Here is a 56,981-nt window from a genome sequence, read left to right as displayed (position 1 = left end):
GCGCCACCAGCACCGCGTACTCGTCGCGGGCGAGGCGGCCGTCGACGAGCGCGCTCATGTAGGCGGACGTCTCGTTGTCCCCGTGGTCGCTCCAGGTGGCGGCCCTCAGCCGCGCGGAGAACGCCCTGTCCGTGCCGGCGCCGTCCGTGCCGGCGCTGCTCGTGCCAGTGCCGTCCGTGCCCGTGCTGTCCATCCCGGCCCTCCTCGATCCCGCGAATTAGGCTAGCCTTACCTAAATCGGTTTGGGAAGGTGCGGCGGCGAAGTTTCCGACGTGATGTCGGCTACTTTACCGACGTGACGTCGGGAACGTCCAGCGGTCCGGCCGGGCCCCTCGTGTCAGCCGCTCAGCGCGGCGCGGGCTTCCTCGGTCATGCGGACGACCTCGCGGCGCACCTGCGGACGCTCCGTGAGCCGCGCGCTGAACGGGATCCGGACGGGGTGCTCGGCGCCGCCGTCCACGACCGCGAAGTCGATGCCGTCGGCGTCCATGCCGGTCATCCGGGCCGCGGTCGCGCCGGGCCGCCCGGCGAGCGCCCGGCAGATCGTGAGGCAGTCGGCCGCGTGGTCGTCGTTCATGTGGCGCATGATCTGCCGCACGACGTCGTCCGTGAAGGGGCCCGCGTCGGTCATGGAGTCGTCCTCTCCCAAGGCTCCGGGTGGATCGGACGGGCACCCGCAGACCCGCGGGGCGGGCGTCCGCCGAGCATGGAGCGGAGCCTACCCGCCGCCGCCCGGGCGACCCGGGCGGGCCGGCGCGCACGCCGGCCGCGCCCACATGGCGAAATGCTCTTCGCTCCGCCCTGGCCAGGCACACGGCTTTGTGGGATTGTGCGCGCACCGGTTCACTTTCGCCGCGCCGCGTCGCTGGGAGGCCGCCATGCGAAGGACCATCGGCTTCACCCTCATCGGCCTCGGCGCGTTCATGCTGGCCGGGGCCCTCCTCGCGCGCCTCTACGTCGCCCCGGCGCTGATCGGCGCGCCGACGGACCTCTACCAGGTCACGCGGCTGCAGGCCGGCAACGCCGCCTACTTCGACGCCGGGAGGCTCACCCCGCGCACCGGCGCCACGGTGGTGGCGACCAACACCATCCGCGGCGACGTGAAGGCCCGCGAGGACGGGGTCGCCGTCTGGGACTCCACCACCGTCGTCCAGGACACGGCGAACGGCGCCACGATCGAGATCCAGAAGCAGCGGCTCGCCTTCGACCGCCGCACCGGACGGCTCGGGGCCTGCTGCGGCGCGGCGGTCGAGGGCGACAAGAGCGTCCGGCAGTCGGGGATCGGGCTGTTCTGGCCGGTCGAGCCGGAGAAGAAGGGCCTGAAGCTCTTCGACCTGAGCACCCGGCGCGCCTGGCCGATCACCTTCGCCGGGGAGGAGCGGCGCAACGGCGTCCGCACCTTCCGGTTCGTCCAGCGCGTCCCGGACACCAGGCTCCCCGGCCAGTTGCCCGCGCTGCCTCCCGAACTGCTCGGGCTCCCCAAGGGCGGCCAGCCCGTGCAGGTCGACCGCTGGCAGCGGTCCGACAGCACGTACTGGATCGACCCGCGGACCGGCGCCCCCGTCGACCAGCAGCGGCACGTGGTGTCGACGCTGCGGCCCCAGCAGGGCGGCCCGGGGGGCCTCGTCGTCGCCGACCTGGACCTCAAGCTGACGCCCGAGTCGCAGCGGGACCTGCTCTCCAGGTCCGACGACGGCGCCGCCAAGATCCGGCTGCTGGAGATGATCGTGCCGCTGGCCCTCCTCGGGGCCGGGCTGCTCGCCCTGGCGGCCGGGCTGGCCCTGACGACCGGGGCCGCCCGCCTTCCCGGGCACCGGCGGACGCCCGAGGGCTCCGCCGCCCCCGCGAGCGGCTAGCCTGTGACCTCCGGAGGGGCGCCGAGGGTCCTCGCTTCGCCGGGGTCCGGGGTCAGCGGGGTTCCTCGAACACGGCCGCGACCTCCGGGATGCGGTCGACGTAGCCGTCCAGCAGGCGCCGTCCGACCGACACGGAGTCGACCAGGGGGTGCAGCGCGAACGCCTTGACGGCGTCGGTCCGCGAGCCGGTCAGCGCGGCCCTGATCGTCAGCCGCTCGACGGCCTTGACCTGCTGCATCAGGCCCGTCTGGTGCAGGTCGGGCGGGGCGAGGGGCAGCGGGTGGACGCCGCCCGCGTCGGCGCGCACCGGCACCTCGATCACCGCGTCGGGCGGCAGCGCGGGCAGCGTCGGCCCGTTCCGCACGTTGAGGATCAGGGTGGCGGGCTCGTCGCGGGCGATCGCGGCCATCACCCGGACCGCGACGCCGGCGTAGCCCTCGTCGACCGGGTCGACGCCGGCGTGGCCGGGCGACGCGGCGCCGGTCGCGGCGCCCTTCACCTCGGCCATGTAGCTGGCGCTGCGGGCGGCGACGGTCTCGCGCCACAGCCCCATGGGGGCGTCCCCGGAGGCCGAGGCGGCCCGCTCGTAGAACGCGGCCTGCTGCGCGGCGAGGAACTCGCCGCGGGTCCGCGGCGCGTCGAGCGTGGCGCGCACCGCCTCCCGGTTGAAGTAGTAGTAGTACAGATACTCGTTGGGGATCATGCCGAGGTCGCGGAGCCAGCCGCGGCCGAACACCACGCCCTCCTCCAGCGAGCCGAGCAGGCCGTCGTCGGCGAGGACGGCGGGCAGCACGTCCGTCCCGTCGTGCAGGACGCGGCGCGTCCAGCCGAGGTGGTTCAGCCCGACGTAGTCGAGCCGGAGCCGGGACGGGTCGAGGCCGAGCGCGGCGGCGACGCGGACGCCGAGCCCGGACGGGGTGTCGCACACGCCCAGCACCCGGTCGCCGAGCACCGCCTGCATCGCCTCGGTGATCATGCCGGCGGGGTTGGTGAAGTTGATGACGTACGCGTCCGGCGCGAGCGCCCGCACCCGCCGCGCGATGCGCGTCATGACGGGGACGGTCCGCAGCCCGTAGGCCAGCCCGCCGGGGCCGGTGGTCTCCTGCCCGAGGACGTCCAGGTCGAGCGCGACCCGCTCGTCGCAGACCCGTCCGGCGGTGCCGCCGACGCGGATCGCGGCGAAGACGAAGTCGGCGCCCTCCAGCGCGCGGTCCAGGCCGGTGGCGGTGAACACCTTCGGCGGCGCGCCCGCGTCCCCGGTCCCAGCGGCGTCGGCGAGCGCGGCGGCGTCGGCGAGCGCGGCGAGGACCGACGCCATGACGTCCAGGCGGCCGGGGTCGGTGTCGTACAGCCAGACCTCGTCGATCCGGGGGACGCCGCGGTCGCGCAGCAGCGCCTCGTACACGTACGGCACCCGGAACCCGCCGCCGCCGAGAACGGCCAGCTTCATGCGACGCGCACCTCCCCGCCCGCGCGCGGGCGGTGCTCCGGCACCGCCCGCTCGACCGGCGTCCCGGCCTCCTTCATGCGCGGCGATGGCGCGATCGGCGCGTGCCGCCTGTTCGAGGTCACGCAGCGGAACGTAGCACCCGCGCGGCCCCGGTGGACGATCAAGGAACCGCCGGGCGGACGGTCAGCGCGGCCGTCGTGCACCATGGAGGGGTGACGCAGGTTGCTGAGGGGCGGTTCGCGGGAAGCGGAACGGACGCGCAGGCGCGGCTGCGCAAGCTGGCCGATCTCGTCTCGGACGGCGACGTGGTGGTGCTGAGCGGCGCGGGCCTGTCGACCGAGTCGGGCATCCCGGACTACCGCGGGGAGACGGGCCGCCGCCGGCGGGCCGAGCCGATGACCTACCAGACGTTCACCGGGTCGGCCGCGGCGCGCCGCCGGTACTGGGCGCGCAGCCATCTGGGGTGGCGGCACATCGCGGCAGCGCGTCCGAACGACGGGCACCGCGCGGTCGCGGAGCTGGCGCGCCGCGGGCTGGTCGCGGGGATCATCACCCAGAACGTCGACGGCCTGCAGCAGGCCGCCGGGGCGGACGGCGTGATCGAGCTGCACGGCGCGCTCGACCGGGTGGTCTGCCTGGCCTGCGGCGACCGGACGCCCCGCACCCGCCTGGACGAGCGGCTCCGCGCCGCGAACCCCGGCTGGGAGGCCCGCGCCGCCGCCCCCGGCGCGGTCAACCCGGACGGCGACGCCGTCCTCGGCGACGCGGACGTGGCGGCGTTCCGGGTCGTGGACTGCGAGCGGTGCGGCGGCGTCCTCAAACCCGACGTGATCTTCTTCGGCGAGAACGTGGCGCCGGACCGGGTGCGGGCCTGCTTCGCGCTCACGGAGGGCGCGGGCGCGCTGGTGGTGCTCGGGTCGTCGCTGACGGTGCTGTCGGGGTACCGGTTCGTCCGGCACGCGGCCGAGCACGGCGTCCCGGTCGCGATCGTGAACCGCGGCGCGACCAGGGGCGACGAGCACGCCCTGATCACGCTGGACGCGCCGCTCGGCGCGACGCTCACCGCGCTCCTCGCCGAGCTGGACGCCCGACTCTGAGACCGCGCGGCCCGAGACCGCCCGGGGACTGAAACCGCCCGGGACCGGGACCGCCCGGGGACTGAGACCGCCTGGGGGATGCGACCGCGCGGGCCCCGGCGATCAGCCGCCGATCACGGAGGTGGCGGCGGGCGCGGGCGTCCGTCCCTGGCCCGGGCCGCCGGGCTCGGGCGCGTCGGTCACGGACGGCGGGTCGGGAAGGGTGTCGACGGTGACGAAGCCGGTGCCCTCCAGCAGCGTCATGTGGGCGTGGACGAAGGTCTCGCACTGCTTGGCGAACCGGCGGACGAGCGTGTTGCGGGTGCTGGCGCGGACGGCGGCGACCTGCGGATAGATCTGGCCGTGCGCCATCCGCAGCCGCGCCACGGCCGTCTTGTCGTACTCGGTGCCGGACTTGCCGCCGATCTCCGACATCCAGCTCTGCTGCTCGGCGGTCGGCTGGTTCGGCAGCGGGACGTCGAGCTGCGCGGCGAGCGTGCGGTCGAGCTCGTCCAGCCGCTCGTGCTGGCGGGCGATCTCGGCGAGGTTGCGGCGCGTCTCGGGCCGGGCGGCGCGGCGCGCGGCCTCCCGGCCGACGGGGATCTCCCACAGCCCGGCCTGCCGGACCTTGACGAGCAGGACACGGTCGGCCGGACCGAGCGGCCCCCACTCGGTGGGGACGGTGGCCTGGCGGGCGTTCTCCGCCGCGACCTGCGGGGGCTGCGCTCCCCCGTCGCCGGACTGGCGGGCCATCGCGGTGCAGCCGCCGAGCAGCAGCGACGCGGCCAGCCCGCACGCCGCGACCGGGGCCGCCGCCGGGGCGGGTCGGGGTGTTCGCATCCGCCGCCGTCCTTTCCGTTCGAGAGGTCGAGACGAGGTGCGTCTGCCGGGCTGTACGCACGTCCGGGCGGCGGGGTTCGGCGGCGGACGGATTTTCCGGCAGAACCGGAGCGGGCTCAGGTCCAGCCAGGCGGGGCTCAGGTCCAGCCGGGCGGGGCTCAGGTCCAGCGGGGCGGGGCTCAGGTCCAGCCGAGGGGGACGAGGTTGGTGGCGGGGGGTTCGCCGCCGGCCTCGGTGAAGGCGCGCAGGGCGGCGACGAGGGTGCGCCGCTGGCCGGGCGGCATCCGGGCGACGATCGCGGCGATGTCGGCGCGGCGGCGGGCGGTGACGTCGTCGACGATGCCGCGCCCGGCGGCGGTGAGCTGGATGCGGACCTCGCGTCCGCTGTCGGGGCTGGTCTGCCGGTCCAGCAGCCCGGCGGCGGCGAGCCGGTCGACCATCCGCATCGCGGTGGACGGGTTGACCGCCAGCAGCCCGGCGAGCGTGACGAGCTTCAGCGGCCCCTGCGAGGACAGCACGACGAGGAGACGGAACTGCGGGAGCGTGACGGCGTCCTCGACGGCGGCGAGGGACCGCACGGAGATCGCCACCAGCAGCCGCGACGCGGTCAGCACCGCCGAGGTGACCTCGTCGACGCCCTCGGCGTCGCCCGCGGGGGCGGCCTGCTCGCTCATGACGACTTTCTACAACGCCCGGAGCGTCCGGCGCCAATGTGTGCCAGCCCGCCGCCGCACCGCTGCACCGACAAAGGATTCTGTCTTGACAAATCTGATTGTCGGTTGCCATGATGAGGGCATGCTGGACGTGACGGTGATCGAGAACCCCGAGGCGGCGGCGGCCTCCCTGGACCCGATGCGGGCGCGGCTCCTGGCCGCGCTGGCCGAGCCGATGTCGGCGACCGCGCTCGCCGCCCAGGTCGGCCTGCCCAGGCAGAAGGTCAACTACCACCTGCGGGCGCTGGAGCGGCACGGCCTGGTCGAGCTGGTTGGCGAGCGCCGCAAGGGCAACATGACCGAGCGGCTGATGCAGGCGACGGCGGCGTCCTACGTCATCTCGCCGCTCGCGCTCGCTTCGGTGCAGCCGGACCCCGACCGGCACCGGGACGCGATGTCGGCGCGGTGGCTGCTCGCGCTCGCGGGCCGGCTGGTCCGCGACGTCGGCGCGCTGATCACCGGCGCGGCGCGGGCCGACAAGCGCCTCGCGACGTTCGCGCTGGACGGGGAGGTCAGGTTCGCGTCCGCCGCCGACCGGGCCGCGTTCGTCGAGGAGCTGACCGCAGGGGTCGGCGCGCTGGTCCGCAAGTACCACGACGCGGACGCGGAGGGCGGGCGGGGCCACCGCGTCGTCATCGCCGTCCACCCGTCGCTGAAGACCGGGCCGGCGGCGTCCGCGGAACCGGAGCCGGACGCCCCCGGGGAGATCGAGCCCTGACCCGCGGCCGTCACCGCGCGACACAGCACGCAGAGCACGCAACGCATTCACGCAACGCAAGGAGAGCCATCATGGGCAAGGCATTCGAGATCGTCCGCGAGTTCGAGGTGGACGCGTCGCCCGAGCAGGTCTGGGACGCGATCACCACGGGCGCCGCGGGGTGGCTGTGGCCGGCGGAGTACGAGCCGCGGGTCGGCGGCGCCGCCGGGCTCGGCGGGGTCGTCACCGCGTGGGATCCGCCGCACCGGCTGACCAGCCGCCAGGAGAACCCGGACGGCATCGAGGGCCTCCCCCAGTCGCTCAACCAGCTCGACAACCTGATCGAGCCGCGCGAGGGCGGGCGTGCCTGGGTCCGGTACGTGCACAGCGGGATCTTCACCGACGACTGGGACAACCAGTACGACGGCGCGAACCGGCACACCGACTTCTACCTGCACACGCTGCGGCAGTACCTGGTGCACTTCACGGGGCTGCCGGCGACGCAGTCCGACATCCACGGCCCGAAGGCGTCCATGGCGAAGGGCTCGTTCGGCGCGGCCGTCCGTGCGCTCGGCCTGGACGGCGCCGCCGAGGGCGACACGGTCCGGGTGGACCTGCCGGGCGCGGGCGCGGCGGACGCGGTGGTCGACTACCGCAACGAGCATTTCCTCGGCCTGCGCACGGGCGACGCCATGTACCGGTTCTTCGGCCGCGACGCGTGGGGCGGCCCGGTCGGGATCGCGGTGCACGACTTCGCGCCCGGGTCCGCCGCCGACCAGGAGCGGACGAAGAAGGCGTGGCGCACCTGGCTCCACGACCTGTACGCCTGAAACGCCGGAACGCCTAAGAGGCGCGCACGCTCGGGCGCCCGCACGCAGACCGTGCGGGCGCCCGTCCACGTCCCCGGCTACCCGGCCCTCTCCCGGACGACGGCGGCGCGGTCCGCGCCCGGGTCGAACCGGACGAGGACGATGCGGGGCCGCGCGGCCGGGTCCCAGGCGGCGACCTGGCTGAGGGCGGCGTAGGCGAAGGTGCCGAGCGGCTCGTTGACGAACCCGGCGATCGTGGTGGTGGCGGTCCGTCCGCCGGGCAGGCGCAGGGTGACGCGGTCGCCTGCGTCCACGCGGAGTTCGTCGCGCAGCGCGGAGCCGACGAGCGCGCCACTGGGGGGCAGGGCCCGTTCGCCGCCGCCTGGCCTGAGGAACCGGTGCATCCGCGTCCCGGCGGGCAGCCCGAACGCCCGGCCGGACGGCCGGGCGTTCGGTGGTCGTGCGACGCGGGTCCGCGCCTCGTGTCAGGCGTCGCGGCGTTTGAGGAGGACCGCGGCGGCGGCGAGGAGCGCCGCCGTCCAGAGGGCGAACACGCCGTAGCCCTGCCAGGGCGTGAGCAGGTCGTCCTCGCCCTGGTGCGCCTTGGCGATCAGGTAGCCCGCCTCGGACGGCAGGTAGGCGTGGACGTGCTCGCCGATGCTCCCGGGCAGCAGCATCGCGAGCGGCGCCAGCACCAGCACGAACCCGATCACGCCGGTGATGCCGCCCGCGGGGTGCCGCACGATCGCGCCGATCGCCATCGCGAACAGGCCGAGCATCGCCAGGTAGAGCCCGCCGCCGACGACCGCGCGCAGGACGCCGGGGTCGCCGAGGGAGACCTCCGCCTTGTCCCCGATCATCGCGGCGCCGATGAAGAACGACGCGAACGACACCAGGACGCCGAGGGCGAGGACGACCAGCGCGAACACCGCGGCCTTCGCGGCCAGCATCGGCAGCCGCCGCGGCACCGCGAGCAGGCTGGCGCGGATCATGCCGGTGGAGTACTCGGACGCGATCACCAGGACGCCGAGCACGCAGATGGTCAGCTGGCTGAGGAAGAACCCGCTGCCGAGGATGAAGCTGACCGGGTCGGCGGTGACCGAGGCGCGGTCGTCGGCGTTCATGTCGTCCCACTGCGCGGCGGTCAGCCCGACGAACAGCGCGGTGAACCCGAGGTCGAGGATGATCAGCAGGATCAGCGACCACAGGGTGGAGCGGACCGTGCGGATCTTCGTCCACTCGGCGAGCATGAGGCGTCCGAAGCCGGGCCGGTCGAACGCGGGCGGCCCGGCCGCGGGCTGCGCGGCGGACTCGGTCGTGGCGGCGGTCATCGCTGCTCCTCCGTCCCTGCGGCACCCGCGGCGGGCCCGGCGGCGGGCGGCCCTCCCGCGAATCCGGGGCCTGGGACCGGCCCGCCGGGGACGGGCCCGCCGGGCATCGGTCCGCCGGGGACGGGCCCGCCGGCCGCGCCGTACTCCACGCTCTCGCGGGTCAGTTCCATGAACGCGGCCTCCAGCGAGCCGCGCATCGGGGTGAGCTCGTGCAGGACGACTCCTTCGGCGGCGGCGAGCTCCCCGACGCGGGGCGCCTCCATGTGGGTGACGGTCAGCAGGCCGTCCTCGGCGGCCCTGACCTTGGCGCCCTCGCCGGTGAGGACGTCGGCGAGCCGCGCGCCCTCGGGGCTGCGGACGGCGACCATCTTCTCGGTGCTGCGCTCGATGAACTCCTCGGTCGAGCAGTCGGCGATGAGCCTGCCGCGCCCGATGACGATGAGGTGCTCGGCGGTGACGGCCATCTCGTTCATGAGGTGGCTGGACACGAACACGGTCCGCCCCTCGGCCGCGAGCCGCTGCATGAGGGTGCGGATCCAGACGATGCCCTCCGGGTCGAGGCCGTTGACGGGCTCGTCCAGGATCAGCACGGACGGGTCGCCGAGCAGCGCGGCGGCGATGCCGAGCCGCTGACCCATGCCGAGCGAGAAGCCGCCGGCGCGCTTGCGGGCCACGCCGGTGAGGCCGACGAGGTCGACGACCTCGTCGACGCGCTTCTTGCCGATCCCCTGGGTCTGCGCGAGGCACAGCAGGTGGTTGTAGGCGCTGCGGCCGGTGTGGACGGCCCGCGCCTCCAGCAGCGCGCCGACCACGCGGAGCGGCGCGGGCAGCTCGGTGTAGTGGACGCCGTCGATCCGGGCGTCGCCGCGGTCCGGCCGGTCGAGTCCGAGCAGCAGCCGCATGGTGGTCGACTTCCCGGCGCCGTTCGGGCCGAGGAACCCGGTCACCCGCCCGGGCGCGACGGCGAATGACAGATCGTCGACGGCGGTCTTGTCGCCGTAGCGTTTGGTGAGGTTCTCCGCCTCGATCATGCACACATCCTGGCGTGTTCGTTTCCGAAATATGGTGACCGGGATCACCGTAGCGTCCCGTTCGCGCGGCCGGATCCTCCGTGAAGCGGATCCGTCTCCGACCTGCGTAGGGTGCCCGCCCGCCGGACGCCCGCGCTCCGGGAAAGGCGAGGGGGCCCTCCCGCGCGGCGGGAAGGCCCCTGTCTCGGGGTGCGGCCTCAGGCGGTGACGCCGTCGGCGGCGTTGACGTCCTTGTGGAACCGCTTGTGGACGTAGAGCTTCTCGCCGAGCGTCTCGCAGCGCCACCACAGCCCGCTCGGCGGCCCGACGCGGGTGCCGCGGGGCAGCTCGCGCAGGACCTCGTTGACCGGCGTCATGCGGAACCGCCCGGACCGGCACACCAGGATCCGCCGGTCGGTGACCACGACGACGCGGTAGGCGTTGGCGAAGATGATGATCCAGTAGGACAGCAGCGCGAAGTACTGGCTGGTGGTCTGGGCGCCGAAGACCGCCTGGACGTTCTCGCCCGGCTGCAGGGCAGGGGCCGCGTTGGCGCGCATCTTGTCGCGGATGGCCACGGGTCGGGACCTTTCTCGTGTCACTCGCGGGGCGGACCGGGACCGCTCCCCCGTCCGGCGGCGCCGCGGCGGGCCGTCCTCGGCCGGCGCCTGCGCACCATGTTCCCCACGGCCCTCAATGGTGATCGGGCGTCCCGATTGTGGCACTGAATCGCAGGTTACGGGCCGATTTCCCCAACATCTGGAAATCTCCGCCGGTAGCGGAGCGTTATTGATCCTCTGTCAATAGCTGCGCGAGGATGGCCGGGCAGGCTCCGACCGCCGGGAGGCCCCGTGCCCGCGACACCGCAGCCCCGTTCGTCCGGCCGGCCCGGCACACGTCCAGCCGGTCGACCCGCCGCCCGGCTCGGCGATCAACCCGGCGATCAACCCGGCGACCGGCGCGCCGAACGGTCAGGCGATCAATTCGGCGAGCATTCCGGCGTCCGGCTCGGGGAGCGGGACGTGCTGCGCGCGCTGGCCGCCGAACCGCTCGTCGGCCTCGGCGCCGGGCGGGCGCTGCTGATGCAGCTCGCGCATCCGGACGTGGCCCGCGGCGTCGCCGAGCACAGCGACTTCACCGAGCGTCCGCTGGCCCGCCTGTTCGGCACCCTCGACTTCCTGCTGATCGTGACGTTCGGGACGCCGGAGCAGGTCGGACGGATCGCGGCGAAGGTCCGCGGCATCCACGGGACGGTCCGCGGCGACGGCTACTCCGGCGACGACCCGGAGCTCCAGCTCTGGGTCAACGCGACGCTCATCGACTCCGCGCTGCACGTCTACGAGCACATCATGCGGCCGGACGGCGACGGCGGCAGCGGCGACGGCGAGCCGGGCCTGGCCGAGGAGTGCTACCGGCAGGCCCGCGTCATCGCCGAGGTCCTCGGCTGCCCGCTGGAGGCGCAGCCCCCCGACCTGGCCGCGTTCCGCGCCTACATGGCGGACACGCTCGCCGCGCTGGAGGTGACGGACACGGCCCGCGAGGTCGCCGCGGCCGTCCTGTGGCCGGAGCGGGAGGCGGCGCGGCTGCGCGTCCTGTACCCGGGCCTCGCCGTGTTCCGGCTGCTCACCGCCGCGCTGCTGCCCGAGACGCTCCGCGACCAGTACGGCCTGCCCTGGACGGGCAACCGCCGCCGCACGGCGACCCTGATGCTGCGGACCGCGGGCGCCGTCCACCGCGCGACGCCGGGATTCCTGCGGCGGCCGCCGCAGGCGTTCCTCGTCCGGCTGGCGGCGTACCGCGTCGACCGCACCCTGTCGGCGCGCCGCGCCCGCCGCCGCACCGACCAAGGCGGCGGCCAAAGCGGCGGCCGAAGCGACGGCCGCGCGGCCGGGCCCGCCGAGCCCTAGGCGACGGACGAGTACGCGACGACGCCGCGGCGCATGGAGTCCATCGCCCGGCGGGCCGTCTTGCGGATGTGGCTGTTCGGCGGGGCGGCGTCGGCGACCTGCCCGAGCAGGTCGAGGAGCTGCTTCACGGCGCGGACGAAGTCCCCGGCGGTGAGGTCGCTTTCGAGGAGGACCTCGTCGAGGTCGTCGCCCTTGGCCCATCGGTACGCCGTCCACGCGAATCCGAGGTCGGGCTCGCGGAGGAACGACACGCGGTTGTCGCGCTCGACGGCGTCCAGCTCGCCCCAGAGCCGCACCATCGCGGCGAGCGCGTCCTGCGTGGGCCCGGTCGGGGTGCGGGGCGGGGCGGCGTCGTCGGGCTGCCGCGACTCGTAGACCAGCGCGGACACGCACGCGGCCAGCTCGGCCTGGTCGAGCTTGTCCCACAGCCCCTCGCGGAGGCTCTCGGCGGTGAGCAGGTCGAGCTCGTTGTAGATCTGGCCGAGGCGGCGGCCCTCCGCGGTGACGGAGTCGCCCTCCAGGTACCCGAGCTGCTCCAGGACGGCGCAGACCCGGTCGAACGTCCGGGCGATGACCTGGGAGCGGCCCTCGACGCGGCGGCGGAGCTGCTCGGTCTCGCGGTCGAGGCGGTGGTACCGCTCGGCCCAGCGGGCGTGCTCCTCCCGCTTGTCGCAGCCGTGCACGGGGTGGCGGCGCAGCTCGGCGCGCAGCTCGGTGATCTCGGCGTCCTCGGCGGCGGCGGAGTCGCCGCGGGCGCGCTTGCGGCCGCGGGCGTCGTCGGGGACCTTGGCGCGCAGCGTGGACGCCAGGTCGCGGCGGTCCTGCGGGTTGCGGGGGCTGAACGACTTCGGGATCCGGATCCGCTCGACGGGCTCCACGGCGCGCGGGAAGTCCTGGATCGACAGGCGCTGCACGGACCGGTTCACCGTCAGCACGAGCGGCGCGGGCCCGTCCGAGCGGCGCCCGACGCCCGGGTCGAGGACGACCGCGAGCCCCGACCTGCGCCCCGACGGGACCAGGATGACGTCCCCCGGCCGCAGGTGCTCCAGCGATCTCGCGGCCTCGGCGCGGCGGGTCCCGGCGCGTTCGCGCGACAGCTCCGCCTCCCGGTCCGACAGGCGGCGCCGCATCGCCGCGTACTCCATGAAGTCGCCGAGATGGCATTCGGCGGCCTTGGCGTACCCGTCGAGGGCCTCCTCGTTCTTGTGCACCTGCCGGGCCAGGCCGACGACGGCGCGGTCGGCCTGGAACTGCGCGAACGACTCCTCCAGCAGCGTCCGGGCGCGCTCGTTCCCGACGGCGCCGACGAGGTTGACGGCCATGTTGTACGACGGCCGGAAACTGGAGTTCAGCGGGTAGGTGCGGGTCCCGGCGAGCCCGGCGACGGACGCGGGCTCCACGTTCGGCCCCCACACCACGACGGCGTGGCCCTCCACGTCGATGCCGCGGCGCCCGGCCCGCCCGGTGAGCTGCGTGTACTCGCCGGGCGTCAGGTCGACGTGCGCCTCGCCGTTCCACTTGTCGAGCTTCTCGATCACGACGGTGCGGGCGGGCATGTTGATGCCGAGCGCGAGCGTCTCCGTCGCGAACACCGCCTTGATCATCCCGCGGGTGAACAGCTCCTCGACGATCTCCTTGAAGGTGGGGAGCATCCCGGCGTGGTGGGCGGCGACGCCGCGCTCCAGCGCCGCGAGGAAGTCGCCGTAGCCGAGGACGCGCAGGTCCTCGGCGGAGATGTCGGCGGTGCGCAGCTCGGCGTGCGCGCGGATCTCCTCCGCCTCCTCCTTGGACGTCAGCCGCAGCCCGGCGTGCAGGCACTGCAGGACGGCCGCGTCGCACCCGGCGCGGCTGAAGATGAACGTGATCGCCGGGAGCAGCCCGGCGCGCTCCAGCCGCTCGATCACGTCGGGCCGGGCCGGGGGCCGGTACCGCTGCGGGCGCGGCGCGCGGCGCCGTCCGGTGCGGCGGCCCTGGTTGACCTTGGCGCGGCGGACCTCGTCCACCGCCATCCGGGTGAGCTGCGGGTTCAGCCGGGCCTGCCGGTCCCTGCCCTTGCCGGTGTCGACAAACAGGTCGTACAGGCGGCCGCCGGCCATCATGTGCTGGAACAGCGGGACGGGACGGTGCTCGTCCACGATCACGGCCGTGTCTCCGCGCACCTCGTGGAGCCATTCGCCGAACTCCTCGGCGTTGCTGACCGTCGCCGACAGCGCCACGATCCGCACCGAGTCCGGGACGTGGATGATCACTTCTTCCCAGACGGCGCCGCGGAACCGGTCGGCGAGGTAGTGGACTTCGTCCATCACGACGAACGCCAGGCCCGCGAGGGTCTGCGACCCCGCGTACAGCATGTTCCGCAGCACCTCGGTCGTCATCACCACGACCGGGGCCTCGCCGTTGACGCTGTTGTCGCCGGTGAGCAGCCCGACCTTCTCCGCCCCGTACCGGCGGACGAGGTCAGCGTACTTCTGGTTCGACAGCGCCTTGATCGGCGTGGTGTAGAAGCACTTGCCGCCGCCGGTGAGGGCGAGGTGCGCGGCGAACTCCCCCACCACCGTCTTCCCGGACCCGGTGGGCGCGGCGACGAGGACGCCGCTGCCGCCCTCCAGCGCCTGGCACGCCTCGATCTGGAACGGGTCCAGCTCGAAGTCGTACAGGGTGCGGAAGTCCAGCAGGGCCGGGCCGTTCCCTTCGGTGCGCCTGCGGTAGGCGGCGTACCGCTGGGCCGGGGTCTCGCCGGCCGGCCCTGTGCCCGCGTCGGTTCCGGTGTCCGCGTCGGTTCCGGTTCCGGTGCCGGTGCCGGTGTCGGGGGAGGTCATACCTTGGAGCCTACGGTTTCGACCGGCCCGATTCCCAATCCGGAGACGATCCCCGCGCGCCCCGGCCGCACCCGCGGCGCGCCCGCCGGGGCGCCCGCGCGGGTCAGACGGTCCGGTCGCCCTTCTCCAGTTCGGCGTCGATGGCGTCCAGGTCGAGCGGGGACGCCTCGTCGTCGGCCAGTTCCTCGTACGGGTCGGGGTCGCGGAGCCTGCGCCGGTCGTGGAAGAACGCGATCACCTCGGCGACCTCGAACAGCACGATCGTGGGCAGCGCCAGCGCGAGCATGGTGAACGGGTCCTGGCTGGGGGTGGCGACGGCGGCGAACACGAACACGCCGAAGATCAGCATCCGCCGCGACTTGCGGATCCGCTCGTGGGTGAGGACTCCGATCCGGTTCAGCATGACGACGAACAGCGGCAGCTCGAACGTCAGCCCGAAGATGAACAGCATCGCCTGCGCGTAGCCCAGGTAGTCCTGGACGCCGACGAGCACGGTCGTGTCTCCGGGCGCGAGCCCGATGAAGATCTTCAAGCCCTTGTCCATCGTCAGGTACGCCAGCGCCGCGCCGAGCCCGAACAGCGGCACCGCCGCCGTCATGAACGTGTACGTCCAGCGGCGCTCCCGCCGGTACAGGCCCGGCGCGACGAACGCCCAGATCTGGTACAGCCAGATCGGCGACGACAGGATCGCGCCGACGATCAGCGCGACCTTCAGGTGGATGAAGAACCCGTCGAAGATCCCGTGCACGACCAGGTCGCACTTGCCTTCCAGGCAGTGCTCGGACGGGATCCGCGTGTACGGCTGCTTCAGGAAGTCCCAGATCGGGGGGAAGAAGATCCACCCGACGGCGGCGCCGAGCACGAGGCCCAGGATCGCCTTGATCAACCTGTTGCGCAGCTCACGGAGATGCTCCATGAGCGGCATGCGGCCGTCGGGGGCGGCGTCGCGCCTGGTCATCATCATCGTGGGCAATCAGGCTCGGGGGCGGACGGGTCGGGTCGCGGGGCGGGGGCCCGGTCAGCCGCTCTTGCGGACCTGGCCGGGGTCCGACACCGGGACGCCCTGGATCGGCTCGCCGGAGCCGAGCGCGCCGCGGGGGCGCCGCTCGCCGCCGTCCGCGCCCTCGCGCTCCAGCCTGGCCGCCTCCTCGCGGAGCTTGGCGGCCTTGTCCCGCGACTCGGCGCTCTGGTCGGGCTGCGCCTCGGCCTTGGCCGTCTTGTCGCCGTCGTCGTCGTCATGCAGGCCCTTGGTCTCGGCCTTCAAGATCCGCGCCGACTTGCCCAGCGACCGCGCGAGCGTCGGCAGCTTCGTCGACCCGAACAGCAGCAACACCACCGCCAGGATGATCAGAATCTCGGTCGTGCCAAGTCCAGCCATGACAATCCTCTTCAGCAGGGTCCTCACGGACGCGGGTCCTCAGCACGATCGTACGCCCCCCTCGGACGGTTGCGCCGCACGCGCTTCTTCCAGGCGGGACAGTTCACCGCGCAGCGCCGACTGTTTCGGGGCCAGCCGCCGCCTGGTGCGCTCCAGTTCACGACCGAAACGCCGCACTCCGAGCCACACCCGGAACGCGCAATAGGCGAGCACGGCCAGGCCGACGAAGCCCAGCGACACCGACACCGCAACCCACGCCACGCCCGCAACGGTAGCCGATAAGCCCCCGCCGCAATAGCGCCCCCAGCCCCAGACCAGCCCGGAGCGGGCTCAGGCCAGGCCGTAGCGGGCGAGGGCGCGGGTCGCGTCGTCGCGGATCCCGGACGCGAGCCGCTCGGGCGCCACGACCCGGCCCTGGTCGCCGAGCCGCAGCGCCAGGCCCCGCACCCACCGCGTGTCCGGCGTCCGCAGCACCACCCGCAGGCGCCCCTCCCCGAGGTCCTCCACCGACTCGCACGGGTAGTAGTCGGCGACCCAGCGGCCCCGCGGCGTCAGCTCCAGCGTCACGGCCTCGTCCTGCGGGGACGGGCGGAACAGGCCCGCGTCCACGTCGATCGGCTCCGCGTCGTCCGGGACCTGCGCGGGGACGTCCAGCACGTCCAGGTCGGCGATCCGGTCCAGTTTGAACAGCCGCACCGCCTCCGCCCGGCGGCACCACCCCTCCAGGTACGTGCTGCCCTCCACCACCAGCAGCCGCATCGGGTCGACGTCCCGCTCGGTGTTCTCGTCCCGCGCCGGGACGTAGTACGTCAGGTGCACGCGGCGGCCCCGCGCGAGCGCGTCGCGCAGCATCCCGAGGCCCGTCCGCTCCGGGTCGGCGGACCCGCCGCCCCAGGCGTTCACCTCCACCGAGACCTGGCTCGACACCGACGCCGCGGCGCCCGCGGCGGTCTCCAGCTTCGCGATCACGCGGCTGAGCGCGTCCCGGTCGTCCAGGCCGGGGATCCCGGCCAGCATCCGCAGCGCCACCAGCAGCGCCGACGCCTCGTCCACCTTCAGCCGCAGCGGCCGCGCGATCGACTCCGCCTCCGCCACCGTGATCTCCCCGCCCTCGTACGACAGGTCGATCGGGCAGTACGGGTCGGGCGCGCGCAGCTCCACGCACCACAGCAGGTTCAGGTCGTCGATCAGCTGCTTCTCGGTCACCCCGAACGCGGCCGCGGCCTCGCCCAGCGCGACCGAGTCGCGGTTCACCACGTACGGGACGAGCGCCAGCAGCCGCCCCAGCCTGTCGGTCGACGTCGTCGCCGCGGCCTTCGGGGTCATCGGCCGTTCACCCGCCCGTCCATCGCGTCCGGCGGCCCTGGCGGAACCTCCGGCGGGGGCCCGCCGCACGCCAGCACCGACTTCAGGTGCTGGATCACCGCCTCCCGCAGGTCGGGCGGGTCGAGCACCACGACGTCGTCGGCGAACCGCGCCAGGTACGGCGCGAACCGGTCCACGTCGCGGAACGTCAGGACGGCCTCGTCCCACGCCCCGTCGCCCGTCTCGTCGCCCGTCTCGTCGTCCACCGGGCGGACGTCGCGCGCCCAGCGGCGCGGGCCCTGCGCCGCGCCGCGCCGCAGCCGCACCGTCGCCGGTCGCGGGTCGCTCACCGGGTCGCCCCAGTCGAACGCGATGCGCCGCACGTCCACGCCGTCCGGGACGGTCACCGACCCGGCCGCGCCGTCCGCCGCGACGTCCCCGACGATCCGGCTCAGCCGGAACACCCGCTGCTCGTCGCGGTCCCGGTCGAACCCGACGACGTACCAGCGGCCCCGCCGCGACACCACGCCCCACGGCTCCAGGTGCCGCCGCGACGCCGACGTCCGCCCGATGCCCTGGTAGTCGAACGCGACCGGGCGGCCGTCCCGCACCGCCTCCCACAGCGCCGGGAACGCCGGGTCGTGGGTGTTGACGCGCGGCTCGATCCCCACCGCCGTCGTCACGTCGGTCTCCACCCCGGCCGCGCGCAGCTTCAGCAGCGCGCCCGACGCCGCCTCCGCCATGCTCGCCCGCTGCCACACCCGCGCGGCGAGGCCGAGCACCGCCGCCTCGTCGGGCGTGAGGTGGATGTCGGGCAGCTCGTAGGCCTGCGGCGGGATCCGGTACCCGATCTCCTCACCGCCGCCGCCCTGCTGGTCGCTGCCGACCTCCAGCGGGACGCCGAGCTCGCGCAGCTCCTCCTTGTCCCGCTCGAACATCCGCTTGAACGCCTCGTCGGAGTCCGGATAGCCGGGCACCGCCCGGCGGATCTGCTCGGCCGTCAGATAACGCCGCGTGGCGAGCAGGCAGACCACCAGGTTGAGCAGGCGCTCGGTCTTACGCCGAGACACTTCGCCATCACCTCTTCGCTCCGTCTTCGCTCCGTCTTCGCTCCGTCGGCCTCGGACCGCCCCCGGCGGGCCTGAACGTCCCCGCACCCGCCGCTCAGGACGCTACCGTTTCCCGGTGTGATCCGATGGCGCAAAGGCACAGTTGAGGGCATCCGGCGCGAATGGCCCGGGGCGGTCGAGCTGACCGTCTCGATCGGGGACGACGGCACCTGCCGCGCCCTGGCCTACCCCGCCCTGGTGGGACGGCCCGAAACGGGAGATACCGTCCTGCTCAACACTACGGCCTTGGCGATGGGCCTCGGGACGGGCGGCTACGCCATGGTCGTCGCGATCCCCGACCGGCTCCCGCCCGACCCGTCCGGACCCGGCCACCTCGTCAAGGCGCGCTACACGCCGCTGCAGGCCACCGTCCTCGGCGCCGACGAGCAGGACTCCCCCCACCACGCCGCCCTCCGCGACGCCGACTCCCTCGGCGGCATGCCCGTGATCGTCGCCGATCTGCACTCCGCGCTGCCGCCGATCCTGGCCGCGCTGCTGGCGGAGCGGCCGTCCGCGCGGGTGGTGTACGTCATGCCGGACGGCGGGGCGCTGCCGTCGTGGTTCTCCATGTCCATCGCCCAGCTGAAGGAGGCGGGCGCGCTCGCCGCCACCGTGACCGTCGGGCAGGCGTTCGGAGGCGACCTCGAAGCGGTGACGGTCCACACGGGGCTGCTCGCGGCGCGGCTCGTCCTGGACGCGGACGTCGCCGTCCTCGCCCAGGGGCCCGGGAACCTCGGGACGGGAACCAAGTGGGGTTTCTCCGGGGTCACGGCGGGTGAGGCCGTCAACGCCGCGTCCGTCCTCGGCGGACGGCCCGTCGGGTCGCTGCGCGTCTCCGAGGGCGACAAGCGGGAGCGCCACATCGGCGTCTCCCACCACTCGCTCACCGCCTACGGGCGCGTCGCCCTCGCTCCCGCCGACATCCCCGTCCCCGAACTCGGCGGCGAGTTCGGCGCCCGTGTCGCCGCCGGCGCCGCCCCGCTCGGCGACCGGCACCGGCTCGTCCCCGTCGCCGTCGACGGCCTGGCGGACGCGCTGCGGGCCGCCGAGAAGGACTGGGGCGTCCGGCTGTCCACCATGGGCCGCCGGCTGGACGAGGACCTCGCCTACTTCCTCACCGCGGCGGCCGCGGGACGCCACACCGCCGCCCTCCTCGCCTGACCCCGCGCCCTTCCAGGAAGCCGTCCGCTCGGGCCGTCCTCAGGAGGCCGTCAGCTCAGCGGCCTCCGCGTCCGCGGTCTCCGCGTCCGGGGTCGTCGCCTCGGCGGCCTCTTCGGCGGTGAAGGACGAGTTGAAGGTGAACGCCCGGGGTGTCGGGCCGTGCTCGCGGATCAGGGCGAGGCGCTCCAGGGCCTCCTCGACCGTCGGGACGTGGCCCGCGGGGATCCACCACATGACGAGATGCGCCTCCACGTGCCGCTGGAACCACTCCCGGCGCCGCCGCATCGTCTCCAGGTGAGCGCTGCGGTAGACGAAGTCCCACAGCGAATCGGCGGACTCCCACACCGAGAAGTTGATGATCACGTCCTCGCCGGCGGGACGCATGCCGGTGGCGTCGGCCTCCCCCTCCCCGACCAGCCGCCACACGAATCCGGGCGCGGCGTCGGCGAGCGCGTTGACGGGGTCGAGCCGCGCGACGAACTCCGCCAGCAGCGGGTCGTCGAGCGGGGCGAGGAGCGTGCCGACGTTGAACTGGGCCAGGTGGTACTGGGACGGCGCGTGATCGGTCATGGGGCACAGTCCAGCACGGCCGTAGCTTCTATGTCAATCTTCATTATTTTTAGACTTTTCGGCCGCGACGCAGCACCAGCCCCGCCGCGGATCCATCCGCACCCGCACGTCCGAACCCTCCACCAGCCCCTCCAGCAACGCGAGATTCAGCCCGCACACGAGCGGCGGGAACTGCTCGGCCACCGCGTGGAACGGGCAGTTGCGCATCCGGACCACCGCGCCGCCGTCCCCGCCCTCCTCCCGGACGGGACCGTAACCGCGGGCCGCCAGCACCTCCGCGACCTCGTCCAGACCGCCGCACACCCCGGACGCGCCGCGCAGCGCCCTGCCCTTGCGCCGCGCCGCGTCCTGCACCTCCATGTCGAGACCCGCCATCTCCGCAGCCTCCGCCAGCAGGCCCGCGGCCGTCCGGTAGTCGCGCGCCGGGACCGACACCGCCCGCTCCGCCGCCGACGCCCGGTACACCTTCGCCGGACGCCCCGCACCCGGCCCCGAACGGCCCGTCAGCCGCCTGCTGCCCGCCTCCAGCAGCCCCGCGTCCACCAGCTTGTCCAGATGGAACGCGGCGAGCGTCCGCGCCACCCCGGCCGCCTCCGCCGCCTCGTTGCGCCCCACCTCACGGCCCTGCGCCGCCACGAACTCGTACAGCCGCCGCCGCACCGGATCCTGCAGCAGCGCGATCGCCTCGATGTCCTCCACGCCACCATTCTAAGAACAACGAGAATCCCGAATAGAGCGCGGCGCCCGTCAGTGGGCGCCGAGGAGGTCCACGACGAACACCAGCGTGTCGCTGCCCCTGATCCCGAACTGCGCCAGGCCCTTCGACCCGTACCCCAGCGAAGGCGGCACCACCAGCAGCACCCGGCTCCCCACCCGCTGACCGACCAGCCCCTGATCCCACCCCTTGACCACCTGACCGGTACCGATCAGCAGCCCGTACGGATGCCCCGCCGACCACGACGAGTTGAACTCCTTGCCGTCCCGCCAGAAAAACCCCGCGTACTGCAACGCCAGCAACTGCCCCGCACGCACCGCCGGACCGTCCCCCCGCACCAGCGTCCGCACCTGCAACCGCTTCGGCGGCGCCGCACGCGGCACCGCCACCGCCGGAGCCCGTCCAGGCGCCGCCTCCCCCACCCTCGGCAGCCCCGGATCCGTCAATGGCGCCTGCTTCGCCCCATGCGGGCCCGCCGTCCTCGAATACACCGCGCGGACGTCCAGCACGTACACCAGCGTGTCGTCCGCGCCCACCCGATGCTTCGGATCGCCCTTCGCGCCGAAACCGTCCCCCGGCGGAATCCGCGCCACCACCCGCGCCCCCGGACGAGCCCCCACCAGCGCCTTCGTCAGCCCCGGCACCAGCTGCCCCGTCGGGAACGCCCCCGGCTGACCCTTCGCGTAACTGTCCGCCAGCAGCTTCCGCCCGCCGTCGTTCCAGCGGTAGCCCACATAGTCGGCCACCACCAGATCACCCTTGCGCGCCGCCGACCCCTTCCCCTTCGTCAGCGTCTTCACCGCGAGAGAATCCGCCGGCGCGCCCTTCGGGAACTCCACCTCCGGCAGCTTCCCGAAATCACCGCGCACCGACACGTCCACGTCATCGCCGCCCGAACACGACGCCGACAACGCCAACGGCACGGCAAGCACCACGACCACCGAAACAAGCCGAACACGACGACGTACACGGCGCATACAGGAATCCTTCGAGGGGCCGGCCACGCTACTGCGCGCTCACCCTACCGCCCTGGTGACCGGCCAGTAGCGACCAGTGGGCAAGTCCCCCGCGAACCCGTCACATACCGGCGATGAGCTTGTCGACCCGCTCGTCCACCGACCGGAACGGGTCCTTGCACAACACCGTCCGCTGCGCCTGATCGTTCAACTTCAGATGCACCCAGTCCACCGTGAAATCGCGCCGCTTCTCCTGCGCCTTCCGGATGAACTCCCCGCGCAGCCGGGCCCGCGTCGTCTGCGGCGGCACCGACTTCGCCTCGAAGATGTCCAGATCCCGCGACACCCGGTCGACCGAACCCCGCTTCTCCAGCAGGTAGTACAGCCCACGGTCACGGTGCACATCGTGATAGGTGAGATCCAGCTGCGCGACGCGCGGCGACGACAACGGCAGATCGTACTTCCGCCGGTACCGCTCGATCAGCTTGTACTTCGTCACCCAGTCGATCTCACGCGACACCAGATCGAGGTCGCCCGTCTCCACCGCCCGCAGCGTCCGCTCCCACAGCTCCAGCACCCGCTTCGACGTCGCGTCCCCGCCGCGCGAGTCCACGAAATCCCGCGCCTTCCCGAAGTACTCCTTCTGGATCTCCAGCGAGCTCGCCTCGCGGCCGTTCGCCAGACGCACCTTCCGGCGGCCGGTCATGTCATGGCTGACCTCCCGGATCGCCCGGATCGGGTTCTCCAGCGTCAGGTCGCGCATCACCACCCCCGCCTCGATCATCCGCAGGACGAGGTCCGTCGCGCCCACCTTCAGCAGCATCGTCGTCTCGCTCATGTTCGAGTCACCGACGATCACGTGCAGGCGCCGGAACCGCTCCGCGTCCGCGTGCGGCTCATCCCGGGTGTTGATGATCGGCCGGGAACGGGTGGTCGCCGAGGACACGCCCTCCCAGATGTGCTCCGCCCGCTGCGACACGCAGTACACCGCACCGCGCGGCGTCTGCAGCACCTTCCCCGCACCGCAGATGATCTGCCGCGTCACCAGGTACGGGATCAGCACGTCCGCCAGCCGGCCGAACTCGCCGTGCCGCCCCACGAGATAGTTCTCATGACAGCCGTACGAGTTCCCCGCCGAGTCCGTGTTGTTCTTGAACAGGTAGATGTCGCCGGCGATGCCCTCCTCCCGCAGACGCCGCTCCGCGTCCACGAGCAGCCCCTCCAGGATCCGCTCACCGGCCTTGTCGTGCGTCACCAGGTCCACGACGCTGTCGCACTCGGGCGTGGCGTACTCGGGGTGGCTGCCCACGTCCAGGTACAGCCGCGCACCATTGCGCAAGAACACATTGCTGCTGCGGCCCCACGACACCACCCGCCGGAACAGATAGCGCGCCACCTCGTCCGGTGACAACCGCCGCTGCCCCCGGAAGGTGCAAGTGACGCCGTACTCGTTCTCAAGCCCGAAGATGCGCCTGTCCACACCCCGACCCTATGCGGCACAGACCCGACTTGGCAGTCTCTCCAGGCGTCCGTTTCCCCCCGAACACCACAACCGCCGCACACACGACAGAACCCGCCGCCGAGGGGCGGCGGACACCACCCCGCAGCGGCGGGCCACACCGCGGCCGGACCCCTCACCACCTGGCGGAACGCCACCTGGCGGGACGTCCGGCTCGCGGATCAGTCCTCGTCCTTCTCGGCGCCCTTCGAGCCCCCGGCGTCCTTCGGGCCCTCGGCGCTCTTGGGGCTCTCGGGGGGTTCGGGGAGATCGAGGAGGTCGTCGTCGTCCGTGCCCGAGTCCGTGTCCGCTCCGGCGCCGCCCCCGGCGTCCTTCGCGCCCGGCGCGCCCTCCGGCGTCCCCTCGTCCGCCGACGACAGCAGGTCGCCGATCCGCGCCGCCGCCAACCGCCTGAACAACCGATGCTCACGGTTGCGGTCCAGCACCGCGACCTCCAGCGACGTCGCCTCCAGGCGCCGCTCCGAATCCTGCGCCTCCAACGCCCGCACCGCCGTCCGCAACGCCGCCGCCAGCGACGAACCCTCCCGGTAGCCGTCCTTCAACGACTGCGCCACCGCCTCGGCCTGGCCCCCCATCGCCACATAGCCGTGCTCGTCCGCCACCGAACCGTCGAACGTCAACCGGTAGATCTGGTCCGTCTCCGTGTGGTCGCCCACCTCCGCGACCACGATCTCCACCTCGTACGGCTTGTTCGTCTCCGTGAAGATCGTCCCCAGCGACTGCGCGTACACGTTCGCCAGACCGCGCGCCGTCACGTCCCGGCGGTCGTACTGGTACCCGTTGATGTCCGCGTACCGGACACCCCCCAGCCGCAGATTCTCGAACTCGTTGTACTTCCCCACCGCCGCGAACGCGATCCGGTCATAGATCTCACTGATCTTGTGCAGCGCCCGCGACGGATTGTCCGCCACGAACAGGATGCCGTCGTCGTACTGCAGGACGACGACGCTGCGGCCACGCGCGATCCCCTTGCGCGCGTAATCCGCCTTGTCCTTCATCTGCTGTTCGGGCGACACATAGAACGGCATGGACACCGGTCAGGATCCCTTCTAACGCAGCGGGGCGGTCGGCCCGCCCGGCGACTCGTAACGACCATCGACGACGGCCTGCGCCAACGCGCCCACCTCGTCCTCGCCCAGCCGGTGGTACCCGTCCGACGTCACCGACGCCACCACAGGGAAGATCCGGCGCGTCAGATCCGGCCCACCCGTCGCCGAATCGTCATCGGCCGCGTCGTACAACGCCTGCACGCACACCAGCGCGGCGTCCTCCGCCGACAGGTCCGCACGGTACAGCTTCTTCAACGCGCCGCGCGCGAACACCGAACCCGACCCGACCGAGTAGAACTCCCGCTCCTCGTACCGGCCGCCCGCCGGGTCGTACGAGAAGATCCGGCCCCCGTCCCGCTCCTCGTCATAGCCCGCGAACAGCGGAACCACGGCCAGCCCCTGCATCGCCATGCCCAGGTTCTGCCGCACCATCGTCGCCAGCCGGTTCGCCTTGCCCTCCACCGACAGCGGGCGGCTCTCACGCTTCTCGTAGTGCTCCAGTTCCACCTGGAACAGCCGCACCATCTCGATCCCGATGCCCGCCGTACCCGCGATCGCGATCGCCGAGAACTCGTCCGCCCGGAACACCTTCTCGATGTCCCGCTGCGCGATCATGTTCCCCGCCGTCGCCCGCCGGTCCCCCGCGACCACCACCCCGCCGGGGAAGCCCACCGCGACGATCGTCGTCCCGTGCGGGATGTCGTCCCCCGCCCGCGACGCCGGCGGCGTCCGCCTGCCGGGCAGCAACTCCGGAGAGTAACCCCCCAGGAACTCCGTGAACGACGACGTGTCCGGGTTCGCGAACAACCCCGGCAGACGCCCGGTGTGCGAATCGTGGGACGCCACGCGACTCCCTTCCCTCCACCATGGCACCGGCACCCTGCCCAACCCCACCGGCGCTGACCACTACGACCCTACTGTTCAAGGTCGCCCGCGCGCATGCCGCATGATCCCCGGCCCAGTCCGCCCACGGCGAACCCGTGCCCGTCCGGACGTCCGACACGCCGAATCGGCGCTCAGACGGGGCTCACGGCCTTTTCCGGGCCCAGGCCGTCCCATGTCGGCATGTCGAGGTCCTCGTCGAACGGCAACGTCCGCTTGCGGTACTGGCCGTCCTCTTCCCAGAGCGCCTTCCAGCCGCCCCTGGGAACCGACGCAGGGTCGACGTCCGGAACCGTCAGCGACAGCCGCGTGCCGCCGTCCTCGCCCGTCGCCGTCCGCACGAGACGGCCCTCCACGTAATCGGCCGCACGACGCAGGGCGATCGGATCGTCCCTCAGCTGCCCCATGCCCGTGTTACACGCCGAACACGGCATTCCGCGCACCGCGCCGCTCACGTGGTCATGGTCGACGTGTTCGGCCGGGAAACCGAAGCACACCGCACACTGGCCCATCTGCACCTTGAGGAGCCACTCCCTGTCCTCATCGTTGAGCCCGTACTTCTGGCGCAGGTGGTAGTGGCTCGCCGACTGCGTCGTGTTCCCCCGCGTCCGCCAGAACGGGTCCCAGCGGACGCGTTCCGGGCCTCCGAACACCGGAGCACCGATCTCGATGCACATCCGCCGTGCGTGGGACCCCCGTAGCTCCAGGTAGTCCGCCGCGAGGCGAAGCCGGTCGGCGTCGTCCTCGAACTGGCCAAGGCCCCCGTTGCACTTGAAGCACAGGATGCGGCGGACGAGACCCGTCAGGTGGTCGTGGTCGACGTGCTTCGCGGCCGCGCGGAGGCAGATGACGCAGACGCCGCCCTGCTCGGCGATCATCTGGTCGACCTGCTCCTCGGTGACGCCGTAACGAAGCTTGAGGAGATAGTTGCGGCTGCTCCCGTGGTTGCGGTCCCTGCCCTCGGTCATGGCCTCCTGGTGGCACGGACGGCAGTAGTGGGCGAGCCCCAACGAGTTCGCCCGGTTACTTCCGAACTCCGTGACCGATTTGATCTCTTTGCACCGCGCGCAGTACTTCATCCCTTCCGGGACGTCCGAGTATCTCCGATATGGCCTGGTCGACTTACCCGCCGCTGCCTGCTTTTTCCGGTATGAACGACTGTTGCGCAGCCCGAAGCAGGGCTTGCAGTAGTAGGCCAGGCCGTCCTTGGCGTGCTTCTGCTTCCAGAACTCTGTCGCGGGTTTGATCTCACCGCAGTCGCAGCATTTCTTCGAACGCATGGGCGAGACTTTATCCGTCTCGCCCACGCACTTTCCAGTCGCTTTTATGTTTCGTGAGCTATGCCCGACAATGTCCGCCGATTAATGACTCGGATAAATCGGACATACCAGGATCACTCACCGCCCTTTTGGATATAGGCCCTTACGAAATCTTCTGCGTTCTCTTCTAGTACTTCGTCTATTTCGTCCAGAATTGAGTCCACGTCGTCAGTGAGCTTCTCTTGGCGCTCCTGCGCGTCCTCGGTGGTCGTGGCCTCGGTCTCCTCGACCTCTTCCGTGCGCCGAGTGGTCTGCTTCTGACCGCCGGTGTCCTTCGTGGCCATTCCGTACCTCCCGCTCTGGCCGGTGCCCTCGACCCTATCTCCGATCTTGGACGGCGAGCGGATCTTGGACGTCCGTTTCGCCGCCTCGGCCCGGGGACCGGGGGCATGCTCGGGTTATCGCCCGCCGGCCGGCCACTGAAACGGGCATACCGGTCACGATACCGAGACATCACCTGTTTGTGCAGGTCAGGCGCTATTGGAACGCTCGATAGCGCAACTATCCAATGGGCGGTTGAAGGCCGGACGGCCGTTGGGCGCAGGGGGCTGAGAGGCCGTGGGTCAGCTCTGGCCGGTGAGGGTGGCGACGAGGTCGGCGGCGGTGCGGCAGCGGTCCAGGAGGGCGCCCACGTGCTGCCTGGTGCCGCGCAGGGGCTCCAGGGTGGGGACGCGCTGCAGGGACTCGCGGCCCGGGACGTCGAAGATGACGGAGTCCCAGGAGGCGGCCGCGACGGAGTCGGCGTACTGGCGCAGGCAGCGGCCGCGGAAGTAGGCGCGGGTGTCCTCGGGCGGGTCCTCGACGGCGGCCTCGACCTCGGGCTCGGTGACGAGGCGGTCGACGCGGCCGCGGTCGACGAGGCGGTTGTAGAGGCCCTTGTCCGGCCTGATGTCGGTGTACTGGAGGTCGACGAGCTGAAGGCGCGGGTGGGACCAGTCGAGGCCGTCGCGGCTGCGGTAGCCCTCCAGGAGGGAGAGTTTGGCGACCCAGTCGAGTTCGCGGGACAGCTGCATGGGGTCGTCGCCGAGGCGGTGGAGGACGGACTCCCAGCGGTCCAGGACGTCCTTCGTCATCTCGTCGACGTCGGCGCCGAAGCGGTCCTCGACGTACTTGCGGGACTGCTCGAGGTACTCCAGCTGGAGCTGGACGGCGGTCATCTTGCGGCCGTCGCGGAGGGTGAGCAGATGCTTGCAGGACGGGTCGTGCGACACGGCGCGGAGCGCGGCGACGGGCATGTCGACGGAGAGGTCGACGGTGAGGAAGCCGTCCTCGATCATGGCGAGGACGAGGGAGGTGGTGCCTAGCTTGAGGTAGGTGGACAGCTCGGCCATGTTGGCGTCGCCGATGATGACGTGGAGGCGGCGGTACTTCTCGGGGTCGGCGTGGGGTTCGTCGCGGGTGTTGATGATGGGGCGTTTGAGGGTGGTCTCCAGGCCGACCTCGACCTCGAAGAAGTCGGCGCGCTGGCTGATCTGGAAGCCGTCGCCGCGGCCGTCGACGCCGATCCCGACGCGGCCCGCGCCGGTGACGACCTGGCGGGAGACGAAGAACGGGGTGAGGTGCCGGACGATGTCGGCGAAGGGGGTCTCGCGGCGCATGAGGTAGTTCTCATGGCAGCCGTAGGAGGCGCCCTTGTTGTCGGTGTTGTTCTTGTAGAGCTGGATGGGGTGGGTGCCGGGGACCATGGCGGCGCGTTGCGCTGCGTCGGCCATGACGCGTTCTCCGGCCTTGTCCCAGATGACGGCGTCGCGGGGGTTGGTGCATTCGGGCGCGGAGTATTCGGGGTGGGCGTGGTCGACGTAGAGGCGGGCGCCGTTGGTGAGGATGACGTTGGCGAGGCCGAGGTCTTCGTCGGTGAGCTGGGTGGGGTCGGCGACCTCGCGGGCGAGGTCGAAGCCGCGGGCGTCGCGGAGGGGGTTCTCCTCTTCGAAGTCCCAGCGGGCTCTGCGGGCCCGTGCGGCGGACGCCGCGAGGTAGGCGTTGACGACCTGGGAGGAGGTCACCATCGCGTTGGCCCCTGGCTGCCCGGGTACGGAGATGCCGTACTCGGTCTCGATGCCCATCACCCGCCGAACACTCATATCGTCGAGCCTATCGGGGCCGGCGGGGTGGAGCCATGGGGCCGGGTGTTCGCGGGGGGTGTGGCGGGGCATGCGTGCGCGGCGGCCTCGTGTGGGGAGGCCGCCGCGCGTGTCGCGCCGTTGGTCGGGTTACAGGTATTGGCCGGTGTTGGCGACGGTGTCGATGGACCGTCCTGCTTCGGAGCCCTTGGTTCCGGAGACGAGGGTGCGGATGTAGACGATGCGCTCGCCCTTCTTGCCGGAGATGCGGGCCCAGTCGTCGGGGTTGGTGGTGTTGGGGAGGTCTTCGTTCTCGCTGAACTCGTCGACGCAGGCGGCGAGGAGGTGAGTGACGCGGAGACCTTTCTGGCCGGTGTCGAGGAATTGCTTGATGGCCATTTTCTTGGCGCGGTCGACGATGTTCTGGATCATGGCGCCGGAGTTGAAGTCCTTGAAGTAGAGGACTTCCTTGTCGCCGTTGGCGTAGGTGACTTCGAGGAAGCGGTTCTCCTCGGTCTCGGCGTACATGCGTTCGACGGTGCGCTGGATCATGGCTTCGACGGTGGCTTCGTTGGAGCCTGCGTGTTCCTTGACGTCGTCGGGGTGGAGCGGGAGTCCGCCGAGGATGTACTTGGAGAAGATGTCCTTGGCGGCTTCGGCGTCCGGCCGTTCGATCTTGATTTTGACGTCGAGGCGGCCGGGGCGCAGGATCGCGGGGTCGATCATGTCCTCGCGGTTGGAGGCGCCGATGACGATGACGTTCTCGAGGCCCTCGACGCCGTCGATCTCGCTGAGGAGCTGGGGGACGATGGTGTTCTCGACGTCGGAGGACACTCCGGATCCGCGGGTGCGGAAGATGGAGTCCATCTCGTCGAAGAAGACGATGACGGGGGTTCCGGCGGAGGCCTTTTCGCGGGCGCGCTGGAAGACGAGTCGGATGTGCCGTTCGGTTTCGCCGACGTACTTGTTGAGGAGTTCGGGGCCCTTGATGTTGAGGAAGAAGCTCTTGCCTTCCTGGCCCGTCTTGTCGGCGACCTGTTTGGCGAGTGAGTTGGCGACGGCCTTGGCGATGAGGGTCTTGCCGCAGCCGGGCGGCCCGTAGAGCAGGACGCCCTTGGGGGGCCTGAGCTGGTGCTCGCGGAAGAGGTCGGCGTGCAGGTAGGGCAGTTCGATGGCGTCGCGGATCATTTCGATCTGCGAGCCGAGTCCGCCGATCTCGTTGTAGGAGATGTCGGGGACCTCTTCGAGGACGAGCTCTTCGACCTCCGCCTTGTGGATCTTCTCGTAGGCGTATCCGGAGCGGGGTTCGAGCATGAGGGAGTCGCCGGCGCGGAGGGGGACTCCGCGGAGCGGCTCGGCGAGCTTGACCACGCGTTCCTCGTCGGCGTGCGCGATGACGAGGGCGCGTTCGCCGTCGTCGAAGAGTTCCTTGAGCATGACGACCTCGCCCTGCTCTTCGAACTTGAGGGCCTCGACGACGTTGAGGGCCTCGTTGAGCATGACCTCCTGGCCGCGCTGGAGTTCGTCGACGTCGACGGCCGGGCTGACGTTGACGCGGAGTTTGCGTCCACCGGTGAAGATGTCGATCGTTCCATCGTCGCGGGATTCGAGGAAGACGCCGAATCCGGATGGTGGTTGTGCGAGCCTGTCGACCTCCTCCTTGAGCGCCACGATCTGCTCGCGAGCCTCTTTGAGGGTCGCTACGAGACGCTCGTTCTGACCGGTTACGGCGGCCAGGTTGGCCTGTGCCTCATGGAGGCGTTCTTCCAGAACACGTACTTGGCGCGGGGATTCCGCGAGCTTGCGGCGCAGCACGGAGATCTCCTCCTCCAGGAAGGAGATCTGCGTTTGGAGGTCCCTGACCTCCTTTTCGTGCTGCGCCCTTCGCGCCCCAGCATCGTCACGAGCGGCCACGCCCCGTCACCTCCTCACGAAGAGAGCCGACGACCTACTGAGACCCTACCTATCTGGAGGGCTTCCGTAACCTGCCCATTCGGTGTTCGTGTCGTGCGGGGGTCTTCCGGGAGGGTTGGGAGGGGTGCTGTGGGGGCGGGGTGGGTCGGGGTGTTACGGGGCTTGGACCTGGGGGTTTGCGGGTGCGGGCGGGGATGCGGCGGGTTTGCGCGGGTTCGGTGGTGGCCGGGGTGGGAAACGGTGGTGTCGCGTCGTGGTGGCGCGGCGTGGCGCGGGGCCGGCGGGCGGTGCGGCGGAGTGTGATCTACGACTCGGTGGGGTGGCCGGGCGTGGCGGCGCCGTCCTGCGGGGTGTCCCCGGGGGCCTGCTGGGCCGGGTGGGCGGCTTTGGCGGGACGGCGGCGGCGCGCGGGCGGGGTGACGCCGTCGGCGAGGCGGCGGGCGGTGACGAGGAACCCGGTGTGGCCGATCATGCGGTGGTCGGGGCGGACGGCGAGGCCGTCGACGTGCCAGGTCCGGAGCATGGTCTCGGAGGCGTGGGGCTCGGCGAAGGCGCCGTGGGCGCGGAGGTCCTCGACGACGCGGGACATCTGGGTGGTGGTGGCGACGTAGGCGCAGACGATGCCGCCGGGGACGAGGGCCTTGGCGACGGCGTCGAGGCATTCCCAGGGGGCGAGCATGTCGAGGACGACGCGGTCGACGTCGGTCTCGGCGAGGTGGTGTTCGAGGGCGCCGACGGTGAGGCGCCAGGCGGGGTGGGGGCCGCCGAAGAACTTCTCGACGTTGGCGCGGGCGATGTCGGCGAAGTCGGGGCGGCGCTCGTAGGACGACAGGAGGCCGTGCTCGCCGACGGCGCGGAGGAGGAAGCAGGTGAGGGCGCCGGATCCGGCGCCGGCCTCGACGACGCGGGCGCCGGGGAAGATGTCGGCCATGGCGACGATCTGGGCGGCGTCCTTGGGGTAGACGACGGCGGCGCCGCGGGGCATGCGGAGGGCGAAGTCGGCGAGGAGGGGGCGGAACGCGAGGTATTCGGTGCCGCCGGTGGAGCGGTAGACGGTCCCTTCGGGGCTGCCGATGATGTCGTCGTGGGGGACGGAGCCCTTGTGGGAGTGGTACAGCTTGCCGGGCTGGAGGGTGATGGTGTTGATGCGGCCTTTGGGGTCGGTGAGCTGAACCTGGTCTCCGGGCCGGAACGGGCCGTGGGGTGCGCGGCCGGGTGCGGATGCGGGGTCGTTCGGCTGGGGTTCGCTCATGAACGTCAAGGCTAGCGGCGGGTGCGGGCCGGTCAGGCCGCCGTCCGGCCGCTGTCGTGGGGCCGCGCCGCGGCGGGTGCGGCGGATTCAGACGCCGGCGAAGGCCCGGTCGATGTCGGACGTGGCGAGGACGCCGTAGACGCGGCCATCGGGTTCGACGAGGAGGTACTCGGAGGCGGGGGCGCGGCGGAGCGCGTCCATGAGCTCCTCGCCGGTGATGTCGGCGGGGAGGGTGAGGTGCTCGTCGACGCCGCGGGAGAGGTCGCCGGCGCTGATCCAGGGGCGGCGGTGCTCGGGGGTGGCGGTGACGGCCTTCTCGCTGACGAGTCCGAGGGGGCGTCCGTCGTGGTCGGCGATGACGATGGCGCCGGCGTGTTCCTCGTGGGCGCGGCGGATGGCTTCGGCGAGGGGGACGTCGGCGGTGACGAGGGTGGCGCGGCGGGCGAGGCGGCGGGCGGACAGCAGGGGGATGCGGTCGCGGACGTGCTCGGCGCGGATGGCCTGGGTGGCGCCGACCCAGATGAAGGAGGCGACGAGGGCGGACCAGAGCAGGGCGAGCCAGCCGGTGCCGCCGCCCGCGCCGGCGCCGTAGGTGGCGAGGAGGGCGCCGGCGACGAGGGTGGCGACGGCGACGCCGCGGCCGACCCAGCCGGCGATGATGGCGCCGCTGCGGCTGCGTCCGGTGGCCTTCCAGACGGCGGCGCGGACGAGGCGTCCGCCGTCGAGGGGCAGCCCGGGCAGGAGGTTGAAGACGCCGACGAGGAGGTTGGCGAAGGTGAGGGCGTCGACGAGGAGGAGCGCGACGTCCGACAGCGGGAGGACGGCGTGGGCGAGGAGGCCGATCCCGGCGAGGACGAGGTTGACGAGGGGTCCGGCGAAGGCGATGAGGAATTCGCGTCCGGGGGTGGGGGCCTCGCGTTCGATGGCGGTCTCGCCGCCGAGGACGTGGAGGGTGACGGACCGGACGGGCAGGCCGAACGCGCGGGCGGTGACGGCGTGGCTGAGTTCGTGGACGAACACGGAGCCGTAGAGGAGGACGGCGTAGGCGAACGCGACGAGGTAGCTGAGCGGGCGTTCGACGACGTCGTGGACCTGTCCTTCGAACATGACGGTGACGAGGACGGCGACCAGGAACCAGCTGGGCGAGACGTAGACGGGGACGCCGAAGAGGCGGCCCATGAGGAGGCCGGGCCGCGGGGTGGGGCCGTCGTCGGGGCCGGGTTGGCCGGCGGGCGTCTTGCCCTCGGTCGGGGGCGCGCTGTGTGTCACGTCACCGATGCTACGGCCCTGGTGCCGCGGGCCGGCCGGGTGGTGCGGGTCGGGGGCGGCGGCGGGGTGCGGGATTTCGTCGGGGGCGTCGCCTAGTGTGCTGTGCCATGACGACGACCGAGGCGGGTAGTGAGACGTCCGTTCCGTCCGCGGGCGGCGAGGTCGGGCCGGCGGGGGCGGAGGCCGGACGGGCGGGGCCGGAGGTCGGATCTGCGGAGGTGGAGGCCGGGGCGCCGGCGGCGGGTGTGGAGGTGGTCGGGTCGTTGTCGCCGTCGCGGGCGAGCGATTTCATGACGTGTCCGCTGCTGTACCGGTTCCGGGTGATCGACCGGCTGCCGGAGCGGCCGAGCGCGGCGGCGGCGCGGGGGACGCTGGTGCACGCGGTGCTGGAGCGGCTGTTCGATCTTCCGCGGTGCGGGCGGACGGCCATGGCGGCACTGGAGATGCTGGGCCCGGAGTGGGAGCGGCTGCTGGAGGCGGAGCCGGAGCTGGCGGGGCTGTTCGAGGACGGCGACGGCGGCGACGCGGAGCGCGCGGAGTGGCTGGAGCAGGCGCGGCGGATGGTGGAGCGGTACTTCACGCTGGAGGATCCGCGGCGGCTGGAGCCGGCCGAGCGGGAGCTGTTCGTGGAGACGGTCCTCGATTCGGGGTTGAAGCTACGGGGCTACATCGACCGGGTGGACGTGGCGCCCAGCGGCGACGTACGGATCGTGGACTACAAGACGGGGACAGCGCCGCGCGCCGATTTCGAGGCCCGCGCCCTGTTCCAGATGAAGTTCTACGCGCTGGTGCTGTGGCGGTTGCAGGGCCGGGTTCCGCGTCTGCTGCAGCTGATGTACCTGGGCAACGGGGAGGTCCTGCGCTACGAGCCGGACGAGTCGGATCTGCGGGCGACGCAGCGGAAGGTGGAGGCGCTGTGGCAGGCGATCCGGCGGGCGATGGACACCGGCGAGTGGCGGGCGCGGACGGGCCGGCTGTGCGACTGGTGTGACCACAAGGAGCGGTGCCCGGAGTTCGGCGGCACTCCCCCGCCGCTGCCGGCGGCGCCGCCGGTGGGCCGCCCGTCGCCCGCGGACCTGGAGGGCGCGTCCGGCGCGCAGGCCGCGGCCCGCGAACGCGACGACCTCTGACCGCTCCGCGACCGCGACGACTTCTGACCCGCCTCACGAACGCGACGGCCTCTGACCGCTACGCGACCGCGACGGCCTCTGAACCCGTCTCGCGAACGCGACGGTCTGTGACCCGCCCGTACGCGGCCCGGCGGTACGCGATGCGCCGTCCACCGCACGCCCGGCACCGCCCACCGAACCCGTGGCGAATCGTCCACCGGGCGGTCGTGGTGCGTTGGCTCGGACGTGGGGCGAGTGGGGTGGCGTGGGGCGGAGGGTGGGTTGTGAGCTTTGTGCCGTGTCGGCAGGCGTATCGCGGGGGTGGATGCGTCCTCCTTGGGGAGGACTGCGGATCCGCGTACAGGAGGGCTCACGACCTGGCGTGACCTCCTAGGGTGAGAGTCGTGTCACCCCGCATCCGTGGTCTTCATTCCTTCCGCGCCTGGCTCCAGGCGCGTCCGCAGGCAGCGGACACGCTGCTCGCGGTCGGGCTGCTGCTGGTGGGGCTGCCGCAGCTGCTGCTGCAGGACCTCCCGGAGGGCGAGGGGTTCGACGAGTTCCGGGACCCCGACGTGTGGGGCGTGCTGCTCGTCGTCGTGGTGACGATGTCGTTGCGGTGGCGGCAGCGTTTTCCGCTGCCGGTGCTGCTGTTCATCGTCGCGGGCGAGCTGGTATTGGGGTTGGCGGGGTATCCGCCGTCGGGGTCGGACGTGCTGGCGTTCCTCATCGCGATCTACAGCGTCGCCGCGCACCGCGGGCTGGCGCAGAGCGCGGTGGGCGGGGTGGTGGCGTTCACGCATCTGCTGGTGTACATCGCGATCCTTCCGGTGCAGCCGTCGCCGGTGGAGATGATGACGAACTGCATCCTGCTGATCGGGGTGTGGGTGCTGGGCCGGAACCTGCGGCTGCGGCGGGCGTACTTCGCGGAGCTGGAGGACAGGGCGGCCCGGCTGGAGCGCGCGCGGGGCACGGACGCGCGGGCGGCGCGGATCGAGGAGCGGTCGCGGATCGCGCGGGAGCTGCACGACGTGGTGGCGCATCATGTGAGCGTGATGACGGTGCAGGCGGGCGCGGCGCGGCGGATCATCGACCGGGATCCGGGGAGCGCGCGGGAGGCGATGTCCACGATCGAGGAGGTCGGGCGGACGGCGCTGAGCGAGATGCGGCGGATCGTGGGCGTGCTGCGGACGGACCGGGATCCGGAGCGGGCGGGGCGGGAGCTGGCGCCGCAGCCGGGCCTGGGCGATCTCGGGGAGCTGCTGGATCACGTCCGGGAGACGGGCCTGTCGGTGCAGCTGTGGATCGAGGGCGAGGCGCGGCCGCCGTCGCCGGGGGTGGACGTGGCGGCGTTCCGGCTGATCCAGGAGGCGTTGACGAACACGCTGAAGCACGCGGGGCCGCAGGCGCGGGCGTGGGTGCGGCTGTACTACGGGGACGGGGACCTGACGGTGGAGATCGAGGACGACGGTCGCGGCACGGCGACGTTCATGGCCGACGACGGTGACAATCCGGGGCACGGGCTGGTCGGGATGTACGAGCGTGTGGCGCTGTACGGTGGCGAATTGAAGATCGGGCCGCGGGTGGGCGGCGGGTTCGGTGTGCGGGCGCGTTTCCCGTTGGAGGCGTGAGGTCGTGGGAGGCCGTAGGTTGGGGCGGGAGCGCCGCAGGAGCGCTGTGAGGCGAGGAGCGGGGACGATGGACGGACCGGGACGCCGGAAGGACGCGGCGCGATGACGACGGTGCGGGTGCTTCTCGTCGATGACCAGCCGCTGCTGCGGACGGGTTTCAGGCTCATTCTGGAGGCGGAGCCCGACATCGCGGTGGTGGGCGAGGCCGGGGACGGCGCGGCGGCGGTGGAGATGACGCGGTCGCTGCTGCCGGACGTGGTGCTGATGGACATCCGGATGCCGGGCGTGGACGGGATCGAGGCGACCCGGCGGATCATCCGGGAGGGCGCGGCGTCGCACGATCCGAGGGTGCTGATCCTGACGACGTTCGACCTGGACGAGTACGTGATCGAGGCGGTGCGGGCCGGGGCGAGCGGGTTCCTGCTGAAGGACTCCCCTCCCGAGGACCTGGTGCAGGCGATCCGGATCGTGGCGGCGGGCGACGCGATCGTGGCGCCGTCGGTGACGCGGCGGCTGCTGGACAAGTTCGCGACGCGGCTGCCCGCGGTGCGGGACGCGTCGCCGCCGCCCGGCCTGGACACGCTGACGGAGCGGGAGCGCGAGGTGCTCGCGCATGTGGCGCGGGGCCAGTCGAACGCGGAGATCGCGGCGGAGCTCGTGGTGAGCGAGACGACGGTGAAGACGCATGTGGGGAACGTCCTGGCGAAGCTGGGGCTGCGGGACCGGGTGCAGGCGGTCGTGTACGCGTACGAGACGGGCATGAGCCGCCCGGGCCAGGGCTGAGCCCGGGCCCCGCCAAGCCTCACTCAACCTGGGGGCCGCCCAGCCTGAACCCGGGACCGCCAAGGCCGACCCGGGGGGCATCAGAGCTGACCCCGGCGGCGTCAGAGCTGACCCCGGCGGCGTCAGAGCTGACCCCGGCGGCGTCAGAGCTGAACCTGGGGTCAGGGCCGAACCCGTAGGAGGGCCTCAGGGGCGCCCCTGAGGGAGCGCCGCGCGGCCCGGCGCGGATCCGCGCGCATCGGCGCAGGTCCCGGGGACGGCGCGCGGTGGCCCGGGGCGGGGCGCGGACGTCAAGGGGCGTGAGCGCCCCGGGGCGACCCCTGGGACGCCCCTGTCTTCCGGCGGACCGGGTCTACTCCGCAGGGACGACGGGAGGACCCCGTCTAGCACCCTGGGTGGACCGGTAAGTCAGTTCCTGGGGTGCATCAAACGAGCTCGCCGGGCTTCTACTGTTTTGAACGTCGGATCGCCGGGGGAATCGGCGCGGTCCGGACGCATCCTGCTCACTCACACATGGGAGTTTCACGTGACGAACACCGCCCCATCGACCGCCGGCGCGCAGACCGCGCCCGGGGCGGGCGACTTCGCCGCACAGACCCGGCAGATCGCGAAGATGTACGGGCGCGGCGACGCCCAGGTCGTCGCGCTCGACGGGGTCACGGTCGGCATTCCCCGCGGCCGCTTCACCGCGATCATGGGCCCGTCCGGGTCCGGGAAGTCGACCCTCATGCACTGCATGGCGGGCCTGGACTCGGTGGACTCCGGCGAGGTCTACATCGGCGACACCGAGCTGACCCGGCTGAAGGACAAGCAGCTCACGCGGCTGCGCCGCGACAAGGTCGGCTTCATCTTCCAGGCGTTCAACCTGGTCCCGACGCTGACGGCGCTGGAGAACATCACGCTGCCGATGGACATCGCGGGCCGCAAGCCGGAGAAGGAGTGGCTGGACGCGGTGATCGACACGGTGGGGCTGCGGCCGCGGCTGAAGCACCGTCCGACGGAGCTGTCGGGCGGGCAGCAGCAGCGCGTCGCGTGCGCCCGCGCGCTCGCCGCCCGTCCCGAGATCATCTTCGCGGACGAGCCGACGGGGAACTTGGACTCGAAGTCCGGCGCGGAGGTGCTGGGCTTCCTGCGGGACTCGGTGCGCCGCATGGGCCAGACGATCGTGATGGTGACGCATGACCCGACCGCGGCCGCGTACGCCGACCAGGTGCTGTTCCTCACCGACGGGCAGATCGTCGACACGATGCAGGGGCCGACGGCGGAGCGGGTGCTGGAGCGGTTGAAGGGCTTCGAGACGGGCGGCGGCCGGACGGCGCAGGCCGACGCGCAGCTGCACGCGCACCCCGCCGCCGGCATGCCGGGCGGGCAGGGGCCGGGGGTCGCGGCGCGATGATGGGCAAGGTCACGCTCCGCAACCTCGCGGCGCACAAGATCAGGCTGGTGCTGACGGCCGTCGCGGTGATCCTCGGCGTGGCGTTCGTGGCCGGCACGCTGATCTTCACCGACAGCATGAACAAGCAGTTCGACGACCTGTTCAGCAGGGTCGGCAAGAACGTGGCCGTGGACGTCCGCGCCAAGAAGGTCGTGGACGGCGACGACGACGGGATGGCGGCGCAGCCGGTCCCGGCGAGCGTGCTGAAGGCGCTTGAGGGCGTCGACGGCGTGAAGGACCCGAAGGGCAACGTCACCGGGTACGCGGCGGTCGTCGGCAAGGACGGCAAGGTCGTCGGGACCGCGCAGGAGGGCCCGCCGCAGATCGGCATGAACTGGACGGGCACCGGGACGTACGACCTGGCGACGGGCCGCGCGCCGCAGGGTCCCGGCGAGGTCGTCGTCGACGACCGGACCGCGGAGAAGGGGAAGCTGGCGGTCGGCGACACCGTGCGGGTCCTCACCGCGGGCCCGCCGCAGCGGATGCGGATCGTGGGGCTGGCCGACGCAGGCAACCTGATGGGCGCGACGCTCACCGCGTTCGACACCCCGACGGCGCAGACTCTGATGCTGAAGCCCGGCTACTTCACCGACATCGAGATGGGGTCGACGGGCCCGTCGCAGGCGGAGCTGCGCGACCGGGTCGCGAAGGTGCTGCCGGGCGGGATGGAGGCGATCACCGGGGAGAAGCTGCGCGAGGAGTCCAAGAGCGACATCGCCGCGATGATGAACTTCTTCCGGACGTTCCTGCTCGTGTTCGCGCTGATCTCGATCTTCGTCGGGGCGTTCATCATCTTCAACACGTTCTCGATGCTGGTCGCGCAGCGGACCCGTGAGCTGGCGCTGCTGCGCGCGGTCGGCGCGGCCCGCGCGCAGGTGACGCGGGCGGTGATCGGCGAGGCCGTCGCGGTCGGGATCGTCGGGTCCACGCTCGGGCTGCTGGCCGGGGCGGGCCTGGCGACGATGCTGCAGTCGCAGGTCGGCGACGCGGGCGACGGCGGCCTGACGTTCACGGCGACGCCGGTGATCTGGTCGTACGCGGTCGGGATCGTGGTGACGGTCGTGTCGGCGTACTTCCCGGCCCGCCGCGCCGCGAAGATCCCGCCGGTGGCGGCGATGCGCGACGACGTGGCGCTGCCGCAGCGGTCGATGCGGATCCGGATCGCGCTCGGGTCGCTGCTGACCCTGGCCGGCGCCGGCCTCATCGGGGTGGGCCTGGCGGGCGACGGCGGCAACCCGGTGATCCCGGTGGGCGCGGGCGCGTTCGCGGTGTTCGTCGGCGTCGCGATGCTCGCGCCGGTGATCAGCGTCCCGGTGATGCGGGTGCTGGGGGCGCCGGCGGCGCGGCTGCTGGGGTCGCCGGGCCGGCTGGCGCGGCAGAACGCGCTGCGCAACCCGCGCCGCACCGCCGCGACCGCCGCCGCGCTGATGATCGGCCTGGCGCTGATCACCACGGTGAACGTGCTGGGCGCGACGATGCGGGCGTCCATCGACGAGCAGGTCGACGCGCAGTTCGGCGCCGACTACCTGGTCATGTCGGAGGGCGCGGGCGGGGTCGCCGCGGGCGCCGCGCAGAAGATCCAGGCGGTGCCGGGGGTGACGGCGGCGTCCCAGTCGTACGAGGGCGACGCCAAGATCGCCGGGAAGAACGCGTCGTACATGTCCGCCGACGCCGCCGTGATCGCGAAGGCCGCCAAGCTGAAGATCGTGTCGGGCGGCACCGACCTCGGCGACGCCGGGATGATGGTGGACGAGGACACGGCCAAGGACAACGGCTGGAAGGTCGGCTCCGCGGTCCCGGTGCAGTTCACCGACGGGAAGACCGAGCAGTTGACGATCAAGGGCGTGTACACCAAGAGCGACCTGATCGGGAACCGGCTGGTGTCCACGCAGGTGTACCTGCGGCACACGGTCAAACCGTCCGTGGACGCGATCGTGGTGGACGCGACCGCGACCACCGCGGCGACCAAGACCGCGATCGAGACGGCGCTGAAGGACTACCCGGACCTGAAGGTGTCCGACCAGGCGGCGCTGAAGGCGGACACCCGCAAGCAGGTCGACGGGTTCGTGACGTTCCTGACGATCCTGCTGGCCATGTCCGTCATCATCGCGGCCGTCGGGGTGATCAACACCCTGGCGCTGTCGGTGATCGAGCGGACCCGGGAGATCGGGCTGCTCCGCGCGATCGGGATCTCCCGGCGGCAGCTGCGCCGCATGATCCGGCTGGAGTCCATCATGATCGCGGTGTTCGGCGCGGTGCTCGGCATCGGCATCGGGGTCGCGTTCGGCGCGGCGCTGCAGAACGCGCTGGCCGACGAGGGCCTCGGCGTGCTCGCCGTCCCGTACGGGACGCTCGCCGTCTACCTGGTGGTGGCCGCGGTGATCGGCGTGCTGGCCGCGCTGTGGCCGGCGTGGCGGGCCGGGCGCATGGACGTCCTGAAGGCCATCGCCACCGAGTGACCGGCGGGGGACACGGAAGACCCGGCCCTCTCGACGAGGAGGGGGCCGGGTCTTCCGCTGCGCGCGCGAACGCCATGCGGGTGCGCGCGAACGCGATGCGGGTGCGCGGGCGCCGCGGTGCGGTGCGCGCGAACGCTGTGCCGCGCGCGGGAGCCGCGGTGCGGTGGTGCGGTGGTGCGCTCGGTGGGGCCGAGCGGTCACTCCGCCGGAGGCTCGGGGTCGTCCGCGGGGGCCGCGGCCGGGGCGACGGCGGCCTTGGCGACCGCGTCGGTGGCGCTGACCGTGGTGTTCTCCGGGAAGTGGCAGGCGGCCTGGTGGCCCGGGCTGAGCTCCACCAGCGGCGGCTCGACCTGCTTGCAGATGTCCTGCGCCTTCCAGCAGCGGGTGTGGAACCGGCAGGCGGGCGGCGGGTCGAGCGGGCTCGGCACGTCCCCCTGCAGCCGGATCCGCCTGCGCTCGCCGCGCTCGGCCGGGTCCGGGATCGGCACCGCGGACAGCAGCGCGTTGGTGTATGGGTGCATGGGCCGCTCGTACAGGTCCGACCGGTCCGCCACCTCGACGATCTTCCCGAGGTACATGACGGCGACGCGGTCGGAGATGTGCCGCACCACCGACAGGTCGTGCGCGATGACCACGTAGGTGAGGTCGAGCTCGTCCTGCAGGTCTTCGAGCAGGTTCACGACCTGCGCCTGGACGGACACGTCCAGCGCCGACACCGGCTCGTCCGCGACGATCAGCTTCGGCTTGAGGGCCAGGGTGCGGGCGATCCCGATGCGCTGCCGCTGCCCGCCGGAGAACTCGTGCGGGTACCGGTTGTAGTGCTCGGGGCTGAGGCCGACGAGCTCCAGGATCTCCTGGACGGCCTTCTTCACGCCCTGCTTGGCCTCGATGTTCTGCAGCCTGAACGGGGCCCCGACGATCGCGCCGACCGTCTTGCGCGGGTTCAGCGACGAGTACGGGTCCTGGAAGATCATCTGGAGGTCGCGGCGGAGCGGCCTGAGCCGCCCCTGCGACATCTTCGTGATGTCGTGCCCCTCGAAGACGATCTTCCCGAAGCTCGGGTCGAGCAGCCGCATGATCATCCGGCCGGTGGTGGACTTGCCGCAGCCCGACTCCCCCACCAGCCCGAGCGTCTCGCCCTTGCGGACGGAGAAGGACACGCCGTCGACGGCCTTCACGGCCGCGACCTGCCGGCGCAGCAGGCCCGCCGTGACGGGGAAGTGCTTGCCGAGGTTCTCCACCTCCAGGAGGGTCTCGCCCTCCTGGACCGGACGGGCCTCGTCCGCCGGCGTCTTCGTTGTGCTCACCACAGTCTCGTTCCCACCCGTGCTCGTCACAGCTTCGGCCGGATCTCGTCGGCCCAGATCTCCCGCCGCTTCTCCAGCGGCAGATGGCACGCCGCCTTGTGGCCGGGTTCGAGCTCGATCAGCTCGGGCCGCTCCGTCGTGCTCTTGTCGCCGTTCACGTCCGCGTAGGGGCAGCGCGGATGGAACGCGCACCCGGACGGCACGTTGATCAGGCTCGGCGGCGACCCGACGATCGGCAGCAGCCGCTCGGTGCGCTCCCGGTCCAGCCTCGGCATCGAGCCGAGCAGCCCCCACGTGTAGGGGTGCAGCGGCCGGTGGAAGGCGGAGTCCACGGAGGCGTACTCGACGCAGCGGCCCGCGTACATCACCAGGATGTCGTCCGACAGCTCCGCGACCACGCCCAGATCGTGAGTGATCATGATGACGGCGGAGTTGAACTCCTGCTGCAGGTCGCGGATCAGGTCCAGGATCTGCGCCTGGACGGTCACGTCCAGCGCGGTCGTGGGCTCGTCGGCGATCAGCAGCTCCGGGTCGCAGGACAGCGCCATCGCGATCATCGCGCGCTGCCGCATGCCGCCGGAGAACTGGTGCGGGTAGTCGTCCACCCGCTCGTTCGGCTTGGGGATGCCGACCTTGCCGAGCATGTCGATCGCGTGCTTGCGCGCGACCTGCTTGGACACGTCGTTGTGCACCCGGTACGCCTCGATGATCTGGTGCCCGACCGTGTAGAACGGGTGCATCGACGACAGCGGATCCTGGAAGATCATCGCCATCTCGCGGCCGCGGAGCCGGCGGACCTCGTTCCGGGACGCGCCGACGAGCTCCTTGCCGTTCAGCCAGATCTCCCCGGACACGTCGGCGTTGCGCTTGTTGTGCAGGCCGAGGATGCCGAGGCTCGTGACGCTCTTGCCCGACCCGGACTCGCCCACGATGCCGAGCGTGCGGCCGCGCTCCAGCTGGAACGACAGCCCGTCCACCGACTTGACCAGGCCGTCGTCGGTCGGGAAGTGGATCTTCAGGTCGCGGACCTCGAGGAACGCCGCGGGAGCCTCGCCGGTGCCCGGCTTGCCGGCGGCGGGGGCGGTGCCGGTCATCAGCCCAGCCTCACTCTCGGGTCGACGATGGCGTACAGCAGGTCGACGATCAGGTTGATCATCACGATGGAGAACGAGGTGATCAGCACCACGCCGAGGACCATGGGCAGGTCGCCGCTGCGGATCGAGTCGATCGACAGGCGGCCGAGGCCCGGGATGCCGAAGGTGCTCTCGGTCAGCACCGCGCCGCCGAGGAGCAGGCCGAGGTCCAGGCCGAACACCGTCATGATCGGGGTGAGCGACGCTCTCAGCGCGTGCTTGGTGACGACGGTCTTCTCCGGCAGCCCCTTGGCGCGGGCCGTGCGAATGAAGTCCTCGTTCATCGTCTCCAGCATGCCCGCTCTGGTGAGCCGCGCGTACATCGCCGCGTAAAGGAACGCGAGCGTCACCCATGGCAGCACCAGTGACTGGAACCACGTCACGGGATTCTCGGTGATCCCCCGGTAGCTGCCTCCGCCGGGGAAGATCTCCAGCCCGTAGGAGAACAGCGCGAGGGACACCAGGCCGGTGAAGTAGATGGGGAGCGAGACGCCGCTCAAGGCGATGATCATCGCCGTCCGGTCCCAGAGGCTCCCTCGCCGCAGCGCCGAGAGGACGCCGATCAGGATGCCGCCGGTGAGCCAGATCAGCGCGGCGCCGGCCGCGAGCGACACCGTCGCGGGGGCCCGGTCCATCAGCGTCTCCCGGACGGGCTGGCTGCTGCGGAACGAGTACCCGAGGCACGGCGCGGCGCAGTGGTCGGTGGTCGGGCCCGCCTTGTAGTCCCGGCCGACGACGATGCCCTTGATGTAGTTGCCGTACTGCACGAGGATCGGGTCGTCGAGGCCGAGCCGCTCCGTCGTGGCCGCGATGGCCTCCTTGGTCGGGGCCTTGCCGACGTACCCGGCCGCGATCTGGTCGGTGGTCTGCCCCGCCAGCTTCGGCAGCCCGAAGAAGATGCCGAAGGTCACCAGGCTGACCAGCAGCAACATGAAGACGGCACCGATGAGGCGCCGGATGATGTATGCGAACACATTGCGCGGCCCCACCCGCCGGCCGGGCGGACCTGTGGGTCCTGACCCGGCCGGCGGGCGTCGCCTTCACCTGCCTTCAGAGGGACGCATGAGCGAGCGGACCGTTACTCCACGCCCATGTTGAGGTAGTCGTACATTCCGCCGTAGGAGTAGGTGATGCCCGCGTTGGTGACACGCTTCGGCCGGTACATCAGCGCCTTGGCGTAGACCAGCGGGACCTCCGCGGCCGTCCCCATGATCACCTTGTCGACCTCGCCGTAGGCCTTCAGGCGGGCCGCCTCGTCCGGGGTCTGGATGGCGTCGTCGAGGCCCTTGTTGACCTTCGGGTCGTCGAGCTCGGCGAGGTTGTTGCCACCGGACGGCTTGATCGCCTTCCCGTGGACGATCTGCGAGAGGAAGCCGTAGCCGGTCGGCCAGTCCGCCGCCCACGCCATGATCATCATGCCGATGCCGTGGTCGTGGACGTACTTCGGCACGCCGACGTACTTCGAGAAGTAGTCACCGGCCGGGAACTGCACGATGTCGGCCTTGATGCCGACCTTGGCCAGGCTCTGCTGGACGGCCTGCGCCATCGCGACTTCCTTCGGCCGGTCGGACCGGGCCGAGAGCTTGGTGCTGAAGCCGTTCGGCTGGTTGCACAGCTGCAGTTCCTGCTTGGCCTTCGCGAGGGTGGCCTGGTCGAGACCGCCGCCCTCGGCCTGCTTCTGCGGGTACAGGTCGAACTTGGCATAGCCGGCGACCGTCGGGGGCAGCACCGTCGTGGCGATGTCACCGCCGGCCAGCGGGCCGCCGTAGGCGGTCTGCGCGGCGACCTTGTCGGTCGCGTACTGCACAGCGATGCGGCAGTGGATGTTGTCCAGCGGCTTGACGTGGACGTTCAGCGACATGAACCGCAGGAAGCCCTGGACGGGGTTGTCCACGTACGGCTTCTGGTCGGCGGCCAGCACCTTCGGCTGGGTGCCGGACTGCACACCGACGCCCGCGATGTCGACGTCCGCCGAGCCGGCGAGCAGCCGCTGGTCGATGTCGTCCGCGTTCTGCTTGAGCTGGACTTCGATCTTGTCGGGCAGCGCCTTGCGGATCGGGTCCGTGCTCTTGTTCCAGTTCGGGTTGCGCGACAGCGTCATCGACTTGCCGCGGGTGTAGCTGTCGATCTTGTACGGACCGCTGGAGACGATCGCGCTCTCGTACTTCAGCCCGGTGTCCTTCGCCTTCGGCACCGGCATCGTCTGCGACATCCCGACCAGGTAGTCGAACTCCTGGAACGGCGTGTTCAGGTGGAACACGATCGTCTGGTCGTCCGGGGTCTCGATGGACTTCAGGCCTTCGTCGCTCTTGTCCTTGTACGGGCCCTTGTACTTCGGGTCGTTGTCGACGAGGTACTGCTTGAAGTACTTCGGACCGTCCTGCAGCTCGTCGGAGAAGTTGCTGCGCTCGACCGCGTACTTGACGTCCTTGGACGTGACGGTGCTGCCGTCGTCGTACTTGACGCCGGTGCGCAGCTTGTACGTCCAGGTCTTGCCGCCGTCGCTGGCCTGGCCGAGGTCGGTCGCGAGGTCCGGGACGACCTTCAGGCTCGCGTCGCCCGCGGTCGGCGCGAAGGTCGTCAGGCCGCGCCCGTACAGCCGGGCGAAGTTCTGCGAGAACGCGTAATAGGTGTTGCCGGGGTCAGGAGAGTCCCAGTCGTCGGAGCTGGCGAACTTGAGCGTGCCGCCCTTCTTGTCCGACTTGTTGACGACCTCGTTCACGCCGGCGTTGTAGCCCGGGCCGCTGCCCGAGCCGCCGTCGTCGTCGCCGCCGCCACAGGCGGCCAGCCCCGCGGCCGCGACCACCCCGGCCGCCAGGACCGCGATCGGTCTCATCTTGTTCATGTGCAGGCGCACCCCTTCAATTAGACGGGTCGGTAAGAACCCGAGTCACTTGGACCGAGGGTCGAGAGCGTCCCGCAGCCCGTCACCGAACAGGTTGAAGGCGAGGACGGTGATGAAGATGGCCATACCGGGAATGATCATGTAGGCGGGGTCGGACTCGTAGATCGGCACCGCGAGCGTCAGCATGCCGCCCCACGAGGGCGTGGGCGGGTTGACGCCGACGCCGAGGAACGACAGGGCCGCCTCGAACAGGATGTTGGTCGGGATCAGCAGGGTCGAGTAGACCAGGATCGGCGCGACCAGGTTCGGCAGGATCTCCTTGAACAGCACGTAGTGGCTGCGGGCGCCCATGCTGCGCGCCGCGTCGACGAACTCGCGTTCTCGCAGCGACAGCGTCTGGCCGCGGATGATGCGGCCGATGTAGGGCCAGTTGAAGAACCCGATGACGAAGATCAGCACGGTGACCCGCAGGCCGTTGCCGCTGAGCCCGAACGCGTCGTCGGCGACGACGCCGACCAGCGCGATCGCGAAGAGCAGCAGCGGGAAGGCCAGGAAGGCGTCCATGGCGCGGCTGATGACGTAGTCGACCCAGCCGCCGAAGTACCCGGCGGTGATGCCCATGATCGTCCCGATGACGACGGACATCAGGGTCGCGAGGAACGACACCAGCAGCGAGATCCGGGCGCCGTGCACGATGCGGGCGAGCATGTCGCGGCCGGTGCCCGGCTCGACGCCGAGCCAGTGGTCACCGCTGATGCCGGAGTGCCAGATGCCCGACTTCGGACGGTTGTAGGTCGGGTCGATCAGGTTCTGGTGGTACTTCAGCGGGTCCTGGACGAAGTACGGGCCGAAGATGGCGACGAGGATCAGCAGGATCACGACGACGGCGCCGGTGAGGGCGATCTTGTCGCGCTTGAGCCGCAACCAGGCGATCTGCCCGAGGGAGCGTCCCTGGATCTTCTTGCGGTCGACGCCGGCCAGTACCGATTCCGGCTGAGCCTCTTTGTCGGACCCGGTCACCTCGATGGGTGCGGCCACGCTCCATACCTCCTACCGTCCGGCCACTGGTTCGGCCATGCCGCCGGCGTACGACCGGCGGCCGCGGAGATCATCCGCTGCCCCCGTGCCCGTTACGCCGCGTTCGCTGAAGGGAAACGTAGTCCTTCGGGCACGACTGTCCATCCGTGAAGCGACCTTCGCCAGTACCCGTATCTGACTTGTGATCTCGTCGTCATCTGGGGAACACGCGCCCGGACGCCGGGTTGGACAAATCGCCCGAATAGTACGTTCGCCGCTACCCTCGCAGGCAATACGCAGCCGGTCTAGACCAGAAAGCTTTATCGGACTGAGTCCGTTCCGAGACCGTTTCTCCGCAGGTCAACGGCGGGCACGGCACATCGGGTCACGGCGAAGGGTCACGGCCCGAGCGCGACGGACGGGACGGACGAACCGAGCGCGACGGACGAGCCGACACGGCACGGACGACACGGACACCGGGCGCAAGGACCACACGGACGGGCCGCGCTGACGGGCGGCGGGCGGCGCGGGCGGCGGGCGACAAGGACGGGAACTCGCGGGCGGCGGACGGCGGGCCGACTGGGCGGCGGGCGGACGGCGGGCGGACTGGGGACACGCGGACGGCGGGCGGACTGGCGCCGCGGACGAGTTACCCGCGGGCGGCGGGCGGGGCGGGACACGTGGGCGGTGCCGGACGCGGCGCGGCGGGCCGGGACGTCCCCGGATCGCGGAGGACGTCCCGGCCCGCCGGATTTCGTATGCGGGTCGGGCGGGGGCCGGTCAGGAGATGCCGCGGTCGCGCAGGATCCGCTCGATCTCCGCCAGCTCGGGGTCGCCGCCGCCCTGCGCGGGCCCCTCCACGGCGCCCTTCGCCTTGCCGGACCGCCCGGCGGACTTCGGCCGCGCGTCCTTGCCCTCGGCGGCCTTCTTCCCGCCGCCGGAGCCGGCGGCGCGGCTCATCATGGCGCCGGACGTCATGTAGAGGAGTACGGCGAGCCCCGCGACCGCGACGCCCGCCCACTTGACCGGGCTGAAGGCCAGGTCGACGAAGAACTCGGTCACCCCGGTCATCGCCGCCGCGAGCGGCACCAGCGACAGCGCGGCGCCGCGCAGGCCCACGCCCGCGCCGCGGCGCCGGAAGGCCCCCCAGCTGATGACCAGTCCGAGAAGGGTCACTCCGAGGCTGATCGCGAAAATGGCTGCGTCGCTCATGCCGGCCCTCTATCCCTACGCTTCGATCCCTACGCTGACGCTCTTCTCCATCGTCACACGCCGGACGGGGGTTCCGGTCCTCCCGGCGGACGGTTTGTCGGCGGGCGGGCCTCCTCCTCCGGCGTGATCCGTCCCCTAGGGACCACCTCGCAGGTATCAGCGGGCTCTGCCGCCACCGGCGCACACCGCCGTCACACGCCCGCCGCCGCGCGCCGCCCGCCGCAGGACGAATCCGGCGAAAAGCCACAAATCAGGTCAAGGTCCGGCAACGTTTGGGCGACGGCCGGATGGAGGCCCGCGACCTCGCCGCCCATCGGCCTGCGCCGTGACCGGACGGGCGTCCGGACGCGAGGTCCCCCGCGGCTCACGCCCCGGCGAACGCGGGGAGGGCGCGCAGCGTCGCCAGGCTCACCTCGCGCAGCGACGCCACCACCGTCCGTCCCGGCGCGGGCGGGATCGGCAGGACGCCGGGCACCGCGACGGTGACGCACCCCGCGGCCTCCGCCGCCGCGACGCCGTTCGGGGAGTCCTCCAGCACGACGCAGCGGCCCGCGTCGGCGCCGAGCCGCGCGACGGCGGTCAGGTACGGCTCGGGGTCGGGCTTGGTCCGCGCCACCTCGTCGCCGGCGACGCTCAGCGCGAAGTGCTCGCGGCCGATCGCGTCCAGGACCGGCTCGATGAGGCGGCGGTGGCTGGAGGACACCAACGCCGCCGTGACGCCCGCCGCGCGGACCTCGGCGAGCAGGTCCTTGGCGCCCGGCATCATCGGGACGCAGGCGGTGAGCCGCTCGGCCATGCCGTCCAGCATCCGCCGGCCGACCTCCTCGGGCGGGGCGTCGGCGCCGGTCAGCTCCAGCATGTAGTCGACGGCGACGGCGAGGGAGCCCCCGACGAGGCGCTCCTGGTGGGCGGGGGTCCACACGCCGCCCAGCCACGCCATGACCTCGGACTCGACCTCGAGCCAGACGCGTTCGGAGTCGATGAGCAGGCCGTCCATGTCGAACAGCACGGCCTGCGGGCAGCCGCGGGTCACGGCGCTCCCTTCATTGGACGGCGTGTGCAAAGAGACGGTGACGGACGGGTCACCTGACCGATACCGTGCCCCCAGTAACCTACTACCGGGTAAGGAACGGCATGAGCGCGTACCGCATCATCCTCGTCGGCACCGACGGCTCGGACTCCTCGTTCGGGGCTGTCGACCGGGCGGCGCAGCTGGCCGCCGCGACCGGCGCGACCCTGCTCCTCGCCACCGCCTACAGCCCCATGCCCGCGCGGGAGCGCGCCAGCGCCGCCGACCGGCTCGGGGACCTGGCGTACAAGGTGCAGGGGTCCACGCCCGCCGACGACGCGCTGCGCGCCGCGCGGGAGCGGGCCGTCGCCGCCGGGGCGGTCGACATCGACCAGGTCGCGGTCGAGGGCGACGCCGTCGACGTGATCTCCCGGCTGGCCAGGGAGCGCGGCGCCGGCCTGGTGGTGATCGGGAACCGCGGGCTGAACAGCCTCGCCGGGCGCATCCTCGGGTCCGTCCCGGCGAATCTGTCGCACCGCTCCCCCTGTGACGTGCTGATCGTCCACACCACTGACGGTAAGTGATGGCGGACCGCGGGTATTCCGCCGCCGGCGTCCCGCCCGGCATTCCGCCGCGGGCGTACAGGGCGGGCGTAGGGGCGCGGAAGGGTGGGGTACGTCACCGTCAGGACGTAGGCTGACAGCCACCGATCATGAGCGGGGCCCCGACCCCGGGAATGACGGCCCCCGACGATGACGCTGTACCTGGGCGTCGGAAGGAGGCAGCGCGTGGTCGAGCTGGAAAGTCTGCCCGAACTGGTCGATCCGGTGCTCGTGGCCGCCTTTGAGGGGTGGAACGACGCCGGGGAGGCCGCCAGCGGGGTCATCGCGCATCTGGAGGCCACCTGGGAGGCGGTGCCGATCGCCGAACTCGACCCCGACGACTACTACGACTTCCAGGTCACCCGTCCGATCGTGGAGATGACCGACGGCGAGACCCGCGGCATCACCTGGCCGACCACCCGCGTGTCGTGGGCGCGGCTGCCCGGCGGCAAGGACGTCGTGCTGCTGCACGGCATCGAGCCGAACATGCGGTGGCGGTCGTTCTGCCGCGAGCTGATCGGGCTGATGCTGGAGCTGGAGATCCGCAACGTCGTGCTGCTCGGCGCGCTGCTCGCCGACGCGCCGCACACGCGGCCGGTGCCCGTGACGGGGGCGGCGTCCGAGGCCGGGCTGGTCGGCACGCTGCACCTGGAGCCCGCGCGGTACGAGGGGCCGACCGGCATCCTGGGCGTGCTGCAGGACGCGTGCGCCAAGGCCGACCTCGACACCGTGTCGCTGTGGGCCGCCGTGCCGCACTACGTCGCGCAGCCGCCGTCGCCGAAGGCCACCCTGGCGCTGCTGCGCCGCGTCGAGGACCTGCTGGACGTGACCGTCCCGCTGGGCGAGCTGCCCGAGGAGGCGCGGGCCTGGGAGAACGGCGTCAACGAGCTCGCCGAGGAGGACTCCGAGGTCGCCGAGTACGTCCGGACGCTGGAGGAGCAGAAGGACGCCACCGAGCTGCCCGAGGCGAGCGGCGACGCCATCGCCCGCGAGTTCGAGCGCTACCTCCGCCGCCGCGACCCGGGCTGACCGCCCCCGCCCCGCCCGGCCGGCCGGTGCAGCCCGCCGAGCCCGGAGACGCACGAGCGCCCGCCCGGCCCGCGTCGCGCGCGAGGCATGCGGGGCCCGCCGAGCCCGGAGACGCGCCCCCAGGGGCGTTGCCGCGTTCGCACCAGAACCGGCGATCCGGTCATTTCCGTCTATCGCGCGGGCGCGTAACAGGCATTTCGCTGGTCCTTTATAAGCTGGCGGGCCTACTCTGACGGGCAGCCCCGCCCAGCAGAGGACGGACGAGAGGAAGCTCCCCGTTGCCGGACGCCCACCCGCTGCAACCCCACGACCCCACCCGCCTGGGCCGTTACGAGCTGCTCGGGCGGCTGGGCTCCGGCGCGCAGGGCACGGTCTACCTCGGCGCCGGCGCGGACGGCGAGCGCGTCGCCGTCAAGCTCCTGCGGGTCCAGTTCGACGACGACGCCACCGCGCGGGCCAGGTTCGTCCGGGAGGCCGAGGTCGCCAAGCAGGTCGCCCGGTTCTGCACCGCCCAGTTCCTGGACGCCGAGGTCGCCGGCGACAGCCCGTACCTGGTCAGCGAGTACGTCCCCGGCGAGTCGCTGAGCCGCGTCGTCGCGCGGGACGGGCCGATGGCCGGCGGCGCGCTGGACCGGCTCGCCGTCAACACCGCCAGCGCGCTCACCGCCATCCACCGCGCCGGGATCGTGCACCGCGACCTCAAGCCGCACAACGTCCTGCTCGGCCCGGACGGTCCGCGCGTCATCGACTTCGGGCTGTCGCGGGTGCTGGACGCGGCCAGCGCGGTGAGCAGCCGCGCCGTCGGAACGCCCGCCTACATGGCGCCCGAGCAGGTGTCCGGGCAGGACGTCGGCGCCGCCGCCGACGTGTTCGCGTGGGGCGCGACGCTGACGTTCGCGGCGACCGGGCGGCCGCCGTTCGGCTCCGACTCCATTCCCGCGGTCATGTACCGGGTCCTGCACTACGACCCGGACCTCGGAGGCCTGGACGGCGAGCTGCGCGAACTGGTCGCCGCGTCGCTGGCGAAGGAACCCGGGTCGCGGCCCACGGCGGCGCAGCTGCTGCTGCGGCTCGTCGGCCACGAGGACGCGTTCGACGCGGCCGCGGCCGCCGCGACGTCCCCGTCGGGGATCCCGGCGCCTCCCCCGGCACCGGTGGCGGCCCCCATACCGGCCGCGCCAGGCCCCATGCCGGGCGGGCAGCCGGGCGGCGGGGCCGGGGCGGACACCCTGCCGCCCGCCGCCACCGACCCGGGACCCGACGCCGGCGGCCCCCGTCCGCCGCCCCGGCGGCGCCGCCGGGTGGGACGGGCGGTCGTCGCGGGATTCGCCGCCGCCGTCGTCGCGGCGCTCGCCGGGGCCGCGGGATACACCCTGCTGGAGCGGCCGGGCGACGACTCGCCCGAGGCCGGCGGGCCGCACGGGAAGGTGACCGCCCCGGGGTCGACGGCGGGCCCGTCGTCCGGTCCGTCGTCCGCCAAGCCGAGCCGTACCCGCGCGGGGGCGTCGGGATCGACGGCGTCGGGGCGTCCGGGCCCCGGCGGCGGCACCCGTCCCGGCGGCGGAGACGGCGGAGGCCCGCCGGCCACCAGCGACCCGCCGCCGAAGCCGGTCGTGCTCGGCTCCCCCAGCCCCGCCAAGTACTGCGCGGCCCGCGACCGGGACGCCCAGTTCCGGAGCACCAAGTGGTACTGCGTGCCCCGCGACGGCGACATCGGCGTCGACACCCCGATCTCGTCGATGACGACGGTGTGCGCGTCCCAATACCACCCCGAGGCCGAGGCGCGGCTGCGCGGCGACGCGGGCAACCCGTCCGACTGGGACTGCTACGTCCTCAGGTGACGGCCTGGAGCGCGACGCCGAGGAGGGCGTCGGCGATGGCCTTGACCTGCGCCGGGGCGGTCTCGTCCGTGCCCTCCGCGGCGGCCCAGGCGTCGACGGCCGCCAGCGCCGCGGGGGCGTCGAGGTCGTCGGCGAGACGGTCGCGGACGGCGGCGGCGACCGGCCCCGCGGGCGGCCCGGACGGCCGCGACACGGCGGCGCTCCAGCGGCGCAGGCGGGCGGCGGCCTCGTCCAGGGCGTCTTGCGTCCACTCCCAGTCGGCGCGGTAGTGGTGCGCCAGCAGCGCCAGCCGGATCGCCATCGGGTCGGTGCCGGACCGCCGCAGCCTCGACACGAACACCAGGTTGCCGCGCGACTTGGACATCTTCTCGCCGTCCAGGCCGACCATCCCGGCGTGGACGTAGGCGCGGGCGTGCGGCCGCTCCCCCGTGGCGACCTGGGCGTGCGAGGCGCTCATCTCGTGGTGCGGGAACGCCAGGTCGGAGCCGCCGCCCTCGACGTCGAACGCCATCCCGAGGTACTCGATGGAGATCGCGGAGCACTCGACGTGCCAGCCGGGGCGGCCCTCGCCGAACGGCGACTCCCAGCCGGGCTCGCCGGGGCGCTTCGCCATCCACAGCATCGGGTCGAGCGGGTCGTGCTTGCCCGGCCGGTCCGGGTCGCCGCCGCGCTCGGCCGACAGCGGCGCCATCTCGTCCCGCGTCAGGCCGCTGACCTGCCCGAACGCCGGGTCGGCCGAGACGGGGAAGTACACGTCGCCGGCCAGCTCGTAGGCGGCGTCGCGGCCGCGCAGCTTCTCGATCATCTCGACGATCAGCGGGATCGCCTCGACGGCGCCGACGTACCGGTCGGGCGGCAGGACCCGCAGCGCCGTCATGTCGTCGCGGAACAGCTGGATCTCCCGGTCGGCGAGGGCGCGCCAGTCCTCCCCCGTGTCCCGGGCACGTTCCAGGAGCGGGTCGTCGACGTCCGTGGCGTTCTGGATGTAGAGCACGCGGTGCCCGAGGTCCCGCCAGACGCGGTTGACGAGGTCGAACGCCAGGTAGGTGTTGGCGTGGCCGAGGTGCGTCGCGTCGTAGGGGGTGATCCCGCACACGTACATCCGGGCGGTGCCGCCGGGCTCGGCGGGCCCGGCGGGACGAGCCGTGCCCGTCCCCGTGTCGTGCAGGCGGAGCGGCCGGGTCGCGGCGGGCAGGCCCGCGTCGGGAAGGCCGGGGACTTCTGAGGCGGGCCACGATCGCATACGGAAAGCTTATCCATGCCCTGTTCGCGGGTTTGCGGCGAGATCGCGGCGAGTGTCGCGAGTGTCCGGTCAGCCGAGCCGGACGCGCGGGTCCAGGACCGAGTAACCGACGTCCACCAGCAGGTTCGCGGCGATCACGAACAGCGTCACGGTCAGCGTCACCCCGATGATCACCGGGGTGTCGCCGACCGCGATGGACTGGTACACGAGCTGGCCCACGCCCTGCAGCCCGAACACCTTCTCGGTGACGATCGTGGAGCCGACGAGCGCGCCGAGGTCGATGCCGAACTGGGTGACGACGGGCGTCAGCGCCGACCGGAGCCCGTGCCGCAGGACGACGCGGCGCTCCGGCAGGCCCTTGGCGCGGGCCGTCCGGACGTAGTCCTCGCCGAGGACGTCCAGCATCGCGCCGCGGGTCAGGCGCGTGTAGGACGCGAGCATCAGGAACGCCAGCGCGGCCCACGGCAGGATCATCCGCTGGAAGAAGTGCTCCTGCAGCGGCGGCCCCGCCTCGAACAGCGGGACGCCGGCCTGGTCGAGCCCGGTGGCGAACACGTAGAGCAGCGCCAGGGCCAGCACGAACGGGGGCGTGGACAGGCCGATCAGCACGAACACGGTGACGGCCCTGTCCCACACCGTCCGCGCCTTGGACGCGCTGAGCACGCCGAGGCCGACGCCGCCCGCGAACCACAGCACTCCGGCGCCGAGGACGAGCCACAGCGTCGTCGGGAGCCGCTCGGCGATCAGCGCCGACACGGGCGTCCCGCTGATGTAGGAGTCGCCGAGGTCGCCGCGCAGCAGCCGCTCGACGAACCGCCAGTACTGGACGAGGACGGGCCGGTCCAGCCCGAGGTTGGCGCGGATCTGCTCCAGCGTGTCGGCGGTGGCGCGGGGGCCGCCGATCACCCGCTCCACCGGGACGGGCGAGACGTGCAGGAACACGAACACCAGCGTCGACACCAGCCACAGCACGACGGCCGAGTACAGCAGCCGGCGCAGGACGTACCGCGGCAGGCCCCGGCTCACCGCCCGCTCCCGGCGCGCGGGTCGAGGGCGTCCCGGATCCCGTCGCCGGCCAGGTTGAACGCCAGCGTGGTCAGCAGCAGCAGCGCGGCCGGGACGGCGAGCAGCCACCACGCCGACCGGAACACGTCGCCGCCCTCGCCGAGCATCGAGCCGAGGCTCGGCACCGGCGGCGGCACCCCGACGCCGAGGAACGACAGCGTCGCCTCGAACACGATCGCCGCCGGGATCTGCAGCGAGGCCAGCACGGTGATCTGCGCGGCGAGGTTCGGGAGGACGTCCGCGACCATGATCCGCGCGTCGCCGGCGCCGAGCGCGCGGGACGCCTCGATGAACTCACTGCGCCGCAGCGCCAGCACCTGCCCGCGGATCACCCGGCCCGCCGCCGCGAACGAGAAGAACGCGATCACCAGCACCGTCAGGGCGAGCCCGGCGGCGGCCGACGAGACCCGGAACGTGGTCGCCAGCGTGATCGCCACGAGCAGGTAGGGCAGCGCGAGCGTCAGGTCCATCAGCCGCGCGAGCAGCGCGTCGACGGCGCCGCCCGCGTATCCGGCGATCGTTCCCGCGGCGGTTCCGGCGGCGGTGGCGAGCAGCGCCGCGCAGACCCCGACGACCAGGGACACGCGCGTCCCGTAGGCGGCGCGGACGAGGACGTCCCGGCCGAGCTGGTCGGCGCCGAGCGGGAACTCCACGCCCGGCCCGCGGGGCTGCCCGGCGACGTCCAGGCCGGTCTCGGGGAACGTCCGGTCGTAGGGGTGGCCGGTGAGGTGCGCCCACACGGGCGCCAGCAGCGCGAACACCGCGATCAGCAGCAGCACGGCGACGGACGCGACGGCGACCCGGTCGCGGCGGAAGCGGGCCCAGGCGAGCCGGGACGGCGCGCGCGCCGGAGCCCCCGCTGCCACCCCTGCCACCGCGCACTCCCCGTCTGCTGGCGACCGGCCCCCGGGCGGCCCCCGCCGCCCCTCGCGGATCGCGATAAGTGGCCAAGCTAGCACCGAGCGTCATCGCGCCGCCGCCGGTTGGCGGAAACGGCGGCTACAGCACGCGGGTCCAGGCGCCGGCGTCGCCGGGGACGGCGGAGAAGTCGTACCGGACGCCGACCGCGCCGAGCGAGGTGAGGCTGACCGAGGTGGTGCCCCACACGCGTCCCTCGCCGAGGTCGAGCAGCGGCAGCAGGGACCGGTGGTCGGCGCGGGCCAGCCCGTCGCCGTCGACCAGCGGCAGCCATTCGCCCCAGGCCCGCTCCAGGGGCTCGTCCGGTCCGGGCTCGGGACGGGCCGCCGCGGCCAGCCGCGGCCGGAAGTGCCCGAGCCGGGCCGACATGTAGGCGTCCTCCGTCGCCCCTTCGAGCTGCCCGGCGCCCTCCAGCCCGCTGTTGACGATCAGGTGCAGGCCGGGGCCGAGGTCCCGTTCGGCGAGGTCGGCGCCGTCCCAGCTCCACAGCCGCACCCGGTCGGGTTCGGCGCCGACGAGGTGGAACGGGTCGAACGAGGCCAGGTCGACCCGTCCGAGCTTGCCGTCGGCGGCCACCCGCAGCGGCAGCACGCCCCGCGAGGCCCGCCCGGCCTCGGGCGCCATCCGCCCGCGCCCGTTCAGCACCGTGGAGATGCGCGGCGCGCCGGGCTCCACGGCGAACCACGTCCCGCCCGCCCGCAGATCGCGCCCGGCGACGAGACTCGGCCGGTCCGGCCAGTGCCGTCCCGGCGGCTCCCACTCCCGCGCGACGAACTCGTCCCGCACACCGACGAGCAGCACCGGCACCGGGGAGGACGGTTCAAAACTGATGATCGCCGTACACATGCCCCCAATTGCACCACCACGCCCATCCCACCAAACGTTCGGGGTTGACCCCCGATCCTTGGACGAGTCACGACACCACCCCTGGACAAGACCTCAGCCGGGGTCACGGGCCGTGCGGCCGGAGGCGCCCCGCGCCGGAGGTCGCACGGCCCGACGAGCCGGGCGACCGCAGCGACACGTCACAAACCCGCACGGTCGCGGAAACCCGCACCGTGGCGTGAGGATCGACCGGCTCGTGACGGGGGGTGGGGGGTCGTCCCCCCTCACTACAGGGGCGGCCACGGGATGGCCGGCCAGTCCTCCGGGGGGTAGGGGTGGATGCGGTGCTTGAGCATCAGCTCTACGCGGCGGCGGGTGGCGTCGACCTCGTCGGGGGTGAGGAGCTCGGCCAGGCGGGCGCCGAGCGGGCCGCCGCGCAGCGCGTCGTTGACGTGCGCCAGCGCCTCCAGCGCCTCGGAGGTCAGCGGCTTGCCGCGCCACTGCCACAGCACCGTGCGGAGCTTGTACTCGACGGAGAAGCACACGCCGTGGTCG

At 72.4% G+C, this 56,981-nt stretch carries 54 protein-coding genes (2 of these 54 only partly in view); 14 read left to right on the top strand and 40 right to left on the bottom strand.

Annotation, left to right across the window (positions count from 1 at the left end):
- On the bottom strand, positions 1–193 hold the start of the coding sequence (locus ACH34T_RS05325; protein ID WP_395990810.1) for a heme oxygenase (biliverdin-producing). Its footprint begins 515 nt before the window's first position; 193 of the gene's 708 nt are visible here — the first part of the coding sequence; the start codon lies at positions 191–193; its stop codon lies beyond the left edge, outside the window.
- Between the two features lie 144 nt (positions 194–337).
- Positions 338–631, bottom strand: a complete 294-nt coding sequence (locus tag ACH34T_RS05320) for a DUF2470 domain-containing protein (protein WP_395990809.1) — start codon at positions 629–631, stop codon at positions 338–340.
- Positions 632–878: 247 nt separating this feature from the next.
- Here ACH34T_RS05320 and ACH34T_RS05315 point away from each other — a divergent pair, with 247 nt between their 5' ends.
- Positions 879–1,856, top strand: a complete 978-nt coding sequence (locus ACH34T_RS05315) for a DUF3068 domain-containing protein (protein WP_395990808.1) — start codon at positions 879–881, stop codon at positions 1,854–1,856.
- Between the two features lie 52 nt (positions 1,857–1,908).
- On the opposite strand, the gene ACH34T_RS05310 is transcribed toward ACH34T_RS05315, so the two are convergent.
- A complete protein-coding gene (locus tag ACH34T_RS05310) occupies positions 1,909–3,306 on the bottom strand; it encodes a 6-phospho-beta-glucosidase (RefSeq protein WP_395990807.1) in 1,398 nt (465 codons plus the stop codon).
- Complete coding sequence (locus ACH34T_RS05305; RefSeq protein ID WP_395990806.1) at positions 3,303–3,428, bottom strand: hypothetical protein; 126 nt, start codon at positions 3,426–3,428, stop codon at positions 3,303–3,305. Before ACH34T_RS05305 ends, ACH34T_RS05310 begins: the two co-directional genes overlap by 4 nt.
- Before the next feature lie 90 nt (positions 3,429–3,518).
- On the opposite strand from ACH34T_RS05305, the gene ACH34T_RS05300 reads away from it, so the two are divergent.
- The gene (locus ACH34T_RS05300; RefSeq protein WP_395990805.1) at positions 3,519–4,403 is read left to right on the top strand and encodes an NAD-dependent protein deacetylase; all 885 of its coding nucleotides are present in this window, start codon (positions 3,519–3,521) and stop codon (positions 4,401–4,403) included.
- Positions 4,404–4,505: 102 nt separating this feature from the next.
- Here ACH34T_RS05300 and ACH34T_RS05295 read toward each other — a convergent pair whose 3' ends face one another.
- Both ACH34T_RS05295 and ACH34T_RS05290 read right to left on the bottom strand, forming a co-directional pair.
- Complete coding sequence (locus ACH34T_RS05295) at positions 4,506–5,222, bottom strand: DUF4142 domain-containing protein (protein WP_395990804.1); 717 nt, start codon at positions 5,220–5,222, stop codon at positions 4,506–4,508.
- A gap of 179 nt (positions 5,223–5,401) precedes the next feature.
- Entirely contained in the window at positions 5,402–5,896 is a 495-nt protein-coding gene (locus tag ACH34T_RS05290) for a MarR family winged helix-turn-helix transcriptional regulator (protein ID WP_395990803.1), read from the bottom strand.
- Positions 5,897–6,017: 121 nt separating this feature from the next.
- Here ACH34T_RS05290 and ACH34T_RS05285 point away from each other — a divergent pair, with 121 nt between their 5' ends.
- Together ACH34T_RS05285 and ACH34T_RS05280 are read left to right on the top strand one after the other, a co-directional pair.
- Positions 6,018–6,653 carry an ArsR/SmtB family transcription factor gene (locus ACH34T_RS05285; RefSeq protein WP_395990802.1) on the top strand — a complete coding sequence of 212 codons (636 nt, stop codon included), beginning with the start codon at positions 6,018–6,020 and terminating at the stop codon, positions 6,651–6,653.
- 71 nt (positions 6,654–6,724) lie between these two features.
- A complete protein-coding gene (locus ACH34T_RS05280) occupies positions 6,725–7,462 on the top strand; it encodes a hypothetical protein (protein ID WP_395990801.1) in 738 nt (245 codons plus the stop codon).
- 77 nt (positions 7,463–7,539) lie between these two features.
- On the opposite strand, the gene ACH34T_RS05275 is transcribed toward ACH34T_RS05280, so the two are convergent.
- The 4 genes from ACH34T_RS05275 to ACH34T_RS05260 form a co-directional block, all read right to left on the bottom strand.
- A complete protein-coding gene (locus ACH34T_RS05275; RefSeq protein ID WP_395990800.1) occupies positions 7,540–7,845 on the bottom strand; it encodes a hypothetical protein in 306 nt (101 codons plus the stop codon).
- An 81-nt stretch (positions 7,846–7,926) separates the two neighbouring features.
- Positions 7,927–8,772 carry an ABC transporter permease gene (locus ACH34T_RS05270; protein WP_395990799.1) on the bottom strand — a complete coding sequence of 282 codons (846 nt, stop codon included), beginning with the start codon at positions 8,770–8,772 and terminating at the stop codon, positions 7,927–7,929.
- Positions 8,769–9,803: an ABC transporter ATP-binding protein gene (locus ACH34T_RS05265; protein ID WP_395990798.1), complete on the bottom strand. Its 1,035-nt coding sequence runs from the start codon at positions 9,801–9,803 to the stop codon at positions 8,769–8,771. The genes ACH34T_RS05270 and ACH34T_RS05265 overlap by 4 nt, the downstream gene beginning before the upstream one ends.
- 197 nt (positions 9,804–10,000) lie before the next feature.
- Complete coding sequence (locus ACH34T_RS05260) at positions 10,001–10,360, bottom strand: hypothetical protein (protein ID WP_395990797.1); 360 nt, start codon at positions 10,358–10,360, stop codon at positions 10,001–10,003.
- A gap of 273 nt (positions 10,361–10,633) precedes the next feature.
- Between ACH34T_RS05260 and ACH34T_RS05255 the strand changes: the two genes are divergently transcribed.
- Positions 10,634–11,689 (top strand): oxygenase MpaB family protein, encoded by a 1,056-nt coding sequence (locus tag ACH34T_RS05255; RefSeq protein ID WP_395990796.1) that lies wholly within the window; start codon positions 10,634–10,636, stop codon positions 11,687–11,689.
- On the opposite strand, the gene ACH34T_RS05250 is transcribed toward ACH34T_RS05255, so the two are convergent.
- From ACH34T_RS05250 to ACH34T_RS05225, 6 genes are all read right to left on the bottom strand, one after another.
- Entirely contained in the window at positions 11,686–14,508 is a 2,823-nt protein-coding gene (locus tag ACH34T_RS05250) for a DEAD/DEAH box helicase (protein WP_395990795.1), read from the bottom strand. The two genes, ACH34T_RS05255 and ACH34T_RS05250, sit on opposite strands and share 4 nt — an antisense overlap.
- Positions 14,509–14,611: 103 nt before the next feature.
- Positions 14,612–15,466 carry a twin-arginine translocase subunit TatC gene (gene tatC / locus ACH34T_RS05245; protein WP_395990794.1) on the bottom strand — a complete coding sequence of 285 codons (855 nt, stop codon included), beginning with the start codon at positions 15,464–15,466 and terminating at the stop codon, positions 14,612–14,614.
- 60 nt (positions 15,467–15,526) lie between these two features.
- Complete coding sequence (tatA, locus tag ACH34T_RS05240) at positions 15,527–15,886, bottom strand: Sec-independent protein translocase subunit TatA (RefSeq protein ID WP_395990793.1); 360 nt, start codon at positions 15,884–15,886, stop codon at positions 15,527–15,529.
- A 39-nt stretch (positions 15,887–15,925) separates the two neighbouring features.
- Positions 15,926–16,147, bottom strand: a complete 222-nt coding sequence (locus ACH34T_RS05235) for a hypothetical protein (protein WP_395990792.1) — start codon at positions 16,145–16,147, stop codon at positions 15,926–15,928.
- A gap of 69 nt (positions 16,148–16,216) precedes the next feature.
- Positions 16,217–17,212: a helix-turn-helix transcriptional regulator gene (locus ACH34T_RS05230; protein WP_395990791.1), complete on the bottom strand. Its 996-nt coding sequence runs from the start codon at positions 17,210–17,212 to the stop codon at positions 16,217–16,219.
- Positions 17,209–18,261, bottom strand: coding sequence for a helix-turn-helix transcriptional regulator (locus ACH34T_RS05225; RefSeq protein ID WP_395990790.1), 1,053 nt, complete (start codon positions 18,259–18,261; stop codon positions 17,209–17,211). The genes ACH34T_RS05230 and ACH34T_RS05225 overlap by 4 nt, the downstream gene beginning before the upstream one ends.
- Positions 18,262–18,378: 117 nt before the next feature.
- On the opposite strand from ACH34T_RS05225, the gene ACH34T_RS05220 reads away from it, so the two are divergent.
- The gene (locus tag ACH34T_RS05220) at positions 18,379–19,461 is read left to right on the top strand and encodes a DUF3866 family protein (protein WP_395990789.1); all 1,083 of its coding nucleotides are present in this window, start codon (positions 18,379–18,381) and stop codon (positions 19,459–19,461) included.
- A gap of 39 nt (positions 19,462–19,500) precedes the next feature.
- Here ACH34T_RS05220 and ACH34T_RS05215 read toward each other — a convergent pair whose 3' ends face one another.
- The 12 genes from ACH34T_RS05215 to ACH34T_RS05160 all read right to left on the bottom strand — a co-directional run bounded on the left by ACH34T_RS05215 (position 19,501) and on the right by ACH34T_RS05160 (position 32,966).
- Positions 19,501–20,031 (bottom strand): DUF3291 domain-containing protein, encoded by a 531-nt coding sequence (locus ACH34T_RS05215; RefSeq protein ID WP_395990788.1) that lies wholly within the window; start codon positions 20,029–20,031, stop codon positions 19,501–19,503.
- 33 nt (positions 20,032–20,064) lie between these two features.
- Positions 20,065–20,730 (bottom strand): helix-turn-helix transcriptional regulator, encoded by a 666-nt coding sequence (locus ACH34T_RS05210; RefSeq protein WP_395990787.1) that lies wholly within the window; start codon positions 20,728–20,730, stop codon positions 20,065–20,067.
- Between the two features lie 48 nt (positions 20,731–20,778).
- Positions 20,779–21,687: an FKBP-type peptidyl-prolyl cis-trans isomerase gene (locus ACH34T_RS05205; RefSeq protein ID WP_395990786.1), complete on the bottom strand. Its 909-nt coding sequence runs from the start codon at positions 21,685–21,687 to the stop codon at positions 20,779–20,781.
- 136 nt (positions 21,688–21,823) lie between these two features.
- Entirely contained in the window at positions 21,824–23,182 is a 1,359-nt protein-coding gene (gene pafA, locus ACH34T_RS05200; RefSeq protein WP_131971666.1) for a Pup--protein ligase, read from the bottom strand.
- Positions 23,183–23,382: 200 nt separating this feature from the next.
- Positions 23,383–24,249 carry a proteasome subunit alpha gene (gene prcA / locus ACH34T_RS05195; protein ID WP_395990785.1) on the bottom strand — a complete coding sequence of 289 codons (867 nt, stop codon included), beginning with the start codon at positions 24,247–24,249 and terminating at the stop codon, positions 23,383–23,385.
- 21 nt (positions 24,250–24,270) lie between these two features.
- On the bottom strand, positions 24,271–25,116 hold the full coding sequence (prcB, locus tag ACH34T_RS05190; protein WP_395990784.1) for a proteasome subunit beta: 846 nt from the start codon (positions 25,114–25,116) through the stop codon (positions 24,271–24,273).
- A gap of 170 nt (positions 25,117–25,286) precedes the next feature.
- A complete protein-coding gene (locus tag ACH34T_RS05185; RefSeq protein ID WP_395990783.1) occupies positions 25,287–26,432 on the bottom strand; it encodes an endonuclease VII domain-containing protein in 1,146 nt (381 codons plus the stop codon).
- A 113-nt stretch (positions 26,433–26,545) separates the two neighbouring features.
- Entirely contained in the window at positions 26,546–26,755 is a 210-nt protein-coding gene (locus ACH34T_RS05180) for a ubiquitin-like protein Pup (protein ID WP_138650583.1), read from the bottom strand.
- Positions 26,756–27,034: 279 nt separating this feature from the next.
- Positions 27,035–28,552, bottom strand: a complete 1,518-nt coding sequence (gene dop, locus ACH34T_RS05175; RefSeq protein ID WP_395990782.1) for a depupylase/deamidase Dop — start codon at positions 28,550–28,552, stop codon at positions 27,035–27,037.
- 129 nt (positions 28,553–28,681) lie between these two features.
- Positions 28,682–30,445, bottom strand: a complete 1,764-nt coding sequence (gene arc, locus ACH34T_RS05170; protein WP_395990781.1) for a proteasome ATPase — start codon at positions 30,443–30,445, stop codon at positions 28,682–28,684.
- A 304-nt stretch (positions 30,446–30,749) separates the two neighbouring features.
- A complete protein-coding gene (locus ACH34T_RS05165) occupies positions 30,750–31,697 on the bottom strand; it encodes a tRNA (adenine-N1)-methyltransferase (RefSeq protein ID WP_395990780.1) in 948 nt (315 codons plus the stop codon).
- Between the two features lie 87 nt (positions 31,698–31,784).
- The gene (locus ACH34T_RS05160) at positions 31,785–32,966 is read right to left on the bottom strand and encodes a site-2 protease family protein (RefSeq protein ID WP_395990779.1); all 1,182 of its coding nucleotides are present in this window, start codon (positions 32,964–32,966) and stop codon (positions 31,785–31,787) included.
- A gap of 107 nt (positions 32,967–33,073) precedes the next feature.
- Between ACH34T_RS05160 and ACH34T_RS05155 the strand changes: the two genes are divergently transcribed.
- The 5 genes from ACH34T_RS05155 (at position 33,074) to ACH34T_RS05135 (ending at position 40,380) form a co-directional block, all read left to right on the top strand.
- Positions 33,074–34,096 carry a RecB family exonuclease gene (locus ACH34T_RS05155; protein WP_395990777.1) on the top strand — a complete coding sequence of 341 codons (1,023 nt, stop codon included), beginning with the start codon at positions 33,074–33,076 and terminating at the stop codon, positions 34,094–34,096.
- Between the two features lie 383 nt (positions 34,097–34,479).
- Positions 34,480–35,703 carry a sensor histidine kinase gene (locus ACH34T_RS05150; RefSeq protein WP_395990776.1) on the top strand — a complete coding sequence of 408 codons (1,224 nt, stop codon included), beginning with the start codon at positions 34,480–34,482 and terminating at the stop codon, positions 35,701–35,703.
- Between the two features lie 102 nt (positions 35,704–35,805).
- Positions 35,806–36,486, top strand: coding sequence for a response regulator (locus ACH34T_RS05145; protein WP_395990774.1), 681 nt, complete (start codon positions 35,806–35,808; stop codon positions 36,484–36,486).
- 526 nt (positions 36,487–37,012) lie between these two features.
- Positions 37,013–37,882 carry an ABC transporter ATP-binding protein gene (locus tag ACH34T_RS05140; protein WP_395990773.1) on the top strand — a complete coding sequence of 290 codons (870 nt, stop codon included), beginning with the start codon at positions 37,013–37,015 and terminating at the stop codon, positions 37,880–37,882.
- Positions 37,879–40,380 carry an ABC transporter permease gene (locus ACH34T_RS05135; RefSeq protein WP_395990772.1) on the top strand — a complete coding sequence of 834 codons (2,502 nt, stop codon included), beginning with the start codon at positions 37,879–37,881 and terminating at the stop codon, positions 40,378–40,380. Before ACH34T_RS05140 ends, ACH34T_RS05135 begins: the two co-directional genes overlap by 4 nt.
- Before the next feature lie 197 nt (positions 40,381–40,577).
- Here the strand turns inward: ACH34T_RS05135 and ACH34T_RS05130 are convergent, their stop codons facing one another.
- From ACH34T_RS05130 to ACH34T_RS05100, 7 genes are all read right to left on the bottom strand, one after another.
- Positions 40,578–41,687, bottom strand: a complete 1,110-nt coding sequence (locus ACH34T_RS05130; protein WP_395990771.1) for an ABC transporter ATP-binding protein — start codon at positions 41,685–41,687, stop codon at positions 40,578–40,580.
- 26 nt (positions 41,688–41,713) lie between these two features.
- Positions 41,714–42,781: an ABC transporter ATP-binding protein gene (locus ACH34T_RS05125; RefSeq protein ID WP_395990770.1), complete on the bottom strand. Its 1,068-nt coding sequence runs from the start codon at positions 42,779–42,781 to the stop codon at positions 41,714–41,716.
- Positions 42,781–43,794, bottom strand: a complete 1,014-nt coding sequence (locus ACH34T_RS05120) for an ABC transporter permease (RefSeq protein WP_395990769.1) — start codon at positions 43,792–43,794, stop codon at positions 42,781–42,783. The genes ACH34T_RS05125 and ACH34T_RS05120 overlap by 1 nt, the downstream gene beginning before the upstream one ends.
- 104 nt (positions 43,795–43,898) lie before the next feature.
- On the bottom strand, positions 43,899–45,665 hold the full coding sequence (locus ACH34T_RS05115; protein ID WP_395990768.1) for an ABC transporter substrate-binding protein: 1,767 nt from the start codon (positions 45,663–45,665) through the stop codon (positions 43,899–43,901).
- Positions 45,666–45,710: 45 nt separating this feature from the next.
- Positions 45,711–46,703, bottom strand: coding sequence for an ABC transporter permease (locus tag ACH34T_RS05110; protein ID WP_395990767.1), 993 nt, complete (start codon positions 46,701–46,703; stop codon positions 45,711–45,713).
- A 759-nt stretch (positions 46,704–47,462) separates the two neighbouring features.
- The gene (locus tag ACH34T_RS05105; RefSeq protein ID WP_395990766.1) at positions 47,463–47,894 is read right to left on the bottom strand and encodes a hypothetical protein; all 432 of its coding nucleotides are present in this window, start codon (positions 47,892–47,894) and stop codon (positions 47,463–47,465) included.
- Between the two features lie 364 nt (positions 47,895–48,258).
- The gene (locus tag ACH34T_RS05100; RefSeq protein WP_395990765.1) at positions 48,259–48,927 is read right to left on the bottom strand and encodes an HAD family hydrolase; all 669 of its coding nucleotides are present in this window, start codon (positions 48,925–48,927) and stop codon (positions 48,259–48,261) included.
- 101 nt (positions 48,928–49,028) lie between these two features.
- Here ACH34T_RS05100 and ACH34T_RS05095 point away from each other — a divergent pair, with 101 nt between their 5' ends.
- The 3 genes from ACH34T_RS05095 to ACH34T_RS05085 all read left to right on the top strand — a co-directional run bounded on the left by ACH34T_RS05095 (position 49,029) and on the right by ACH34T_RS05085 (position 52,375).
- Entirely contained in the window at positions 49,029–49,487 is a 459-nt protein-coding gene (locus tag ACH34T_RS05095) for a universal stress protein (RefSeq protein ID WP_395990764.1), read from the top strand.
- 204 nt (positions 49,488–49,691) lie between these two features.
- The gene (locus ACH34T_RS05090; protein ID WP_395990763.1) at positions 49,692–50,534 is read left to right on the top strand and encodes a PAC2 family protein; all 843 of its coding nucleotides are present in this window, start codon (positions 49,692–49,694) and stop codon (positions 50,532–50,534) included.
- A 278-nt stretch (positions 50,535–50,812) separates the two neighbouring features.
- Positions 50,813–52,375, top strand: a complete 1,563-nt coding sequence (locus ACH34T_RS05085) for a serine/threonine-protein kinase (protein ID WP_395990762.1) — start codon at positions 50,813–50,815, stop codon at positions 52,373–52,375.
- Here the strand turns inward: ACH34T_RS05085 and mshC are convergent.
- The 5 genes from mshC to ACH34T_RS05060 form a co-directional block, all read right to left on the bottom strand.
- Positions 52,368–53,618 carry a cysteine--1-D-myo-inosityl 2-amino-2-deoxy-alpha-D-glucopyranoside ligase gene (gene mshC, locus ACH34T_RS05080; protein WP_395990761.1) on the bottom strand — a complete coding sequence of 417 codons (1,251 nt, stop codon included), beginning with the start codon at positions 53,616–53,618 and terminating at the stop codon, positions 52,368–52,370. The genes ACH34T_RS05085 and mshC overlap by 8 nt on opposite strands.
- A 69-nt stretch (positions 53,619–53,687) precedes the next feature.
- A complete protein-coding gene (locus ACH34T_RS05075; RefSeq protein ID WP_395990760.1) occupies positions 53,688–54,644 on the bottom strand; it encodes an ABC transporter permease in 957 nt (318 codons plus the stop codon).
- Positions 54,641–55,558, bottom strand: a complete 918-nt coding sequence (locus ACH34T_RS05070) for an ABC transporter permease (RefSeq protein WP_395990759.1) — start codon at positions 55,556–55,558, stop codon at positions 54,641–54,643. The genes ACH34T_RS05075 and ACH34T_RS05070 overlap by 4 nt, the downstream gene beginning before the upstream one ends.
- A 124-nt stretch (positions 55,559–55,682) precedes the next feature.
- Positions 55,683–56,447: an NRDE family protein gene (locus ACH34T_RS05065; protein ID WP_395990758.1), complete on the bottom strand. Its 765-nt coding sequence runs from the start codon at positions 56,445–56,447 to the stop codon at positions 55,683–55,685.
- Positions 56,448–56,713: 266 nt separating this feature from the next.
- Positions 56,714–56,981 carry the 3' end of an SCO1664 family protein gene (locus ACH34T_RS05060; RefSeq protein ID WP_395990756.1) on the bottom strand. 524 nt of this gene lie beyond the right edge of the window, so only the last 268 of its 792 coding nucleotides appear in the window; its start codon lies off the right edge, out of view — the gene reads right to left on this strand; its stop codon occupies positions 56,714–56,716.

The sequence above is a fragment of the Actinomadura sp. 9N215 genome, from assembly GCF_044326345.1.
In the GTDB taxonomy this organism is placed as follows: domain Bacteria; phylum Actinomycetota; class Actinomycetes; order Streptosporangiales; family Streptosporangiaceae; genus Spirillospora.
This window is presented reverse-complemented; position numbering and strand designations above follow the sequence as displayed.

Coding starts and splice junctions, on each gene's coding strand:
- prcA (WP_395990785.1), bottom strand. CDS start 24,249: ATGCCGTTCTATGTGTCGCCCGAACAGCAGATGAAGGACAAGGCGGAT.
- ACH34T_RS05265 (WP_395990798.1), bottom strand. CDS start 9,803: ATGATCGAGGCGGAGAACCTCACCAAACGCTACGGCGACAAGACCGCC.
- ACH34T_RS05310 (WP_395990807.1), bottom strand. CDS start 3,306: ATGAAGCTGGCCGTTCTCGGCGGCGGCGGGTTCCGGGTGCCGTACGTG.
- ACH34T_RS05145 (WP_395990774.1), top strand. CDS start 35,806: ATGACGACGGTGCGGGTGCTTCTCGTCGATGACCAGCCGCTGCTGCGG.
- ACH34T_RS05105 (WP_395990766.1), bottom strand. CDS start 47,894: ATGAGCGACGCAGCCATTTTCGCGATCAGCCTCGGAGTGACCCTTCTC.
- ACH34T_RS05295 (WP_395990804.1), bottom strand. CDS start 5,222: ATGCGAACACCCCGACCCGCCCCGGCGGCGGCCCCGGTCGCGGCGTGC.
- ACH34T_RS05270 (WP_395990799.1), bottom strand. CDS start 8,772: ATGACCGCCGCCACGACCGAGTCCGCCGCGCAGCCCGCGGCCGGGCCG.
- ACH34T_RS05215 (WP_395990788.1), bottom strand. CDS start 20,031: ATGACCGATCACGCGCCGTCCCAGTACCACCTGGCCCAGTTCAACGTC.
- ACH34T_RS05065 (WP_395990758.1), bottom strand. CDS start 56,447: ATGTGTACGGCGATCATCAGTTTTGAACCGTCCTCCCCGGTGCCGGTG.
- ACH34T_RS05315 (WP_395990808.1), top strand. CDS start 879: ATGCGAAGGACCATCGGCTTCACCCTCATCGGCCTCGGCGCGTTCATG.
- ACH34T_RS05320 (WP_395990809.1), bottom strand. CDS start 631: ATGACCGACGCGGGCCCCTTCACGGACGACGTCGTGCGGCAGATCATG.
- ACH34T_RS05285 (WP_395990802.1), top strand. CDS start 6,018: ATGCTGGACGTGACGGTGATCGAGAACCCCGAGGCGGCGGCGGCCTCC.
- ACH34T_RS05165 (WP_395990780.1), bottom strand. CDS start 31,697: ATGAGCGAACCCCAGCCGAACGACCCCGCATCCGCACCCGGCCGCGCA.
- ACH34T_RS05290 (WP_395990803.1), bottom strand. CDS start 5,896: ATGAGCGAGCAGGCCGCCCCCGCGGGCGACGCCGAGGGCGTCGACGAG.
- ACH34T_RS05185 (WP_395990783.1), bottom strand. CDS start 26,432: ATGCGTTCGAAGAAATGCTGCGACTGCGGTGAGATCAAACCCGCGACA.
- ACH34T_RS05095 (WP_395990764.1), top strand. CDS start 49,029: ATGAGCGCGTACCGCATCATCCTCGTCGGCACCGACGGCTCGGACTCC.
- tatA (WP_395990793.1), bottom strand. CDS start 15,886: ATGGCTGGACTTGGCACGACCGAGATTCTGATCATCCTGGCGGTGGTG.
- ACH34T_RS05135 (WP_395990772.1), top strand. CDS start 37,879: ATGATGGGCAAGGTCACGCTCCGCAACCTCGCGGCGCACAAGATCAGG.
- ACH34T_RS05115 (WP_395990768.1), bottom strand. CDS start 45,665: ATGAACAAGATGAGACCGATCGCGGTCCTGGCGGCCGGGGTGGTCGCG.
- tatC (WP_395990794.1), bottom strand. CDS start 15,466: ATGACCAGGCGCGACGCCGCCCCCGACGGCCGCATGCCGCTCATGGAG.
- ACH34T_RS05280 (WP_395990801.1), top strand. CDS start 6,725: ATGGGCAAGGCATTCGAGATCGTCCGCGAGTTCGAGGTGGACGCGTCG.
- ACH34T_RS05155 (WP_395990777.1), top strand. CDS start 33,074: ATGACGACGACCGAGGCGGGTAGTGAGACGTCCGTTCCGTCCGCGGGC.
- ACH34T_RS05180 (WP_138650583.1), bottom strand. CDS start 26,755: ATGGCCACGAAGGACACCGGCGGTCAGAAGCAGACCACTCGGCGCACG.
- ACH34T_RS05250 (WP_395990795.1), bottom strand. CDS start 14,508: ATGACCTCCCCCGACACCGGCACCGGCACCGGAACCGGAACCGACGCG.
- ACH34T_RS05230 (WP_395990791.1), bottom strand. CDS start 17,212: ATGACCCCGAAGGCCGCGGCGACGACGTCGACCGACAGGCTGGGGCGG.
- dop (WP_395990782.1), bottom strand. CDS start 28,552: ATGAGTGTTCGGCGGGTGATGGGCATCGAGACCGAGTACGGCATCTCC.
- ACH34T_RS05125 (WP_395990770.1), bottom strand. CDS start 42,781: ATGACCGGCACCGCCCCCGCCGCCGGCAAGCCGGGCACCGGCGAGGCT.
- mshC (WP_395990761.1), bottom strand. CDS start 53,618: ATGCGATCGTGGCCCGCCTCAGAAGTCCCCGGCCTTCCCGACGCGGGC.
- ACH34T_RS05275 (WP_395990800.1), bottom strand. CDS start 7,845: ATGCACCGGTTCCTCAGGCCAGGCGGCGGCGAACGGGCCCTGCCCCCC.